The following is a 57,671-nucleotide window of genomic DNA, read 5'->3' as shown; positions in this document are numbered from 1 at the left end:
ATCAACCTTTTGGCAACGTGATCCTCGGTGTGCTGGCGTTGGGGCTACTGTGCTATGCTTTTTGGCGTTTTTATCAAAGCATCAAAGACCCCGAGAACATAGGCTCGGATGCCAAAGGCAAGGGGAAACGTGTCGGCTTTTTCTTTAGTGGGCTGGTATATCTCGGACTCGCCGGTTTTTCGGCGTTTCAGATATTCAGGGATACTGGGGGAGGTCAGCAAAGCGGAGGTGGCGGCGGCGCTAGCTCAATGCTGCCACAAGAGGTAGTGCCGTATGTATTTTATGCGATTGCCATCGGTCTGGCCATCAAATCCGTCTTTCAATTCGTAAAAGCATATAAAGGGGATTTCCTGGACAAATTTTATTTGGAAAGTTACTCGAACATCGATACGAGAAAAACGATCAAATGGCTCGGATACGCGGGATTGATTTCGAGAGGAGTAGTAGTCGGTATCGTATCCTATTTCTTCTTTAGGGCTGCAGACGGTGCCGGGTCCGAAGACGTAAAGGGTACCGCCGAGGCTTTTTCCTTTCTGCAGGAAAGTTCCGGCCCTTGGTTAATGGGCCTGGTCGCTTTAGGACTGATCTGTTATGGGGCCTACATGTTTATAATGGCGAAATATCGCAAGTTCAAGGATGCCTCCGGCAGATGAAATTACGAGTTCATATCGCCAATATCAAGTTGATCCGGATACCATACACTCAGGACAAAAGTTTTTTCGAAGTCCAATTCTAATCGGAATTACGGATTTTTAAGAGCTGTGGTCAAAAAAAATCGACTCTCACGATGAGAGTCGATTTTTTTAAATTTAGTTCCCTAAACGGGACTAGGCACTGGCATTCTGCGGAGCCCAATGCGAACACAGCATGCCGGGCGCGGCTTTCTGCGGATTGGCGCAGTCACTGGTTTCATAGCGCACACAGGTAACGCAGTTACGGTCGTCCTTAAGGGCCGCCTTCATATCAAAACTATCACAGGTATAGCTGTTGCTTACCTTAACGCCGTGTACCTTGCACACACTGCCCTCCATTAAATTCTCGCAGTTGCTACAGTTATTTGCTAATCGTATGGACATGATCTTCTTTTTTAAGTTCATATCAAATATACGTGGAGATAAACTTAGAAGCAATATAAATAATTGATAACCAGTTATTTATATTTAGATTGGTTTAAAATTGTATTCATCGAATCAGTACACCGTATTTGTACCAAAACCAAAGCGCCTCACACCCTTGCAAGGGCGAAACGCGCTATGTGATCGGTAAATTGTTATACCCGCTATCAATATCTAGGCTTCACAGCTGGCGCAATCCTTTTTCTGTTTGAATTTTTGGGCAGCGTTCATACTGTGCTGATAATAAAGGGATTTCAATCCCAGCTTCCAAGCAGTGACATGTATCTTGTTGATTTCCTTGACCGGCATATCGGGATGCACGATGATGTTGACCGATTGCCCTTGGTCGATATGGTTCTGCCGGTTCGCCGCCTGATAGATGATATCCATCTGATCTATCTCGGAATAGGTTTTAAAAACCTCTTTTTCATTGTCCGTAAGGAAGTCCAAATGCTGTACAGAACCGTCCCTATCCCTAATACTTCGCCAGACTTGGGGGGTGTTCTGCCCTTTTTCTTCTAAGAGTTCCTCCAAAAACGGATTCCGGATAGTGGTCTTTACCTTGGCAATATCCTTCACATAGACGTTCGACCAGATGGGTTCTATCCCTTGGGATACCTGTCCCAAAATGAATGCGGACGAAGTGGTCGGGGCAACTGCGTTCAAGGTGGCGTTACGCCTTCCATAACCTTTGAGCACGGCCGGCTCGCCGAATTTTTTCGCCAATGCTTCGGACGCCCTGTACGAGCGTTGTTTAATACCCTCGAAAATTTCACTGTTCAGGTTATAGGCTTCCTGGCTGTTGAAGGCCAGTTTCTTGGATTGCAGCAACGAGTGCCATCCCAAGACCCCGAGGCCCAAGGCCCGGTTATCCTTGGCAAAATTGTAGGCACGCTCCATAAATAGGAAGGTCTGCCTATCTTCGCGACTTTCGGAATCCCGGTAGCGTTCCAGTTTTTCTATGAACTCGGTAATCACTGCATCGAGAAAATGTACCATGGTCTCCACCGCGTCGGTATTTTTCCACTTATCGTAGTGCAGCACATTTACGGACGACAGTACACATACGAAGGACCACTGGTCGTTGGAGGGCAGCATAATTTCAGTACAGAGGTTGCTCGCATACACGGTGTGGTTGTTGTCCCGGTACACATCTGCAGCGGCATTGTTGGCATTGTCCTTAAAGAAGATATACGGATAGCCCATCTCTCCCCTACGTTGCAATACCTTGGCCCAAATAGCGCGTTTGGCCCCATCTCCATCGATCATCTCCTTCATCCAGGCATCGGTAACCGTGACGCCGTGGGTAAGTTCCTGGATGGGATTTCCTTCGGTACCGATTTCGAGAAACTCCAGAATGTCCTGGTGCTCGATGGGAAGGTACGGCGAAAACCGACCGCGGCGAACCGAACCTTGGCTCACGACATCGACCATCGACTCGAAGAGCTGCATAATGTGGACCGACCCCGAGGCCTGTCCGTTATTCTTTACCGCGGCCCCACGGGGACGGATCTTGCCGAAATATCCGGAAGTACCACCGCCCAATTTAGACATCATGCCGACCTCGGACTGGGTGAATAGAATGTTGCCCATGTCATCGTCAACGTGTGATCCGAAGCAGCTGATGGGCAGTCCCCTTTCCTTTCCGAAATTGGACCATACAGGGGAGGCCAGGGAAAAGAATCCCTCGGACATATAGCCGTAAAATTTATCGGAAAATCCGGGCATGTCCAAAAGTTGTTCCGCCCTATCGGCTATTTCCCGGATACGTTGTTCCGGGCTCACCCCTTCGGTCAAATAGCCCGAGGCCAAGAAATTACGGCTGTGGTCGGTCAACCATTCAAAGCCGCCTTGGTCTTGCGGCCTATGGCTCTTGATGGCCGCTTTTCTTGCGTTAACAAGCTGGTCGCCCTTAGAGATTGATACTGTCGGTGCGTCTAATGTAGTCTTTGGATCGTTCATTTAAAAAAGGTCATCACTGGTTATACTTTGGGTTCTTTTGCTATAATTAATGGAGCGTTTCACGAAGAAGTCACCGTGTTTGGTGCCAATAATCTCATCGTCGAACCACTCCGTCTGGCTTAAAAGCGCTTCGTCTATCTCGAAGGTCTTTTCGATACCGATACTGGTGAGTGAATTGTTGAACCGGTTCTTTATGAATTCATTGACCAGGTTCTTGGGCAAGAAATCGAGCTCGCCCTTTTCAAAGATCCAATCGACAATTTTGCTTTCCGCCTCAAAGGCGTCAACACACATTTGCTGAATCATCCGGGCATGGTCCCTATCGAACCAATCGGGGTTCTCGTTTTTGATGATCTTGATGATGTCAATACCGAAATCGCCATGAATCTGTTCTTCTTTGGAAGTCGCCTCGACCACATTCGAAATACCCTTCAACATATTTTTATGTTTGTTAAAGGCCATGATGATTAAGAATTGCGAAAAGAGTGAAACGTGCTCGATAAAGAGGGAAAAGAGCAAAATGGATTCCGCATACTCCCTGTTATCCTCACTTCTGGCGTTTTTCAGGGCGGTTTCCAAATACTGCACCCGCTTCATGATCACCGGTTTTTTCTTGAGGTTCTTGAATTCCTGATTCAATCCCAGAATCTCCAGCAGATGGGAGTAGGCGTCGGCATGTCGGACCTCACTTTCCGCAAAGGTAGCTCCCACTGAACCGATTTCGGGCTTGGGCATTTTGTGGTAGATGTCGCCCCAGAAACTCTTCACCGCCACTTCGATCTGTGAGATGGCGAGCATCGTGTTCTTTATGGCACTGCGCTCCGTCTCGGTGAGCCGGGTCTTAAAATCCTGTATGTCACTGGTAAAGTTAAATTCGGTATGGATCCAATACGAATGTCGGATAGCAGGCACATATTCGTAAAGCCCCGGATACTCGTACGGCTTCAGGTTGATCCGCTTCTCGAAGATATTGCTCTTGCGTTTTTGGGCTTGGTCGTTTCGGTAGAGAATGTACGCCTTGGCCACTTCGAAAAATCCGGTTTCCATAAGGGCCTTCTCTACAAAATCTTGCACCTCTTCTACCGTAGGTACGTAGCCGGCGTCGGCTTTTTTACGTTCGAGCAGTCCCGTGTACACTTTTTCCGAAACCCGTTCGGCGTCGGCAACGCCCCCAAGCTCAACGGCGGTCATAGCCTTTAGGATGGCATTGGTCACCTTGTGCAAGTGAAAGGTTTTGGTCGTAAAATCCCGTTTAATGACTTGGGTAATTTCCATAGCTGATAGCATTAAAATGTTTATGAACGAAGCGAGTATAAAGATCAAGTTTTATTCCCTTGATACAATTCAAAAGGTCCGAAGTTTTTCCACAGGGTTATCAACAATGGGGGGATTTCGTAGGTGGAACGGGGGTTTGTGACGGCTAATAATTTCAAATAAAAGTTTCCGTGGTTTATCTTGTATTTGTAGTAAAATTTTTATAAAAGGAATATGTAATCATTTACACTTAAGCCGGTGTTTGTAGACGATCCGCTTCGATATCCTAAGCATTTGAGCACAATCCCTATGTGTCTCTTAAGGCTTTGAGGAAGCTATTCGGTGAACGGCAACTTTCATTCGGACAACGAAGATGTAGTACGCAAGAAGCAAAAAAAATGTCCATCCCAAACTGATGAGGAAAATGGCCGTGGTGGAGGCCCGATATTCATCGATCAGGCTGTAGTACATACAGCCCATCATGATCAAGTACACCGCGCAGTTGATATACCCCCACACCCCCATGACCTTCTTTTTGGTTTTTTTCCGCTTTTGGACCTTTCTCTTCACGGCAATCCAGATCCCCGTTGCTATAAGTGACGAAATTGCTAGGCCTAAAACGAACCAGATGATTTTAGTGGTCAGTCCGCCCCAATTTCCGAAATGGATGGGGTCGGCGATATCGTTCAGGTAAGTGACGGTACCGATTTTTGTCGCTTTTCGGGTTTCCAGTACCCCGTAGGTGGTGGGGTCTATATAAACCCGGTTGGCGCGTTGGCGCACCAGCGGTACATCGCTGTGACCGGTCAGGTAAATACTACCTCCCGTTTCTTCGCCGACGTAAAGCGTGCCGACCTTTAATTGGGGAACCGCCCTTTCCGCGATGCCTATAGCACGGTCATAGTCCAAATCAGAGGTTTTTGGCAGGTCGGACCCCTCGTATTGGACATCGACTACCTCTTGGGGGTCGGGGTCGGCCGTATCATTGATTCCCGCAACGTTGGCACGTTCCATAAAATACCAGATGCCCGTAACCGAAAAAATCAAGGTGAAGGGAACGGACCAGACCCCGACCAGTCTGTGTAGGCTCCTAAAGAGGACCAAAACGCCCTTTCCGGTCTGTAACTTGAACATTTTACGCCACCAGTTTTTATAAAAAAACAAGGCGGTTATCACCGAAACCAGCAATAAAAACGCGAAAAACAGAACGGTAAAATGTCCTATTTCAAAAGGAATGAACAGGAAGTAATGAAAATCCCTAAAAAAACGCTGAAAGGTAATGCCTGCCTCACCTTGAATTTTTCCGGTATAGGGATTGGCAAAAATATAGCTCTCGATCCCTCCTTCCGTTTTATAAAGGATGTCGCAGAGGTAGGGCTCCTCCGGACGTATCCAGCGGGTAATCTCGGCTTCGGGATAGGCTTGGCGGAAATTCACCATAACCGCATTCCTCGATGCCAATTCGTTTTGGGGCGAAGCCCTGGCCGCAGGATTGGCCAGCCAGTCCATTTCACGGCTCAACGTAGCCATGGTACCAGAAAAACAGACGATAAAAAAGAGGATGCCGAGGTTGATGCCGATCCAGCTGTGAATTTTAAAGAATGTCTTTTTCTTTAGCTCCATTAGAGTTTCCTGGATCAAACAAGCGGCAAACGTACGCAACTATAATCATTTGCCCAATGGCCCGGTAAAAATTCTTGTTGGAAATCAGCTTCGCCCAAACCTGCCATTTAGCATCGGACGGAAAGGTCAAATGCAAGTCGCTCGCCTGCCCATAGGCACCCACTAATTTGATGGCACGCTGCCATCCAAATACGATATGGCATGTTTACTTTGCGGTAAATTTTTTGTTTGCTAGGATCATGAGTGTTTGCTAGGATCTTTTAAAGCTAACGGCATCCAAGGTGCCGACTTGATAATCGATGGTTACCCCTTCGGCCTCGGCCAACTTTAATGCCTTTTTCTTCCCTTCCACACTGATATCGAAAGCGGATACCTCCCAGCCCAGCTTGGCGGCAAAAACGGCGTTGCGACCTTCGCCCTCGGCAGGAAAAAGAATTTTGCCGGGCGGTAGGGTCGTCAGTTGCTCGCGCAGGTAGACATTGGGGTCCTTGCCATAGGTGTATCCCTCTTTGGCAAAGCGTTGGTTCCATTTATTCAACCATGAATCTTTCACATTTCATTATTTTAAATAAGTATATCATTGTCCGTCGGTCAAGGAAAATTACAAAAAAGGGCCGATAGTACCTCAATGGTTTTACCGGCCCCGACCAACATAAACGACCTCAAACTTAAAATTTTCTTCGCTTGACCGAACCTTTCCAAACTGGGTCTTTACAGACCCCAAAGCCAGCTTGCCAAGACGGACAGGGCTCTTTTTTAGTTTAACAGGGCATACTCGAAGGCCGGATAGCCCCGCAACCCCTTCCGTTCATCAAGGCAGTGAACCTGATTTTATAGTCTAAACACTACCCTAAGTGAATTCGAGCATAACGAACAGCTGGGAATGGATTGTTATTGAAAGAGCTAATGAAATCGCGAAAACAGCTCCGTAGCCTTGTTGTAGGCCGCCTCGAAGACCATCCAGTTGACCCCTGAATCCGCTTTTGCAGCGGTCAGGTAACTCAGTAGTTTTTCGGTGGGCATGTTGCCCGTGAGTTCATCCTTGGCCATGGGACAGCCCCCAAAACCCTGTACCGCACCATCAAAACGCCGACATCCTGCCCGGTATGCGGCATCCACTTTTTCGTGCCATTGGCTTGGGGTGGTATGCAGGTGCGCCCCGAATTCGATATCGGGGTATTTGGGAATCAAGTGCGAAAAAAGGTAATCGATATTCTCGGGGGTCGATGTTCCTACTGTATCGGAAAGTGAGAGGATACGCACCCCCATCCCGGCCAACTTTTCCGTCCACTCCCCTACAATATCCACATCCCAGGGATCACCGTAAGGATTGCCGAACCCCATGGAAATATAGGTCACCGTTTCCTTGTCTGTGGCTGCACCGATATCCAGTATTTCTTGGAGGATATCAACCGATTCCGCAATCGTCTTGTGGGTATTCCGCATCTGAAAGTTCTCCGAAATAGAAAAAGGATAGCCCAAATAATCGATTTCCGGATGTTGGGATGCATCCCTTGCCCCTCGAACATTGGCTACAATGGCCAATAATTTGCTTTTTGATTTTGAGAGGTCCAATTGCGCCAGCACTTCGGCGGTATCGACCATTTGGGGAATGGCCTTAGGGGAAACAAAACTTCCGAAATCGATGGTATCGAATCCGCAACTCGATAGGGCCTGAATGTACTTCACTTTTTCCGCGGTGGGAATAAACTCCTTGATGCCTTGCATGGCGTCACGGGGACATTCGATGAGTTTCACTTTTCTGGATGGAGTTTCGTTCATGGCCAACTTGCAAATGGGAGTTCCAAATGTACCATTATTTATCCGATAGCAAGAGGTACAGGGCGATACCGATGAACACGGTAATCTGCAACCATTTCAACACGTGACCGACATTTTTGTTGTGGACGATAAACTCCGAAATAGTTCCCGAGAGCAGGGCTATCCCGCTAAAAATGAGTCCCGATACAAGCATAAAAAGCAATCCCAATACATAGAATTGGATGACCGTGCCCAAGGTATCACTGAACAAAAAGCCTGGGAAAAACGCCAAAAAGAAAATGGTAACCTTGGGGTTGAGCACGTTCATGATAAACCCCCTTTTAAAAAGTTGCCACAACCCTTTTTTGGCTACTTCTCCTCCAGAGAGCGATAAGGCAGCGGGACTCCGGTACACCTGAAAAGCCAAATAAAGCAGATAGCCCCCCCCTAGGATCTTGATGCCCAAGAAAAGATTTCCACTTTCCCGAATGATAACCGATATCCCAAAAGCCAATAAGGTCGTATGAACCAAACAGCCCGAGATGAGTCCCCCAGTAGTAGCCAGTCCATATTTCTTGCCGTTGGCCAGGCTCTGCGTCAGCACATAAATATTGTCGGGACCGGGAGAAATGGCCAAGGCGGCCGTTGCGAGGCTAAAGGCGTAGAGGGTTTCCAAGGTTCAATTTTCAAGTGCAAGAGTCAAGTTCATGTATCAAGTGCAAAATAACCGTACTTTTTTATATATTGGCGGAAACAATTGAAATTATGAAACCTTTCTATCAAGTCACCGCTTTATTTCTTGCTTTGCTCTCCCTAACTTTGTTTTCTTTCAAGACAAAGGATTCAACCATGGATAGAACCAAACCGACCGTGCAACAGGACAGCGTTTTACGCCATGTCGTCATGTTCAAATTTAAGGAAACCGCTACACAGGATGATATCCGCAAGGTTCAGGAAGCCTTTAGTGCCCTGCCTTCAAAAATTCCCCAGATCGCTTCCTACGAATGGGGCACCAACAACAGTCCCGAGGGACTCGACAAAGGGTTTACCCACGTCTTTTTTCTGACCTTTGATAGTGAGGCAGACCGCGGAGTTTACCTGCCGCACCCAGACCATAAAGCCTTCGGCGAGATTCTAGGACCGCATTTGGAGGATGTACTCGTTCTGGATTATTGGTCCAGAAAAGACTAAGCCAGCGGACTGACTGGTTTGAGATTTAAGGTTCAAGACCGCCTTTTTCGGGTTCAACGCTCAAGGTTCAAGATTTGGGCTTTGAGCTTTGAGCTTTAAGCTTTAAGCTTTAAGCAAGCAAGCGATTTCAACCTTGAACAGTACGAAGCAGCGATTGATCCTTGAATTGTTTCCCGCCCTTGACTCAAGACTCTCGTACCCCTAACTCTTGATTCTTAGTTCTTGGCTCTTGACTCCTGGTTCTTATTTCTTGGCTCCTGGTTCTTAGTTCTTGGCTCCTGGTTCTCCCTCAACAAACCTTGAACAGCTACAAAGTAGCGTTTGAACCTTACACCAATAATCTTTCGAGCATCCTACTTGGACCTCTTCAAAATCGCCTTATTGATCTTTTTCACCAAACTTGGTCCCTCATAGATAAAACCGGTGTACAATTGGACCAGGTCCGCGCCGGCATCCAGTTTTTCCAGGGCATCTTCGGCGGAGTGGATACCCCCTACCCCGATAATCGGAAAGGCTTTGCCGCTTTTTTCCGCTAAAAACCGGATAACTTCGGTACTTCTATGGGCCAAGGGCTTTCCGCTCAGGCCACCCGCCTCTTCGGTCTGTATCAAATCTGACTTTAGACCTTCACGGGATAGGGTCGTATTGGTAGCGATAACACCTTCTATTTTGGTATCGGCGACAATGGCGATAATATCAAGCAACTGTTCGTCGGTCAGATCTGGAGCGATTTTTAAAAGAATCGGTTTTTCCTTGACGGACTTTTCATGGGCGTAACTCGCATTACGTTCTTTTAGCTGCCGCAACAGGGCGGTCAGTGGCTCCTTATCCTGAAGCTCTCGCAGGCCAGGGGTATTGGGCGAACTCACGTTCACGACAAAATAATCCACATAATCAAACAGGGCGTCGAAGCAGATCAGATAATCCGTGACGGCCCCGGCATTGGGCGTAACCTTGTTCTTCCCGATGTTGCCTCCGACCAAGACGCGATGGTCTTTTTTCAAACGTTCGACGGCATCGAAAACGCCTTGATTGTTGAATCCCATCCTATTGATGATGGCCTGATCGGGTTTCAATCGGAACAATCGCTTCTTGGGGTTCCCTTCCTGGGGTTTGGGGGTCAGCGTACCGATTTCCACAAACCCGAACCCGAAATCCGAAAGTTCATTGTAGAGTTTGGCATCCTTATCGAAACCCGCGGCAAGTCCCACCGGATTTTTAAATCGGACACCAAAGACTTCGCGTTCCAAGCGTTTATCCTCAATCGAATACAGCTTCCTAAAAAATCCATCAAAACCGAGATGGGAGAGGGAACGGACCAACGAAAAGGTCAGGTGATGGGCCCGTTCCGCATCCAACAGAAAAAGAAAAGGGCGGACAAGAATTTTATACATGGAGGTTGGTGAAGTTTGGCTAAAAATACAAACTATCCTCCCAGCATTTCATCCGGGGCGGGGGATTTTATTAACAGGATGGACCTGATAAAGCCGACCGCGCCACATCTCCCGAACGGACTTTCTCCACTACACTAATTTTAGTAGGATGCCTTTTCCTAAGAACATCTTGAAGGCTACTTCTGCGGCAAGACGAAAGAAATTCCGTCCGCTAGTGCTGTTCCGGGTCTGACGAATCCCCATAAACCATTGGCGTCACTTCAATGGGCATTCGAAGCGCGGCCCGGCACAGTTCGAGGTAGCGTTGGTATTGCTTGGCATTGAACGCGGACAATAATGTTTTGTCGCTTTCATAGGAGGCCGCAAGCAATCTTTGCTGCAATACCTTATATTTATCGGCCAATTGTACCAGTTCCTCTTCCGTACTTTGTGGATGTTTGGCCAGCAATTCCTCGATTTGTACCTCAAGTCGACCGGTCTCCTCCGAAAGCTCTGTCCTTAGGGAATCCAACAGCACAACCTGCGTTTCCCTCAGCTGGAACACCTCGATGATGGACTTAACATCCTTTCCTCCTATATCCAAGCGACAGGTTTGGGCGGCTACCGAGAATGAAATCAGGGCAAAGGCCGTTGTCAGAAATATTCTTAGGGTCATAGATAGTAGTTTTCGGGGTTGGGCGTATTACCCTATATAAACAGAAAATCGTAACAAAAATTATATCGGCACCAATTCTTTGTCCGCCTCGACCTTCGATTGTAAAAACTGGGTTGGACCCGAACAAAAAAGACCGCCCTCTCGGACGGTCCTCGTTTCTATAAATGCTACAATTACTTCAATACAAGGTTCAATCGGGCGAACAGGTACCGGCCACCGACACCAAACTGCTGTGCACGGCGCGACCAATCAAAACGGCCGCCACTTCGGTTACCGTATTCCTCCAAGGCCCTTTCGGGATAGATATCGAACAAATTGTTCGCACCTAGGGTCAGGGTCAGCGCATCGTTAAATTTATAGCCGACGGACAGATCGGTCACGACCCGTGGGTCGAACACCTGTTGGTTCTCTAAGGTGGTGGTCGCTTCGGTCACTTTTCCGAAATAGACATTCCTTAGAAAGACAACGATTCTATCGGAGGTCAAACTGTTCGAAAGATTGATTTTCGTTCGGGGAACGGCCTCTTCTAGATATACCCTACTGTCCTCTGGGAAGTAGGTATCTACCAACCCGGCATTGGTCAGTACCTCGGAGGCGTTGATATCCCCGATCTGGTTGGTTCTGGAAAACGTACCGGCCAAGTCGGATTTCAATCTCCAATTATCGCTGAGGTTGGCATTGTGGGTAATCACAACATCCAATCCCCTTGATTCCGTATCAATGGCATTGGCGAAAAAGGAAGCCGCCGTGGCATTGGCCTGGCGCAATAGGTTATCGAGTTCGGTACCCGTGCCAGGTCCCTCGAACTGGCCCGTATAGACAACCCTATCCTCGATTTCGACATAGTACCCGTCGATGGTCAGGCTGAGGTTGGCATCGGGAATCTTAGCGGTAAGGCCCAAACTGACACTCTTTGAGGTTTCTTCCTTTAGATCGGGAATACCCAAAAGATTGGCGGCCCTACTGTCGTTGGCAAACGTACCGACTTCCTGGGGATTTCCCTCGTTATCGAAAATCGTAGAAGTGGAATTAAAATTGATCTGGTGCAACGATGGTGCCCTAAACCCTGTATTGGCGGCTCCCCTGAGATTCAGGTTTTCGGAAACCTTGTACCTAGTCGCCAACTTAAAGTTGACGGTCGAACCAAAATCGCTGTAGTTCTCGAAACGGGCGGCGAAACTGGCCAAAAAGGCATCGCTAAAATCCGCTTCAAAATCCACATATCCCGCCACGCTGCTTCGCTCCCTTGAGAGTTCGTTGGTGGGTGCGAAACCAGGAAACACCTGTGACCCCCCCGGACGGGCATTCCCGAAGAAATCCTGCGCCGGTTGTTGCGAAGCCAAGGTAATGCGTTCCCCGGCTTCCGTATATTGGGCATACGAGGCTTGCTCGCCCGCCTCGATCTCATATTTCTCGGTTCGGTACTCCGCTCCGAAGGCAATGTTCAGACCGGCCATGACCTCATCGAAATATTGGGTCACATCAAGATTGGCGGTGTTCTGGGCAAAGGAAAATCCGCCTGCATCGAAAATCGTAGGCGATGCATTTTGCAATGAAGCATTAAAGGTATTGCCGATGGTGTACATAAAAGCGTTACGGCCGTAGGTGTTGCTCAGGTCAACGTCCCAACTGCCCACCGTTCCTTTTATACCGACCGAAAGGGACTGATCTTTGATATTGGAATTGATTTCCGGGAGAAATCCATCGGGGTATGCGGGCGTATAGGTCCTGCTTTGATTCGGCAACCGATAAAAACCGGCGGAGTTACCGGTTCGCGAACTGAGTCCCGCAAAGGAGTAGACTTCCGTTCCGTTGTCGTCTAACGGAAGCGCAAAATTCGCAAAAAAACGACCCCCGCGCAGGGCGGATTGACCGACCCGCATATTGTAATCACTGCGATCTTGGCCCCGGGCCGCCAATTCGGCCTCGGTAGCATTCTCGGAGAGAATAGGCTGTAGTGCTTCCTTGGTAGTGGCTCCGTTCAGGGCAATCCCCGCCTCGTTCGCATATTGGATGACATCGGCTACATCGTCGTCCAACAAATTGGAAATATCGTATCCGTCGTTAGAAGCCACCCGTTCCACAACATTGTACTGATTGAAAATTTCCCCTTCCCATTCCTTCATCCTACTATAATCCTCCCTTACGTCGAAATCTCCCGAAAGGTTGAGATAGCCGCCGTTATCGCCCAAGGGCACCCCGAAACTGGCGGCCACATTGGTCGATTCCCCGTCCACTCCCCCGGTCTGGTCATTGGCATTTTTGCTAAAATGCGCTCCTGTGGTCACCGCGGTATTGAGTTGGTTAACGGACTTGTTAAGTACGATGTTGATGACCCCCGCAATGGCGTCGGAGCCGTATTGGGCGGCGGCCCCATCGCGCAATACCTCGATCCGTTGAATGGCGGCCGCGGGAATCGCGTTAAGGTCCGTTCCTACGCTCCCCCGGCCGAAGGTACCGTTGACATTGATTAACGAAGAAGTATGCCGTCTTTTTCCGTTGACCAGTACCAACACCTGATCGGGACCCAGTCCGCGCAAGGAAGCGGGATCGATATGATCGGTACCGTCAGCGATCGTCTGGGTATTCGAGGTGAACGAGGGAGCTACATAGTTCAAGATCTGGTTCAGGTTGACCTGCGGTGCCACGTTGTTGAGCTCCGTCATATCGATGACATCGACCGGTACGGCGCTCTCAATGGCAGTCCTGTTAGGGGCACGCGACCCTACGATAACTACCTCCGATAGGGCCACGCCCGATGTCAGCTGAATGCTCATTTCCCCTGCTTCGGCGGCAACTTGTCGGGTCTCAAAGCCGATATAGGAGACGACCAGGGTGTCCCCGACCTCTGCCTCGATCGAAAAATTTCCATCGAAATCGGTCGTGGAGCCCGTAGTTGTTCCCTTGACCACCACCGAGGCCCCGGGGAGGGGAACACCCTCATCATCTAGGACGGTGCCCGTAACTTGTGCGCTTGCCAGACCGATTCCGCCGATCCATAGCGCCAATACCATCAAATATTTCGCTTTCATAATGTGTGTTTATTTGAGTTAATGTTAAATAGGATAGTGAAATTTAAGAAAATATTATCCCTCGGAGTAGGAAATTGGCTAAAAAGAATCCCACGCCTCCTAACGCAACTGCTGTAAACAGCTTCAATTTCGTACATTTACGCCCCTTATCCGAAACATTTTTCCATGCAACATATCATCGACCGATTTTTGAAGTACGTTAAGATCGACACCCAAAGTGATCCTAATTCCAAGACCACGCCCAGCACCGAAAAACAATGGCTTTTCGCGGAGGAACTGGTCGAAGAACTTCAGGAAATCGGATTGGAAGACGTATCCATCGACGACAATGCCTACGTGATGGCCACTTTGCCCAGCAATATTGACGAAGAAGTGCCGGTTATCGGTTTCATATCCCATTTTGATACCTCACCCGATTTTACGGGAACGGACGTCAATCCCCAGATCATCGAGAACTACGACGGTAAGGATATCGTACTCAATGCGCTGGACGACATTGTGCTCTCTCCCGATTATTTTGAGGATTTACTGCAGTATAAAGGCCAGACCCTGATCACCACGGATGGCACCACCCTTTTAGGTGCCGATGATAAAGCGGGGATCACCGAAATCGTGACGGCCATGGAATACCTGATCGACAACCCCGAAATCAAACACGGCAAGATCAGGATAGGCTTCACCCCAGATGAGGAAATAGGACGCGGCGCCCACCATTTCGATGTGGATACCTTCGGGGCGGAATGGGCCTACACCATGGACGGCAGCCAGATCGGGGAACTGGAATACGAAAATTTTAATGCCGCAAAGGCCAAGGTCGGCATTACGGGAAAAAGTGTGCACCCTGGCTACGCCAAGAATAAAATGGTCAATGCCATCAGTATCGCTACGGAATTCCTGGAGATTTTGCCGCCCGAGGAAACGCCACAGCACACCGAGGGACGGCAGGGCTTCTTTCACGTGGACCATCTCAAGGGCGAAATCGAGCACGCGGAATTCGAAATGATCATTCGCGACCACGATGCGGCCCAATTTGAAGAACGCAAACAGCTACTCCGGGACATTACCTCGAAGCTTAACCGAATACACGGGGATTGCATCGTTTTGGAGCTGGAGGACCAATATTATAACATGCGGCAAAGAATCGAACCCGTCATGCATATCGTCGGCATCGCCAAAAAGGCCATGGAGGCCGTAGGCGTAGCCCCGATTATCAAACCTATTCGCGGCGGCACCGATGGTTCGCAGTTAAGTTATATGGGACTGCCCTGCCCCAATATCTTTGCCGGCGGTCACCATTTTCACGGAAAATACGAGTATGTGCCTGTCGAAAGCATGCAGAAGGCAGTGGAGGTCATCGTCAAAATTTGTGAGCTGGTAGCGGCAAACAGATAAACAATTTCATACGACGGTAAACGAAAAATCTTAATTGGGTTCAATACCCTAAACTCTGAATACCGATGGAAGAATCCGAAAAAATCGAGGCCTATTATACAGCGGAACATCGTTTCAAAGATGGTATCGCCCTTCTGCGCAATTTGGCCGGCAAGACGATAGCCACAGAAACATTTAAGTGGCATACCCCGACCTACACAGTTGGCGGCAAGAATGTTTTTTGGATCTCAAGGTTCAAGAACCATTTTTCAATCGGTTTTTTTAACGGAGTATCGCTATCAGATCCAGATGGGCTGCTGGAAACCGCCCAGCCTGGCAAGACCAAGGCCATGCGGCACTGGAAATTTAAATCTGCTACCGATATCGATGAAAAGACAGTGCTTATCTACATGAGGGAAGCCATCGAAAATCAGGAGAAGGAATTGAAATAGGCGGACTCGCTTCAGTGCGTTTAATTTTAAATTTCAACTCCCAAACAGGTTTTCCCTTCGAAGATTTCAAGAGCAATAATCAGGGTTTGGCACGGGAAATCCGCGCTTGAAATTTGGATTTTGAAATTTGGAATTTGGATTTCGGATTTCGGATTTCCACTACACCATCGGCAATTTCCAGCCGTTTTTATAATCGGCTTTCAGGTACCGGTTGGCTTCCTTTTCCTTGAACTCTCCATTGGCTTCGTCCCAGTAAATGCGGTTCCCGGACTTAAAGGCGGCATTGCCCATATGGGATACCACGGCGGCATCGTAGCCCACTTTGATCGGGGCGTTCAAGCTAGAGGCATCCCTACTTTTTACGGCTTCTATGAAGTTTACGGTATGCAGGTCGAGTCCGTTCGCGCCTCCCGTTCCGTGCGATTCGGCCTCCATTTTTGGAATACCGGGCTCTCCCCATCCTTGGAACTCCGTTTCGGGAATGATTTCCCATCCGTTACGATCAAGCACCAAGGTACCGGTGTTCCCGATAAAGGCGACCCCGTGGTTACGGCCATAGTTGCCGCCATCGATACCGGTAGCGTGTTCCCAAAGCATGGAAAAACCGTCGTATTCATAGACGGTCTGTAGCGTGTCGGGGGTTTCGGAAGCATCGTCGGGATACGCGAATTTACCCCCCAGGGCCATGACGGATTTGGGCGTGCCCGCCTTCATGCCGTACAGCGCATAGTCGATCATATGTACGCCCCAATCGGTCATGAGTCCACCTGCATAATCCCAGAACCATCGGAAATTAAAATGGAAGCGGTTGGGATTGAAAGGCCTGTTCGGTGCCGGGCCCAACCACATTTTATAGTCCACCCCCTCCGGGGCCTCCGAATCGGGGAGCACGGGTACGGGCTTCATCCAACCTTGGTAGGCCCAGGCTTTCGCCAACCGAATATTGCCCAGTTTTCCGGAATGCACCACCTTGATGGCATCGACGAAATGTGGCTGGCTACGCTGCCACTGGCCGACCTGCACCATCCGATCACTGGCGCCGACGTAGTTCAGCATAACGTTGGATTCCTGGACCGAATTGGCGATCGGCTTTTCGCAATACACATCCTTCCCCGCCTGCAGGGCATCGGTCAACATGAGGCAGTGCCAGTGGTCGGGCGTGCCGACTATCACCACGTCAATATCCTTGTTCTCCAACAATTTCCGATAATCCCGGTACCACTTCGGCTTTTTAATGCCCGCCTTTTCCAAGTCCGCAGTCCGGGCCTTTAAAACGCTCTCATCGACATCACAGAGGGCAACGACGTTCGTTTCGCTGATTTTCAGCATGGAAGTGAGGTTGCTGAATCCCATCCCATTACAACCGATCAGACCTACGTTGATCCGATCGTTCGCCCCTACCGGCCTGCGAAGGGTGGCCAAAAGTTCCATGGGAAATAGGAAAGCGGCGGTCGATCCCGTCACTGCCAACGCACTTTTCTTGATAAATTGTCTTCTGTTATGCATGTACCTGTTCTTTGATTGGACGAACAAGTTAACAATTTCACCCATAAAAAAAGCATCGATTCCAAAAAACCGATGCTTAATAATCTCAATGCTTATTTCTATTGGAGACCTCAATCGGACCTAGGACTTTAAGACTTAGGACAAAGGACTAAAAAAATTTCAAAAGCAGTCCGACAATTGACAAAGTTGACGATCCTACGCCTTAGGTCGAACAGCCTTACGTCAAAATCGATGATGTAGGTAGTAAATAAGCGAACAAGCCGTACTTCTTCAGGGCCGGCTTCTTATTTCTTCTCTTTGGGCGCGTTCAGCTTTTTGCTCATTTCCATCGAAATGGCCGAACGGTCGAATTTTAATTTCCCGGCCATAGTTTCCAAAATGCAGGAAGAATCCTTGTCGCTCAGGTCCATAACCTTGCCGTGCAGTCCACTTTTAGTTATTACGCGGTCCCCTTTTTTCAGCTCGGCCGCGAATTTTTTCTCGTCCTTTGAACGCTTCATTTGGGGTCGTATCATAAAAAAATACGCGACCACGAAGATTAAGATCATCGGAAGAAACTGTCCTATATCACCCATTGTTTTTCAATTTTCATTATATATTCTACTTAGGTTGTTCGCTGGATAAGCTAAGGCCTGCCCGCCGGCAGGCCTTATATAATTTTTACATCTATCCATACTGACCTACGATGGTCAGCCGGGTCGCTTTGCGCTTATGAAGTCGGGCCGGCGTTCTTCGGGTTTACGAAGGCCTTGATGCGCAACATCTCGGTACCGCTTTCCGTATTGGCATTGACCGTGATGGTTTTACTTACCTGGTTCTGTCCGGATCCGTTGAATTTGACCAGCAGTTCGCCAGTCTCCCCGGGCGCGATGGGATCTTTAGGTGGGTTGGGCACCGTACAGCCACAAGAACTGGATGCGTTGGTAATGATCAAGGGCGCGTTACCGGTGTTGGTAAACTTGAATATGGTCTCTTGGGCCGCTCCCTGTTCGATCGTTCCAAAATCGTGCTCCACCTTTTCGAACTGCATTACGGGCACCTGCTTGCCCGCCTCATCACGCGCGGACGCTTGTGCTACGTTGTCCGAATTCACCTTGTTCGAGGCATTGTCCTTACACGAAGTAAAGGCCATCATCGAAATAGCGCTTAGAAATAAAATTGTTTTTTTCATGGTCTGTACTGTTTAATTAGTTTGCAAAATTAATGAAAATTTATAAAGTGGTAGTTCGTCGATGAAAATGAACCTACATCCCCTTAACGAACGAATTTTCAATTTAGTGTCCACCTTAGATCAATCCCCTCCCGATTTTATTCAATTTACCCTCTGTTTTGTACTCCCTGACCAGGCTGTCCAGTATCCCGTTAATGAAAATACTGCTTTTCGGGGTGGAGTATTCCTTGGCGATTTCCAAAAATTCGTTGATGGTCACTTTTTCTGGGATAGTAGGAAAGTTGAGCAGCTCGCATATCGCCATTTTTAATAGGATGGAATCCATATCCGCAATCCGGTCCTTGTCCCAATTCGGCGTTTTCCCCTCGATTTCCTTCGTCCACTTGGCATCGTTCAGCAAGGTCTTGGTCAGCAATTTCTGGGCGAAGTCCATATCCGCATCATCCTTGAGCAACCTGGGAAGAAAAAAGGATGGCGGACGGTTTTCCTTTGCTTTCCTGAATAATTTTAAAATAAAGGTATTCACTATGGGGATGTCGTCCACCCAAGTCAACTTATCGTCCTCAAAATAATCGTAGATTTTCTCGTTCGGCGCAATGATATCCCTATAAAGGGCAATAATAAAATTTTTATCCTCTTCATACGAACTTTTTCCGGAGGTCATGTAGTCCGCGTACAGCTGATGTTCGACCATTTCGTTGAACAGGATCCTCACGTACTCATCGTTCTCCGACCAATTGGTCAACTTGCGTTTTTTAAGTTCCGCCTTTAGCCCCTCGTTGTTCACCAACTGGAGCAAGAGCCTGTTGTTCACGAACTTTTCTTGGTCGGGATAGGTATCGGAGGCAGTCGCCAGATACTTTTTCGAGGACAACTTCAAGTGTTTTTCGGCCCGCTGTTGCATTTCGATCATTAGGCTTAGCATGAGAAGGTACAAGCTGTACATACTTTCAATGCTATACCGCAGAAATTTCTCCTGCTTTTGCAAAGACTCGTCCTTTGATTGGGTCAGGGCATAAATACATTGCATGACTTTGATCCTGATGTGCCTTCGTGTCAACATAGATGTAAAGAACCTTTAAATAATTCAAATCCGTCTTCGAGCGGCAAAAATAGGGAAAGCAAGAGGAAGTTCAAGTGCAAAATCCGGTACAAGCCCAAAAAAAAATTGGATGCCCGATGGACGGCCGCCGGTAACGATTATAGGACCGACATTTCTTTTGTTGAATTTGTTTCCCTGAAGTTCTTGCATCTTGGTTATCTTTGCCAAATTGAATTTCCGCTCGCTGCATGAAAGAACTCCAACACCTCAACAAATACTTTAAAAAATACTGGAAGAAATTGCTGGTAGGTGTATTCATCACTATTATAGCAAGAATGTTGCAGTTGGTCATGCCTTCGTACGTCAACAAGTCCATCACCGTAGTCGAGCAATTTTTGGATGCGGAACTGGCCGAATCGGAGGCCAAGGCGCTACTTTTAAAATTTATTCTCATTATCGTGGGCGCCGCACTGTTATCGGGATTTTTCACCTTTTTGATGCGGCAGACCATTATCAACGTATCGCGCTATATCGAGAAGGACCTGAAGAACGAGGTATTCGATCACTATCAACTGCTAAGTCTCGATTTTTATAAAAAAAACCGCACCGGCGATTTGATGAACCGCATCAGCGAGGATGTAAACCAAGTGCGTCTCTATGCTGGACCCGCCTTGATGTACGGCATCAACACGATTACCCTTTTTGCCTGTATCATTCCGATCATGTTCTTTACCGCACCGACCCTCGCGGCCTATGTACTGATTCCCCTGCCGATCTTGTCCGTCTTGATCTATCGGATCAGCAAGATCATCCACAAACGCAGTACCGTTGTACAGCAATTTCTTTCGACTCTCTCCACCTATACCCAAGAGGTATTTTCGGGGGTATCGGTCATTAAGGCCTATGCCCTGGAACCCCAGATCAATTCGGAAGTAAGCGAACTCGCCATTGAAGGCAAGGATAAGAGTATGGACCTGGCAAAGGTTAACGCCTGGTTCTTTCCGTTGATGTTGCTGTTGATCGGTATCAGCAACCTTTTTGTCATCTACATCGGAGGGAAACAGTTCATTGACGGCGAAATCGACTCGGTCGGGGTCATTGCGGAATTCATTTTATACGTTAATATGCTTACTTGGCCGGTGGCCATGCTGGGATGGCTGACTTCGATCGTGCAACGGGCGGAGGCTTCGCAAAAACGAATCAACGAATTTTTACGGCAATCCCCTGATATCATCAATACCGTGCACGAAGCCACTCCCGTCCAAGGAAAAATCGAATTCCGGAACGTGACCTTTACCTATAGCGATACAGAAATCACGGCCCTAAGGAACATTTCCTTCACCATCAACGCAGGAGAAACGGTGGCCATCCTTGGCAAGACGGGTTCTGGCAAGTCCACCATTCTTGACCTCGTGGCACGACTCTACGATGTATCATCGGGAGAGATATTGATCGATGACATCCCCATCCGAGAATTGAACATCGAAAGTTTACGCCGGGCGGTCGGGGCGGTACCCCAAGAGGCCTTTTTGTTTTCGGACTCCATCAAGAACAACATCAAGTTCGGCAAGGAAAACGCTACGGACGAAGAAGTCGTTCAAGCCGCCAAGGAAGCGGTGGTGCATCAGAACATCATCGGATTTTCAAAGGGATACGACACCGTCCTCGGGGAAAGGGGCATCACCCTCAGTGGAGGCCAGAAACAGCGGGTATCCATTGCACGCGCCCTTCTAAAAGACCCACAGATATATCTTTTCGACGATTGTCTTTCGGCGGTGGACACGGAAACCGAAGAAGAAATATTGGGCAATCTTAAAAAGGCCTCGAACGATAAGACCACCTTAATCGTGAGCCATCGGGTCTCATCGGCCAAGAACGCCGATAGGGTGCTCGTGCTCAAAGAAGGGGAACTCTTACAGCAGGGCACCCACGAGCAGCTCAACACTAAGGAAGGTTATTATAAAGAGCTCTATGTTACGCAGTTGTCTGAAAATGAATCTTAAGCCAATATGTGGGTAGTCCGTGAGGGGAAAATGCCTCTTGATCACTTATAGGGCATACTTCTGCATGACCGATTGCAGAAAAGCCTTTTCTGACCGTTTCTTGGCGAATGCTTCCCGATGTCGAACAATACATGCGAACCGGTCTTGACGGACAACATTTAAAGAAATCTTAAAAATTGTTGCTGTATTGACTTTTTTTTTTCACTTTTGGACAAACCTACTTTTGTAACCTTTGAACCCCCAATTTTTGGGCACTTGCTAGGCTGCAGAGGTATAACCAACACGTAGAAAGATGGAAGGGAAAAATTCAAACGATCAGGAGGAAATTCACTCCAAAGTAATGCGGGCAGGCAGAAGAACCTATTTTTTCGATGTACGCAGCACCAAAGCCGGGGATTATTATCTCACGATTACCGAAAGCAAAAAATTCACCCATGACGATGGGTCTTTTCACTACAAAAAACACAAGATATACCTCTACAAGGAGGATTTTGAGGATTTCCGGAAGAATGCAGAGGAAATGATGGATTTTATCATTGAAGAAAAAGGTACCGAAGTTATTTCCGAAAGACACCAAAAAAACTTTAAGAAAGAGGAAGAGAGTGAAAGCGTCCAAGCCAAATCCACCGATAGTTTTACCGATGTAAGCTTTGACGATATCTAAATGACGCACCTTAAATCGGTTCGCGTAGCTTTAGGGGGTTAATTATCGACCTTTCACGGGTCGATTCCCTTTTGCATAAACCATCCTTATATGAAAATCTCACTCTTCGCAACCGCCTTTTTGTTTGTCCAGATCGGTTTCGCCCAAGACAGTCTTGACCTTGATTACTATCTTCCACAAGAGGTCAGCTATAATCAAGACATTCCGACCCCCAAGGAGATAATCGGACATGAAGTAGGCGAATGGCATATCACCCACGACAAACTGATGTTCTATATGCAGACCCTCGCCGATGCCAGCGACCGCATCAATATCGAGAACCGTGGGGAGACCTTTGAGGGGCGACCGCTTCTATTGCTGACCATAACATCGCCCGAAAATCTCGGAAATATCGATAAAATCAGGAAAGATCACGTGGCGCTAACGGAAAAGGGGAGCGCTGACCTGAATCTCGACACGATGCCGGTAGTGGTCTATCAAGGGTTTTCCATTCACGGCAACGAACCCAGCGGCTCGAATGCCGCGTTGGCCTATGCCTATTACCTGGCCGCCGCCCAAAGACCTGACATCGAAACACTTTTGGACGATACGGTGATTTTACTGGACCCCTCCTTTAATCCCGATGGGCTGCAGCGCTTTGCGTATTGGGCGAATTCCAATAAGAGCATCAACCTGAACCCCGACAGCAACGACAGGGAATTTCACGAGGTCTGGCCACGAGGCCGTACCAATCATTATTGGTTCGACATGAACCGGGACTGGCTGCCCGTACAACTTCCGGAAAGTCGCGCCCGAATCGCATCCTTCCACAAATGGATGCCCAACGTCTTGACCGACCACCACGAAATGGGTACCAATTCTACCTTCTTTTTTCAGCCGGGAGTACCATCAAGGGTACATCCTCTGACCCCGGATATGAACCAGGAACTCACCGCCGAAATCGGCACTTATCATGCCGCTGCCCTTGACAATATCGGTTCACTCTACTATTCCGAGGAAAACTACGACGACTTTTATTATGGAAAAGGTTCCACCTTTCCGGATATCAATGGCGGGGTCGGAATTCTGTTCGAACAGGGCAGTTCACGAGGTCATTTGCAGGAAAGCGAGAACGGCATCCTGAGCTTTCCCTTTACCATTCGCAATCAATTCGTTACTGCACTTTCTACCGTAAAAGCGGCACAGGCCATGCGGGAAAAGATGCTCGACTATCAGCGCGAATTTTATACGGAATCAAGCATTGAATCGGCCATCGGTAGAAATAAGGCCCTGGTCTTCGGGGACAGCAAAGATGCAGCCAAAGCTTGGCATTTTGCGGACATGCTGCGACGCCAACATATTAAGTTCCACCCACTTTCGGACGATGTACGGCTCGATGGGAAGGACTATAAAAAGGGCTACGGCTACGTCATTCCGAAAAATCAAAAAAACTACCGGCTGATCAAGGCGATGTTCGAAAAACGCACCAGCTTTACCGACAGCATTTTCTACGACGTTTCCGCATGGACCCTACCCTTGGCCTTTAATCTTGATTATACCGAAGCCCGGTCCCTAAGCGCCGCCGATGAATCCGTTACCGGGCTCGCCCCCTTAACGGGAGGTCTCGATGCCCGGAGCAACTATGCCTACCTGTTCGAATGGAACGAATATTACAGTCCGAAAGCCCTGAACGAAATCACCAAAAAAGGAATTCGGGCCAAGGTCGCAAAATCGCCTTTCAATTTGGAGGATAAGGATTATGGTTACGGTACGATTATGGTTCCCGTTCAGGGACAGGAAATGGATCCGGACGAGCTTTACCAATTTCTGAAGGAGGTCGCCCAAGAAAGTAACATCCAGATTACCCCCGTAAGCACTGGATTGACCCAAGGTATCGATTTGGGCAGCAACGACTTCAACATCATAAAAAAGCAAAAGGTAGCCCTTTTGGTAGGTTCGGACGTTCGCTCCTACGATGCCGGGGAAATCTGGCATTTGTTCGACACCCGTTATGACATGAACATCACCAAAATCGACACGGAGTATTTTGATTCCGTGGATTTGAGCCAATACACCGACTTCATTGTCCCTAGTATGGGTAGCGGGGGACTTTCAAAAAAGCAGGCTGAAAAACTCAAAAAATGGGTCAGGGAAGGCGGTACGTTAATCGGCTATCGCGACATGGCGGAATCTTTCGAAAAGAATGGATTGATGGAACTCAAATTCAAAAAGGACACCCTCGTAGCCACGGACATATCTTACGGTGAGAAAAGGGATTTTAAAGGGGCGCAAGTAACCGGCGGTGCTATATTTGAGGCCGATCTCGATCTTTCGCATCCAATAAACTACGGTTATAAAAACGACAAACTGCCCCTGTTCAGAAATACGAACATCTACATCGAGCCTGATAAAGACAGTTACAACAATCCGATCCAGTATACCGAGAACCCCCTGATGAGCGGTTATATTTCTGAGGAAAATCTCGAGATGCTCAAGAAAAGTGTACCCTTCCAAGTCCAGCGTATGGGCAAGGGCCGGGTCATCGTGTTCACGGACAATACCAACTTCAGGGCCTTTTGGTACGGCACCAACAAATTGCTGATGAATGCCATATTTTTTGGAAATATGATGTGATAGGGCACCACCGCCATTAAATTTTAATTGGCATACGCCAAATCGGACAAAAACCTTCTGAAATAAACCTGTTTCAGACAGCGTAGTTCCCGGCAACACCCTGAACCTCAGATTACCATGGAGGTGCCCGACCGGATGCTTTGAACGGGATCAATAATTCGTTTCGGGGTTATTTGTACGGAATCGATAGTACCCAGGCTTTAATTTACGACATTTCATTGCGGCCGGTTCAGGAAATTTTGAGTCCGTTGGCCACTGGGGCCTCGGGCCGTAAGAGCACTACATCGTCCCCCTCTACTGCGCCCAAAATAAGACATTCGCTCATAAAGTTCGCAATCTGTTTTTTGGGAAAGTTGACCACCGCCACCACCTGCCTGTGCAAGAGCTCCTCTTTTCTATAGCGACCGGTAAGCTGGGCGGATGATTTTTTAATCCCGATTTCATCCCCGAAATCGACGCGTAATCGGTACGCGGGTCTACGGGCTTCGGGAAAATCATCGATCGCTACGACGGTCCCGATCCGTATATCGACTTTGGCAAAATCGCTCCAAGCTATGATATCGGTCATTTCGTTAGATTAAAATTAATGTTATATTACGGACTCGAATCGGAATCGAACACGCGAGCTAAAAGAAATAGCGCCTAAAGATAAATTTACTTTTTAAAGTAAAACACATCATCAAGAATCAATAATTACTAATTTACATTCTCCCATGGCAAGAACACCCAGTACGATGCTTCCCCTCGGAACCAAGGCCCCCGAATTCAGTCTTACCGATACCGTAATGGACAAGACCGTAAACCTACACGCCCTCAAAGGTGACAAGGGCACGGTAATCATGTTCATCTGTAACCACTGTCCCTTTGTAAAGCACGTCAATCCCGAAATCGTTAAGGTGGCCGAGAACTATCAGGATCGGGGTATCGCTTTTGCAGCTATTTCCAGTAATGACGTAGAAAATTATCCGCAAGACGCCCCTCATTTGATGAAAGAAACCGCAAAACAAGAGGGATACCCTTTTCCCTATCTCTACGACGAGACGCAAGGAACGGCAAAAGCCTTTGATGCAGCCTGCACCCCGGATTTCTATTTGTTCGATAGCGATTTGGAATTGGTGTACCGCGGTCAATTGGACGATTCCCGTCCCGAAAACGGCATCCCGCTTACCGGAAACGACTTGCGGAATGCCTTGGATGCGCTCCTCAAGGGGAAAACGATCGACCCCGATCAAAAACCCAGTATCGGCTGCAATATAAAATGGAAGGATTAAGAACGTGCAATGTCGCCCCATTTCTGTTCAAAAACTTTAATACACTTTTAACCATAAGCGTATGGGGATTGCTCTTTAATCTACTAGTTTTATAGGCATTTAATTTTAATACAAAAACACACCAAAAATGGCAACACTACGATTAGGCGATAAAGCCCCCGATTTTACGGCGGACAGCTCGATGGGCGAAATAAACCTTTACGATTACCTTGGCGATAGCTGGGGCATCCTGTTTTCGCATCCGGCGGATTTTACACCGGTCTGTACTACCGAATTAGGCGTCACGGCAAAGTTCAAGGAGGAATTTGCCAAGCGCGACGTAAAAATGCTGGCACTCAGTGTCGATGATGTCGACTCCCATAAGGAATGGATAAAGGATATCAACGAAGTCAACGATACCACGGTCAATTTTCCGATCATTGCGGATACGGATCGAAAGGTGTCCGATCTATACGACATGATCCATCCGAATGCCGACGATACCCTGACGGTACGTTCGGTATTTATCATCGCGCCCGATAAAACGGTAAAGTTGACCTTAACCTATCCGGCATCCACAGGCCGGAACTTTTACGAACTGCTTCGCGTCGTCGATTCGTTGCAGCTTACTGCCAATCATAAGGTAGCTACCCCGGCTAATTGGAAAAACGGGGAAGATGTAGTGGTCAGTCCCGCTATATCCACGAAAGACGCGGTCGACATGTTCGACAAGGGCGTGAAAGAAGTGAAGCCTTACTTGAGGATGACCCCGGACCCTACGGCCTAAGCCGTATTTCCGAACCCGAATATTTGAAATTCGGCATTCGCACAAGCTATCAAGCCTCCCATCATTTCGGGAGGTTTTATTGTTATGATCAGTCGCTTCACGACCTAAACCCGACGTAGGACCTTTTAGTCCCTCGTTCCAAAGGCGGATGGCCGTCCATTTTCTGGAATAAAGCATCCAACGGAAACCTACAAAAATGAACTTCTTGTATCTTTTCCTACCGAAACATAAGAAAAATCCAGTATTCTTATTAACTTGTAATAAGAAAGCTCGGAAAGATGCCGCCATCCTTTAAAAACAGCATACTAGTTTTAGCAGGTATTTTATCGTTAAATAGCTGTGTAAACCTAAAACATGTCAATAAGTTCGCCCAGAGTTCGGTCGAGGGTATCGAACAGTATGACTCGCTGGCCTCGTCTTTTACGGAAATTTGTTACCAAAATTGTGAACAAGAACACATTCGCCAGTTCAAAATTCACGATATCGAATGCGAATGCGGTCCCGATCGGAGGGCCGATAGCATTACACGTTTGATCTATACTACCACAAAAGACTATTTTTACGGGTTGTCGGACCTGAGCCAAAACGAGCTCACCAAGTACCAGGCCGATGATTTTACCCAAACCTTGGCGACCGGCAATTTCGGTCCGCTGGAAATGGACGAGGCCGACGTAAAGGCATATTCCGACATCTCCACCCTTCTGCTTCGAGCCACTACCGACGCCTTTCGAAGAAAAAAATTAAAACAATACGTCACCCAGGCCCACGGTCCCCTTCTAAAATTACTCCACTTTCTCGAACTCAACCTCACCGGAAGCCTGAACGGAAAATTGGAGGTGCAGAAAAGTGAGCTCAAGGATTTCTATTTCGATTTTATAATGGACAAGCAATTGTCCGATTACGAACGCATCAAATTTGCGGAAGATTATTTCCGGCGTACGTCGGAAATAGAGGCCCAACAAGAGACGTTAAGCACTTACGCCGAGGTATTGAGGGAGATGGTGGAAGGACATACCATTTTATACAGCAATATCGGGAACATGACCGATGATGAGGTTCGAAAAACCTTGGGGAGGCATGGCCGAAAACTACATGGTAAGATTTCTTCATTTAAAACCAAAGAATGAAAAGCTTGACCTCACATCAGGTAAAAGAACTTGCGGACAACCTCCTCAGGATGACCAACGCCCTTGGCAATTATCGCTATGAAAATTACGAGCATTTAACAGAGGAACAGAACCTGCGGATCAAGAATCTGCACAGAAGACAACTTTCGCTGACCACAAGACTTTACACCCAGTCCGCCATTTTGGTGATGGAAGAGGTCGAGACCTCGCTCAAACATATCGAGACGATCACCCACGACACCCGAAAGCTTTATAAGGAACTGGGAAGCGTGCAAAAAATAATCAATCGTGCCACCTCGGTGCTGACCTTGGCGATTGCCATCATCGGATTAGACCCCAAAGGCATCACCTCTTCCATTGAGGACTTATTGACCAAAGCGGCCTGAGCCTTACGGGTTTCAAAATATAACTTTCAAAAAAATCACGCGATTAAATAATTAAATCCTATATTTGCGCTTTAATTTAATTTTTAATTTTTTAGTATTATGAACAGAGGAACAGTAAAATTCTTCAATGACTCCAAAGGTTACGGATTTATCACTGAAGATGGTTCAAGCGAAGATCACTTTGTACACATTTCAGGTTTAATCGACGAAATTCGTGAAGGTGATGTTGTAGAATTTGAACTACAACAAGGTAAAAAAGGATTGAACGCGGTAAATGTGAAAGTAGTAGACTAAGAACGCATAAACTTTTTTTATACCAAGCCCCGGCATTACTGTCGGGGCTTTTTTTTTACTTTACATCCATCAACTCAACGTCGAATAACAAGGTAGCATTCGGCGGAATGACGCCTCCGGCCCCATTACTGCCATACCCTAAGTTCGGAGGGATGACAAAACGGGCCTTATCACCTACCTTCAAGAGGGCGATACCTTCGTCCCAACCGGAAATGACTTGTCCCCCGCCCAGTTTAAAGTCGATGGGCTGTTTGCGTTTATAGGAGGAATCAAAAACCTGACCGTTCAACAACGATCCCTCATAATGTACCGACACCGTTTGGCCCTTTTGGGCCTTGACTCCATTACCTTCCTTTATAACCTTGTACCGGAGTCCGCTTTCGGTACTTTCGAACCCCTCGGCGATTTTATCGAGTTCCGCTTTCTGAGCCTTTTTTTGTTCCGCTTCGCGTTCTTCCTTTGAGCTTTTAAAGGTTTCGAAGGCTTCGACCGCATCCCAATTTTTAGCATCTTCCCCAAGCCTGACAATCTCGAGGCTTTCAATAGTATCACCCTGTGCGATATCATTGACTACATCTTGACCCGATTCCACATGGCCGAATACCGTATGCCTATTGTCCAACCACGGGGTCGGTACGTGGGTGATAAAGAATTGACTTCCATTGGTGCCCGGTCCGGCATTGGCCATGGAAAGCACCCCGGGTTCGGAGTGGTTGAGGTCGGGATGGAACTCATCGTCGAACTTATAACCGGCATCTCCCGTACCGGTGCCTTGGGGACAACCGCCCTGAATCATAAAATCAGGAATCACCCGATGAAAGGTCAGGCCGTCGTAATAAGGTTCTCCCTTGGGTTTTACCTTGTTTTTTTGTTTTCCCTCGGCGAGGGCCACAAAATTACCCACCGTTCCAGGGGTCTTTTCATAGGTTAGCCTTGCCAGTATTTCTCCTTTGGAAGTAATGAATTTTGCGTAGATTCCGTCTTTCATCCTGATGATTTTGGTGAGCGGCAAAGGTAGGGATTTTTGGGCGATGCCTCACGGGGCGGTTTCGTTAGTTTCCCAGCGTCGCAGCGGGTTCAACGCCATACTTGTCAAAAAGGTACACCAAACTCGCCATAGCGGCAGCTCCCAGCTCCAGTTCTCGTTTGTTGACGTGTTCGAAGGTGTCGTTCGCGGCATGATGATGGACAAAATAACGCTGGGAATCGGGTCGAAGACCGGCCAATACATTATCCCCGTTCTTGAGCGGGGCGATGTCGGCACCACTGTGTCCCTTTTCGAACAGATGGATCTGGTACGGTTTGAAAAGCGGCTTCCAGCCATGTACCCGCTTTAAATGGGTATCGGAACTTTCAAACGAAAAACCCCTTGGGGCAAAGCCACCGGCATCGCTTTCCAAGGCAAAAATGTGGTTTTCATTGTTCGCTTTGGCCTTGACGGCATATTCGGTTGCACCGCGCAATCCATTTTCCTCGTTCATGAACAGCACGGCCCTAATGGTGCGTTTCGGGATGTAGCCCGAAAGTTTTAGTAGGCGGAGTACCTCCATGCTCTGCACACATCCGGCCCCGTCGTCGTGGGCTCCGTCGCCCAGGTCCCAAGAGTCGAGGTGCCCCCCGACCACAATGATTTCATCGGGATGGGTACTTCCCTTGATTTCCCCGATGACGTTATACGACTGGACATCATCGAACTGTTTACAATGCTGCTTAAAGTAGAATTTGGTCTCCGGGTTCAGTTTCAGGGTGGTGGACAACATCTCCGCGGCATTGGTGCTTATCGCTGCAGCGGGAATTCTATCGCCCTCTGCCGTATCGCCATAACTCATGGAGCCGGTATGTGGAAAATCGTCCAGTCTAAGGTTGAGGGAACGTACGATGACCCCGATCGCACCAAACTTAGCGGCCTCTTCCGCACCGGAGTAGCGCTGGTCCACAGCCCCTGAGTACGCTTCGAACGTACTGATTTTGGTTGGGTCCATCGGCCGATTGAAGAACACGATTTTACCCCCGATCTTATTTTCACCGAGTGCTCTGAGATCCTCAATGCCCTTTACTTCGATGACATTGGCCTTAAGTCCTCCAAGGGGAGTAGCCACGGACCCTCCCAAAGCACGGATGGGGACCGTACTCGTGATTCCTGGAGACGTCTCCATGTAGGCGAATTCAGGGGTGCCCCGTACCCATTTGGGCACCATCACCGGCTGTAGCCAAACCCGATCAAGTTGCAAGGATTCGAGTTGGACCTTCGTGTATTCCACGGCGCGTTGCGCCTCTAGGGATCCCGAGAGCCGGCCGCCTATCTGGTTCGACAGGTGATTGAGCCAGTCATAGGCCTTGCCGTCCGTAAGGGCGGCATCATAGATTCTTTTGAGCTGCATTTCGTCCCCGTTCTGCGCGTGGGATTGAAAACCTAGCAGAAGAAGTGTTAGCATCAGTGTACCTATCGCGGCCAGACTTTTCATCGCTCCCCAATGTCCCGTTCGTTGCTGGCCTCCCATCGCTCTGCGGCATCTTATCCATTTCATCCCTTTGATCCCTTTCATTGTTTTTCCGCTTGTAAGGTTTTGATGTAGTGATTTAAATCGGCCTGTATATCAGGGGCAAGCTCCGGTTCCTTGATGTTTTTGTATTTACTTAGTTCCTCCCATAGGATGGAAGCTACCGAGACCCTCGCGGCCTTTTTGTTGTCGGCCGGTATGATGTACCAGGGCGCGTGCGGTTTTGAGGTATTACTGATAGCCTCTTCGTAGCACTTCTGGTACCTGTCCCACAGTTTGCGTTCTTTCAGGTCACCGGGGGAGAACTTCCAGTTCTTTCGCTTGAGGTGCAACCGACGCAGCAAACGCTGGCGTTGTTCCTCTTTGGACAGGTGAAGAAAAAACTTGAACACGATCGTACCGGTATCCGCTATATGCTTCTCAAAATCGTTGATCTGATCGAAACGCCGGTCCCAAAATTGTTGATCGATATCGGCAACCGAATGGATACCGGGAATATTTTGGTCCAATATAAATTCGGGATGCACCCGGGTCACCAATACATTTTCGTAATGGGTACGGTTGAACACCCCGAACTTGCCCTTGGCGGGCAGGGCAATATAGTGCCTCCAAAGATAATCGTGCTTCAATTCGAGTTCGGTGGGCACCTTAAAGCTGTGCACCACGACCCCGCGCACATTGAAATCTTTAAAAACTTCCCGGATCAGGCTGTCTTTCCCTGCGGTATCCATCCCCTGCAAGCAGACCAGAACACTATACTTTCCATGGGCGTAAAGCGTATCTTGAAGGTCGCCTAAGTCTTTTCTGATGTCTTTGTATTTCTCTTTCAACTGTTTGTTGGAAGCTCCGAAATCCTCATAAGTCCCCCGGTCGGAAAGCTTTACGGGGGCGTCGATCTTAAACGAACTGATTTTAGATATATCCATGGGCTGAAGATAGAAAATACATTCGGTGAACGGTAGTTTAAAGCGGGAAAAAACAGCGGTTCGACCTGAGAAAGCGTCGGTTCGACTAAAATAATCCCCAGACTTAACGGGGCATCGAATAAATGAGGAGGTAAGCCCCTGATCGCTCTAACTTTGCGATGTAAAACGCCCAAATTTTACCGATCAAACCTAGCTTATGAAGTTGTATCCCCAGATGCTCTATGCGCTTTTTTTCTTTCTTTTTTCTTCATTTGTGACCGTTCAACCCTGTAAATACGCTGGCTCCAACATGACATATGTGAAATCGGAGCTTGAAGAGGCTATTGTACAGGACGAGTTGCAACTGGCGCGATTTCACATTTTTAAGGCATTGGGAGCCCTGGATAAATCTGCGAAACAAATAACGGACTGTGATTGCCCCGAGGCTTCGGAATATATCGACGAGGCGAGCGTTCTCTTGAAGGACGCTACGAAATCGGCTTCCCTGAGCGATATCCGGATGCTGCTCAAACAGGGCATTCAAAATCTTGAGGAAGGCATCAAAATCTTGCATAACAGCGAAAAACACGACAAATCCACAGTCAGCGTTAAGCCTCAGGAGGGCACCGAATATATGGGAAGCACCATAAATCTGGAGGGTCAATACGGTATGACGCTCTTAAAACAGAAGATTGACTCGTCCCTCACAAAATACAGGAAATCGTTGCAGCAGGTAATCCGCACGGTGGACTGTCAAGATGCCCGTGCCTTCGCCACGCGAATTTACGAACATTGCCAACAGCAGCTCTTGCGGGAGGGCCTTTCCGAAGGAAAGAAGTACTACAATTTGAGAACTGAGGAAATTACATGGAATGCCTTGGAACAACTGGGGGACTGCCAGGGGAAGAAGTAAGGTTCTACCCTGGAATTTGTGGTAGTTTTAGATCGTTTCGATTACTAGAAAGCCCCGCCGATGGAAAAAGGACGGAAAGAGCAAGAAAAAAAGACTAATGAAATATCCAAAAAAGAAGTCCAAGCCTAAAACCACTCTTTCACCCTGAGCTATCCTTGTTCTTTCTCCCTTTCGTCTTTCAGTCTAAGCAAATTACATCCGTTTTGTTTCATCGCAACAAGGACAGAACCAAAAGCAAGCCTTTGAGCAAATGATCCGAACCTCTACAAAAGACGCAGGCCACGGTCACTTTCTTACTCTCTCTCTCCCTATTTGCTGGCAAAGAGCTTTACGTCTTCTTCCGACACCTCTTTTCCGCCGAGAATGATCAGGCGTTCGACCACGTTCCGAAGTTCACGGACATTCCCCGTCCAATCGTAACCCTTCAACAGTTTGACCGCCTTTTTCGAGAAGGTTTTGGCGGCGATACCCTGCTCGGAAGTAATCTTTTTTGAAAAATGTTCGATTAGGACCGGAATATCCTCCGGTCTATCGTTTAGGGGAGGCACGTGCATCAAGATAACCGCCAGACGATGGTAAAGATCTTCCCGAAAGTTGCCTTCCTCGATTTCCTTTTTAAGGTCTTTGTTGGTAGCGGCTAGCACGCGAACGTTGACCTTGATATCCTTGTCCGTACCGACCCTTGAGATCTTGTTCTCCTGAAGGGCCCGCAGCACCTTCGCTTGGGCCGAAAGGCTCATATCGCCGATTTCGTCGAGAAAGATCGTGCCCTTGTTCGCGGCCTCGAATTTGCCGGCACGATCGCGCACGGCGGAAGTGAACGCACCTTTAACGTGGCCGAAAAGTTCACTTTCAATCAGCTCAGATGGGATTGCGGCGCAGTTTACCTCGACAAAGGGCCCTTCGCTACGTTCGCTTTTTTCGTGCAACCAGTGCGCGACCAATTCTTTCCCGGTACCATTGGCGCCGGTAATCAGCACGCGGGCTTCGGTCGGTGCGACTTTTTCGATCATTTCCTTGATCGCGGATATCGCCTCGCTCTCCCCGACCATTTCGTAGTTCTTGCCGACCTTCTTCCGCAATTTTTTGTTCTCGACCACCAACTCCTGCCGGTCCAACGCATTGCGCACCGTGGTCAGCAACCGGTTCAGATCGGGCGGTTTCGAAATGTAGTCGAAGGCGCCCAACCTCATGGTGTTCACCGCGGTGTCTAGATCACCGTGCCCCGAAATCATGATAAAGGGTATCTCCGGCTTAATTTTTAAGGCGGCCTCCAGGACTTCGACCCCATCCATTTTCGGCATTTTTATGTCGCAAAGCACCAAATCGTAATCGTTGTTCTTGATCGCTTCCATGCCCTTGAGGCCATCTTCCGCTTCCTCCAGCTGATACGACTCGTTCTCTTCTGAAAGTATCTTGACCAACACCCTCCTAATGGCGGACTCGTCTTCTATAATCAGTATTTTTGGCATTGTTTTCGTTTTTGTAGCTATGGGATGCTAGGGTTTAGATTTGGAATTTTAGAAATAATAGATTAAAGTCCTATTCGAAATCCGGCCCTCATATAAAAACTGGGCCCATCGTTCAAGGTAAAGATATCATCTCGATCGGAATTTCTTAAAACGCCCTTTTGAAAAAGGGTATGTCCCCCGTAAATATACAGGAAAGTCGATTTTTTAATAGCGTACTGATATCCAAGGGTAGTCAATGCCGCGGAGGATGAAATCGATGTCGCCCCCAGTCCTCCGGGAAGTAGGATGGAGCTCTGCAGATTTACATAGTAGCCGTCGAGGATGAATTCTGACTGCAATTGGTGTTTTTCGTTGAAATGGTACTTGATGGCCGTTTTGGGGGCTCCGAGCACATAGGTCCAGTGCTTATGAAAGCGTTTCTCGAAATATACGATGGGCAACGGAACCCTGAGGGCGACTGTTGAATTATAGGCGATGCCCAACACCAAAATAGTAGGTTTATCGACATCTTTCCGTTCCCGCAATACCCCGGCCGTCGCATTGAACGAAATATCCCCTTTTTCGATCGGTTCGCCCAAAGTGGAGGACAAGCGCGGGGTGACCAACCCGATAATACGCCAAAACTTATTGTAGCGATACACGTAGGCCAAGTTGAAGTCGGCCACGTGCAAATGCCGCAAGCCCTCGACCTGTTCGGAAATACCTTCACGTCGTAGTCCATATGACAACCGGTTGTATTCGCCTCCGACTATAATGCTGCTTGAATCTTTTAGGATAATGGGCAGGTTGGCCACTAGTTTAATTCGTGATAATTTGGCGCCCTGATCGTTTCTGGGCATCGTCATATATTCAATTCTCGCAATATCCGGGGTCTGGGCGAAGCCCCAAGTGGCAACGCACAAAAAAGTCGCCAAACCCGACCACATGGTGTTTCTAAGTTTCATTTTCATCTTTGGGTTTATCCGTTCGCACTACGGTGTACGACTCCGAAGGATACAGCTTTACGTTTGTTCTGGGTACAGGGATGGTAATACCGTTATCCCTAAGCCCGGCTTCGATTTTATAGCGCAGGTCGCTCTTAATACCCGGGTCCGCAAAACTGTCGTCAATAAAGAAGTTAAGGGTAAGAAGCATGGCCCATTCCGCAAAATCTTCGAGTCGCACGAAGGGTTCGGGACTTTTCAATATTTCTTGATGGTCATTTGCAGCTTTCTCCAAAATTTGTACCACCAACTGGACATCGTCGCCGTAAGCAATACGTATGCTTACCTTTTCCCGGGTCATTTTATGGTTCTGCGTATAGTTATAGATAACGTTGTTTATAAAATGGTGGTTGGGAATAACGATAACCTTATCGTCACGGGTGAGGGCCCGTGTCGTTCTCAACTTAATTTGAAAAACCTTGCCTACCTTGCCCTCAACTTCGACGACATCGCCCACGTGCAACGATTTATCGGTAATAATAAAAATACCCCCGATGACATCCTGAAAAACATTTTGAAGCGCAAGCCCCAATCCCACGAACAGAGCGGCCGAGGCGGTGAGCAACAGGGTAATGTCGACACCTGCCGCACTCATAGTAATCAAGACTACAGTGATATAGACTAGGTACCTGATGAACTTAAATACACTGAAGAACTTTAACTTATGTTCCCCCTCCATGTTTCGGGTCAAAAAGTTCCGAAGCCATTTCATCAAAAGAGTCGAAACCATGAAGGCCAATGCCAATACCAACAGCAAGCCTATGGTAACCTGTATCTTGTTGTCACCCTCGCCGAAGGAAAAACCTAACTGCAAAAAATGCTTGATGGAGCCCCAGATATCCTCCTCGAGAATCTCTTCTATCTTACTTACATCCTTTTGTAATAATATCAATATTTTAACCACCTGAACAATTCTTTATAGGTTGGCTTTTTTCCGTACATCAATATTCCCACCCTGTAGATTTTTGCCGCAAGCCATACGATGCCGATAAAAGTAACGACCAGTAAGAGAATGGAGGTCACAAGTTCCCAAATAGGCACTCCGCCTTCACCGATACCGCCCGGTAACCGCATCAGCATCACAATGGGCGAGGTCAACGGAAACAGCGAAAATCCCACGGCAATGGGCCCATGTGGATTGCTGAAAACCGAAAAGAAGCCCACGTATATGGCCAACATCAAAGGAAGAATAATAGGAAAGATAAACTGCTGGGTGTCGGTCTCGTTATCAACTGCCGCGCCGATAGCAGCGTAAATCGAGCTGTAGATCAAATACCCCAAGATGAAATAGATCAAGAAAAATACGATCAACATAACCCATGGAATCTTAAAAAGCTCCTGCGCGTATAACTGTAAGGTCTGATCGGTGGTCGGTACCGGCGGTGCCAGATTGGTACCTGCCGCGGCCCCGCTGCCCATGACAGAGGGATCGATGTCGAAGATGGCAAAGGCCAGGATCAATAGCACCCCCCCAGATACGATCCAGATCGCGAACTGGGTGATTCCCGCTAAGGAAGTGCCGATAATCTTGCCCAACATCAACTCGAAGGGTTTGACCGAAGAGATGATGACCTCGATGATACGGCTGGTCTTTTCCTCGATGACGCTGCGCATCACGAACCCACCGTAGATGATGATGAACATCATGATCAAATAACCAAAGGCGCCGCCGATAAAGGCCTTAATCTCGGTAATGCCCTTAAGGTTAAGGTCTCCGGCGAAAGTAGCCGTGTTAATTTCGAACGGCTTATCGATAGCTTCGAATTCCGCGGTAGAAACCCCTATCTCTTGCAAGCGTTCCTGTCTCAGTCTTTGCTGAAAAATCGCATCGAGCTTATCGAGTACGGCGGTGTTCGGGGCATCTTTGGTGTACAGAAACGAATTTTCCGCCACTTCTTCCAGGTTTTTTCCCGAAGGGATGTAAAGCAGCGCGTAATAATCGTTCTTGGCCGTAGAATCTTTGGCGGCTTGTAAAGACACGTCGCTAAAATTCACATAGGATAGATCCTCTGCCATTAAAAATTCATGGGCAAAATAGTCGCTTTCGTTCAGCAATCCGATGACCCTCTTATCGGAATCGTTCAATTTGGTCAAATAGGCGATCAATACCACCATGGCGACCATTAAGATGGGACTCAGAAAGGTCATGATCACGAATGATTTGTTCCGCACCTTGGCCAAATACTCCCTCTTTATAATAAGTGGCAGTTTATTCATGGATGCCTTTGCTTTGTACCGTTCGAATAAATATTTCGTTGGCCGAGGGAATCGTTTCTACAAAATGGTTGATGTTCGCCTTCGAGGAAAGATAGTTTAACACCGAACCGGAGTCCCCGTTCGGAAGTTGCAACCTAAAATCGAGCTGCCGCTCCCCTACATCGTATTTTGACGAGCTGATATCGAAATTTTCCGCCAGTTCCTTTAAGATTATATCGCCATTATCGGTCTCGAGACCAACGTTGAAGATATTGTTCTTGTATGCCTTCTTGATGGCGGATAGCTTTCCGTCCAATATTTTTTCCGAGCGGTGGATCAAGGCGATATGCTCGCAAAGTTCTTCGACGGATTCCATTCTATGGGTCGAGAATATAATCGAGGTGCCCTTTTCCTTGAGCTGCAGTATCTCGTCTTTGATGATATTGGCATTGATGGGATCGAAACCGCTAAAGGGTTCGTCGAAAATGAGCAGTTTGGGCTCGTGTAGCACGGTTACTATAAACTGGATTTTCTGGGCCATGCCTTTCGAAAGCTCCTGAATTTTCTTGTTCCACCAGTCCCCTATCTCCAAACGTTCGAACCAAAATTTCAACCGTTTTTTTGCTTCGGACTTCGACAGCCCTTTCAACTGCGCCAAATACAGGGCCTGTTCCCCGACCTTCATCGATTTGTAGAGTCCCCTTTCTTCGGGCAAATATCCGATTTGGGCAATGTGTCGGGGTTTTAAAGGTTGGCCGTCAAAATAGACCTTCCCTTGGTCAGGAAAAGTAATCTGATTGATAATTCGTATAAGGGTGGTCTTTCCGGCCCCATTGGGGCCTAATAGTCCGTAGATACTGTTTTTGGGAATTTCAAGGGAAACCTTATCAAGGGCCGTATGACCGCCATAACGTTTGGTGACCTCTTTCGTGACCAAAATGTTGTTCATGCAAGCAATTTTTTCAAAGATATGGCATTAAAACAAAAACCCACCCTTAAACGGATTCAAGGATGGGAAAAAATTGCTATGAAAAAGAAAATTAATATTGGTTTCCCAATATCTATTTCAAATATACGGTTTTTATTTAGAAATAAAAGTTTAATTAAAAATTCTACCTAACGAACTCGTCTTGGATTCCTCTTCTACCTACAGACACCAACCCAAGATGAGTTCAACTTCTTGATTCAAGAGAACATATCCTTGACTTTTTCAAAAAACGATTTATCCGATTTCTCCGGTTTGGGTTCGAAGTTCTCGTTCCCTTTCATGTTTTCAAAAAAATCTTTTTGCTCTTTGTTCAGCTCTTTTGGGGTCCATACATTGACGTGCACCAACAGGTCACCGGTGCCATATCCGTTGATACTGGAGATACCCTTGCCGCGCAATCGCAGGATTTTACCGGATTGAATGCCAGGTTCGAGCTTAATGCGCACCTTACCGTCAACTGCATCGATTTCTTTCGAGGTGCCCAGCACGGCATCTGAAATACTGACATACAGGTCATAGTGCAGGTTATCGCCCTCTCGTTTCAAGGTAGGGTGCGGCTCGGCTTCTATGGCTACCAAAAGGTCACCGGGCACCCCGTTACCAGGGGCATCGTTACCCTTTCCGGGCACTTTCAGCTGCATGCCTTCCTCAACGCCTGCGGGTATTTTGATGGACACGGTTTCCTCGGAAATCTCCAGGCCCTGGGCATCGGCGCCCGCAGGTTTCTTATCGATGACCTGTCCGCTTCCACCGCAGGTACTACAAGCGGTGGCCGTCTGCATTCTTCCTAAAATCGTATTCGTCACCTTGGTCACCTGTCCGCGGCCGTTGCAGGTACTACACGTGGTGTAGGTCACCCCTTCGGCCTGCATTTTTCTTCGGACCTTGACTTTTTTCTCGACGCCCTGGGCAATTTCTTTCAAAGAAAGCTTTACACGTATCCTCAAGTTGCTCCCTTTGACCCTTCGCTGTCCTCCACCGAAGCCTCCGAAACCACTGAAACTACCTCCGCCACCGCCGAAAGCACTTCCAAAAATGTCTCCGAACTGGCTGAAAATATCGTCCATGTTCATACCTCCGCCACCAAATCCGCCGCCCTCGAACGCGGCATGTCCGAATTGATCGTAGCGCGCCTTCTTATCGGGGTTGCTCAATACTTCGTAGGCCTCCGCCGACTTTTTAAATAGTTCTTCGGCCTTGGTATCACCGGGGTTTTTATCCGGGTGATGCTTTAAGGCCATTTTGCGATAGGCCTTTTTTATCTCCGCCGCGGTGGCGTTTTTGGTAATGCCGAGTATCTCGTAATAATCTTCCTTCATTCTTATGGTTTCGTTGCTGCCGTTCGTTTCTCTGCCGCCGTGCTTCAAAAGATTCTGATCTTCCCAAACCGGCCACAGTAAATTGGTAGGTTGAAAAAGCGTTTATTTTCCCACCACCACTTTTGGATGCCGGATGATACGATCGCCCAATTTAAAGCCACGCTGGACTACATCTACAATCCTTCCTTTGAGTTTCTTGTTGGGAGCCGGTATCTGTGTAATAGCATCGTGTACCTCGGCGTCAAACGAATCACCCTGTTCCACTTTCACTTCCTCGAGTCCTTTTGACCTGAGCGTTTCCCGCAGTTTTACCCGAATCAGCTCAACCCCTTCGAACATTTCCTTGTCTTCCGATTTGGCCAACTCCTTTAAGGCGCGGTCGAAATCGTCAAGAACTGGCAAGAGGGAAAGCATGATTTCCTGACCTGCTGTCTTGAACATATCCATTCGCTCTTTCGAGGTACGCCGTTTATAATTTTCAAATTCCGCAAACAGACGCATGAACTTGTCCTTTTCCTTGGCCAGATCCTCTCGCAAGCGCTCTTCTTCGGTCAATTCTTCTCCTGCCGACCCAGCTGCTTCTTCCTGCCGTGCCTCCCCTTCCCCTTCGAGAGCTTCGACATCTATTTCGTTTTCTTTATCCATATCGGCATCCAAAAACCCTTCTTCCGGCTGTCTTTCGGTTTCTTCCGTTATATCTTTATCACTCATTTCTGCATCATTTTTAATTCTCGGATTTAGGGTGGCAAAAGTACTGCCAATTCAACGAAAATGTCAAAATGTCATAGAAAGTTTTGACCGACCGATTTTTTAAATACACTACGCTATCAATAATCGATTCATCCTATTGAATAGCAAGGGATTGAGCAAAAGCAAGACGAAGGGTGTTTCCATAGCTTCCGCTACAGTTTTAGGAATGAATTTTAGTTTACGACTAGTGGCATATAGGCCAAACTTGACTGATAAAACCACCTTAAAATTGTATTTCCGGGAATTAGTAGATACCTTTATTGGGAGATTTATTTGAAAATAATGGATAGCCATTCTTCCCCTGCGTTCGACGTATCGGCAATATTCTCCTAAAGAGGGACCGGTTTTATCCCAAAAAGTAAGTACCACCATGAAAAAAGCCAATAATTCAACACCTAGTTCCCGAAGAAAATTCATTAGGGATACGGCCATAGCCACTGCCGGAATTAGTATAGTGCCCCGCCACGTACTGGGCGGTCCGGGCTTCGTTGCCCCGAGCGATAAACTGGTCGTCGCCGGAATAGGGGTCGGCGGCAAGGGAAAAAGTGATATCGGTAGTTTTGCCGATTCGGGAAAAGCGGATATCGCCTTTCTGTGCGATGTCGATGACCGTAGGGCGGCGGATTCCATCGCCCGATTTCCCAAGGCTAAATATTATAAAGACTGGCGTGAGCTGTTGGATAAGGAGGCCAACAACTTCGATGCCGTCTCCGTATCCACACCCGATCACACCCACGCGGTTGCCGCCCTGGCCGCGATGGAACTGGGGAAACACGTGTATGTGCAAAAACCTTTGACCCACGACATCTACGAAGCCCGAAAATTGACCGAGGCCGCTAAAAAATACAAAGTTGTCAGTCAAATGGGCAATCAGGGTGCCTCTTCCGATGGGGTACGCACCTTGCGGGAATGGTACAATGCAGATATTATAGGCAAGGTACATACGGTGTATTGTTGGACCAACCGACCGGTATGGCCCCAAGGAATTCCGTGGCCGGACACCACGGCACCCGTGCCCAAGGAACTGGATTGGGACCTCTGGTTGGGTACCGCCCCGCACAAGGAATTCGTAAGCGGACTCGTACCCTTTAATTGGCGGGGATGGTGGGACTATGGAACCGGTGCGCTCGGGGACATGGGCTGTCATTTGGTAGAAGCGCCGTACCGGGTGCTCGACCTAAAGTATCCGAAAGATGTGCAGTGTAGTGTCGGTAGCGTTTATGTCGATGAATTCCAACGCGGTTATTTCCCCGAAAGCTGTCCGCCTTCGAGCCACGTGACGATGACCTTCCCCAAGACCGAAAAAACCGATGAAGACGTGGTGCTGCATTGGATGGATGGGGGCATTCAGCCCACCCGTCCGGAAGAACTGGGGCCCAATGAGGTATTCGGCGATGGTGGAAACGGGGTGCTGATGATCGGTTCAAAGGGAAAAATGATGTGCAGTACCTATGGCGAGAACCCGCGATTGTTGCCAACCTCCAAGACCGACGAAGTCAACGTACCTCAGGAGTTCGAAAGGGTTCCCGGAGGATCCTCCGGCCACTACGCCCAATGGGTAGAGGCCGCCATTGCCGGGTATGGCGAAAAGGAACTAAGCGCCCCCTTCGAAATTTCAGGTCCGCTTACCGAGACCTTATTGATCGCCAATCTGGCCATTCGCGGGGTCGATATCCGAAAGGAAGCTGTGAACGACGAGGGCAAGACCTACTTCGAGTATCCCGGCAGAAACATAGAGATGCTCTGGGATGCCGAGAACATGCGGGTCACGAACCTGGAAGAAGCCAATGCCTTTGTAAAACGCGACTATAGTGATGGTTGGTCGCTCGGCTAGGACGCATCGGATTTCTTTATGTTCGGTAGGTCATCCTCGAGAATCAGTATCGGGTGCCCGGCCCAGTTAATCGTAGCTTGATTAGGAGCTAAATTCCTTGTTGTAGCTTATCTCCGAAGCATTTTCACGCTCGCCCGACCCATATATCTGCTCCAAGGCAACGCACACATTCGGATAGTCGAAGAGGAAACCTTCTTCCTCTATTTTTTTGGAACTGACTCTTTGACTGGCAAAGAGCAAATAGGCCATCTCACCCAAGAGGGTCTTCATCGCAAATTTTGGGATATTCGGAAGGATAAGGGGTTTGTCGACCGCCTTGGCAATTTCTTTGACCAAACGCTGGTTGGTAACGGGATTCGGGGCCACCCCATTGAACACGCCAGAGAGATGATTCTCCACCGTAAAGAGGAATATACGGGCTAGGTCACCAATGTGTACCCACGATTGCCATTGTTCTCCACTGCCGAAAGCGGCGCCCACGTAATTTTTGACCGGTTTCGCCATTTGCGGCAAAGCGCCGCCTTCGGATGACATCACCAATCCGACCCTGACCTTGGCCACACTGAAATCAAAGTCCTTAAAAGCATCGGCCTCTTTTTCCCAAACCTCTACGACCTCTCCCAAAAAACTATTATCTATATCTTTCTCCTCCTCCGTATAATAATTGGAAAGGGAATTGGGATATATCCCGATGGCCGAGGCCGATACAAAAGAAGTGATGCTCTTATAGATTCTTGGATTTAAGGTCTTCTGCTTTTTAAGGGCCCTATGTAACGTGCGAAGGGTATTGACCCTGCTTGACAATATTATTTTTTTGCGACGGGTCGTCCATCTTTTCGAAATGCTGGCTCCTGCCAAGTTGATAATTGCAGTCACCCCTTCGAAGCATTTCTCATCGATGACCCCCGTATCGGGATTCCAATAGAAGCCGTGATAGTCCGATTTGGTAACGATCTTATCTTTGCTGGTAGTCAAATAATTGATGGCGATATTCCGATCTTGGCAGTGCCTTACGATTTCACTGCCGATCAGTCCGGTTGCGCCTGTAATCAAGATTCTCATAGTTCAAAGATAGGTCTTCTGAACCCCATGCAATTGGCATTTAATTCATGTTTAACAGTATTGATTAAGCTTGTGTTAAACGTGGGTGAAAATCACAACTATTTTACCTACAATTCCTACTTTCTACGTAAGTCCCTACCTGTTGGACTGCACTCCCCACCTCATGGTTCGGGACTCCGAGATTGTTTCCTGGGCACCCGACCCTCTTGCATGGGAGGTAAAAATGGTCGTGCAATGAGGATTATCGGACTGAAGTCAGTACGCTCTTTCACGATGGAATCAGTCCTTTTTCGCCCGGAGCATTTCGCGTTTTCCTGGGGGGCCCGGCAACCGATCGACCGAAAACCCCACGGCTTGCATGGCACGGCGCACGCTTCCTTTGGCGGCATAGGTCGTCAGCACTCCGCTCTTTTTTAGGGCGTTGTACATTTTTGAGAAGATGGCTTCCGTCCAGAGCTCAGGCTGTACCCGGGCACCGAAGGCATCAAAATAGACCAGGTCATAACGGTCGCTTTCCTCGATGCGGGAAAAATCCTTTTGTTGTTTTTGTAGGATAAAATCCTTTGAGATATAGACATCCTCCTCCCACGGGGCGCGGTGCATCCTTAAAAAATCCGAAGCATAGGCCCCAGCGTCCAATTCGGATACATAGTTCAACTGATCTAGCTCGTGATCGGCAATGGGATAGGCCTCCACCCCGGTGTAATGTACCTCGATACCACGCTTTCGGGCCTCCAAAAAAGTAATTAAGGCATTCAGGCCGGTACCGAACCCAATTTCAAGGACGGCAATCTTAGCGTCGGGAAGTTGGAATAGTCCGTTCTCTATAAAAACGTGGTAGGCTTCGCGTACCGCCCCGTGTTTGGAGTGGTATTGCTCGTTCCAATCTTCGATCTGAATGGTCGTCGAGCCGTCGCCGGTGGTGATGATTTTGCGGTGCACTACTACGTAGTTTATTAGTTTATGGGGTTATGAGAGTATAGCGTTATTCTTTCGCCAATAAGACTCCGTCCGCCTCAAATCCGAAGGTCTTTTTAGGGCCGGTGATTTTGGCGATTTCGGCCTCGGACAGCCCGCCGTCCCTTGCATAGTGCTTTTGATCTTCAACGCTCATCTGCGTTACAAAAGCCTGTCCGTTTACAACAACTTCCCGGCCTTCGATATCCTTGGGCACGAAAAAGCCGTAGTCCTTGAACCTGACCATCGCTTCCCGACCTTCTCCTAATTGCAGCCTCATCCAGCACCCTTTGGCCTTACAGACATCGGTTACGGTGGCCCTGAACTTGGTTCGAACAGTGTCAGCAACGGCCATCCCGGCGTATTTTTCCGATAACGCCGTGTGGGAAATAACCGCCTCGTCATCGAAAGGTTCTCCAAAGGCGAGGTAGTCGACCCCGGTCTTAGGACGCTCGGAGACCTCTAACGTGGTTTGCTTTACAGCTTCCGCGGGAGTCTGACCGTCCTTGCAGGCGAAAACCAATATCAAAAAGAGAATTGAAATGTTAATTTTATTCATATCCTATAAAACTTTCCGCTCTGCTACAAAAATCGGCATTTTCGAACGAAAAAAGAAGAGCGGATTGCTTAGAATGCGTAATTTTAATCCTTTAAAACAAAAACGTATGGAGACGCTAGCGCAACAGATCAATATCGAAAAAACCAAGCATTCCAAAATCGATCAGGTCGATTTCGACGATCTGAGCTTCGGCAGTATATTTTCCGATCATATGCTGGTCTGCGACTATAAGAACGGAAACTGGGAAACTCCCAAGATTATGCCCTATGGTCCGATCAGTTTAGATCCGTCGGCTAAGATCTTCCACTATGGACAATCCATTTTCGAGGGAATGAAGGCGTATAAGGATGCCGACGAACAAGTCTGGCTCTTCCGACCACACGATAACCACAGGCGGTTCAATATTTCCGCCGAGCGGATGGCCATGCCCGAAATTCCACAAGCGTATTTTATGGAGGGACTCGAGACCCTGATCGGGCTCGAGAAAGCCTGGATTCCCAGTACCGATGGAAGCGCCCTCTACATCAGGCCGTTTATGTTTGCCTCGGGAAAGGGTTTTCACGCCTCGCCTGCCGACGCGTACAAATTCTTGATTTGCCTCGCCCCCTCAGGCGCCTATTTTTCCGGAAAGGTCAAGGTGCTGATCGAAGAGAAATATTCACGCTCGGCGGACGGAGGTACCGGTTTTGCGAAGGCAGGAGGAAATTATGCGGGGCAGTTCTACCCCACCCAACTGGCCGCAAAAAAAGGATACCACCAGGTTATTTGGACCGACGACCATAAGCATGAATTCATCGAAGAAGCCGGAGCGATGAACATTTTTGTACGTCTTGGCGATACCTTGGTCACCGCCCCCACCAGTGACCGGATTTTGGACGGTATCACCCGCAAGAGTATCCTACAAATTTCAGAGCGCGAAAATATCAAGACCGAAGTACGTAAAATAACCGTCGGCGAGGTAGTCGAAGCGGCTCAAGACGGTAGCTTAAAAGAAATGTTCGGTGCCGGGACGGCGGCGGTAATATCACCCATTGCCACTTTTGGTTATCGCGGAAAGGATTACGACTTGCCCGAGCTTGAAAATTCGTATGCCTCCCGTCTCAAAAAACGTATTGTCGATATCCAGTATAACCGTGCCGAAGATCCCTTCGGATGGCGGTACGGGATTTAAAAGCAATGCTTCTTCCTTAAAACCCCAGTTGGTATGTTCAGCACCGGACAAATTGTTTTTGCCGTACTTTTTGCGATCGCATTTATCATCCTTATCATTTTTACCTATAAAAAGGATAAAAAATTGCATGCTAAAAACTACAAAGGCGCAAGATGGGTCGCCGTCGTCTTCATAGCTTTTGTTCTTGTTCTTTTCATTTTGAGGTACATGCTCAAATATTAAAGAAAATCGCTCGAGGAAAAAATTACATTCTATGACGTCAAAATGAAAGTTTTTTCCGTATATCATACCAAATGGCGTAGTTTTGCGTTACATTATAAAGGGGCAAACACATGTTGAGTTTTTTTACCATACTTCTTATCTTAATTGGAGCCAATGCCATCATTATGGTATTCAGTCTTTCGGGCATTTCAAACAACCGCAAAAAAATAGACGGAAAGGTCTCTCAATCGGGATCCTCCAAGGTCTATCCGTTGCGGAACCCTTCTTCTAAATTTAAGAAAGCGGTTTAAGAGACTAATTTAAAATCCGCTGCTACTCTGCCGGAGAACGACCGCGACCGTGTAACCATCCGGACCACATCGATAATGTACCGTTTTTATTTTATAATTTGCAACCATGAAACAATGGTTGCTCGTTTTTCTCGGTGGCGGAATAGGTAGTGTGTTGCGGCACCTCATCGCAAGACATTTCAACACCTATTTCAGCCATTTTTTCCTCGGCACTTTTATAGTGAATGTTCTAGGTTCACTGCTCATCGGCCTCATATTGGGATTCTCCGTCAAAGGCCAGTATCTCTCCGAGAATCAAACCTTGCTTCTGGCCGCCGGGTTCTGCGGGGGCTTCACCACATTTTCCACTTTCGCGTTCGAAAAACACGCTCTGCTAACAGCGGGCGAGCTTTTCCACTTTTCATTCTACTTAATCGCCAGTATCGTGGTCGGCATCGCGGCTGTGGCAGGCGGACTTTGGCTGGCGAAATTGTTCTGAAATAAACGTACCGTACGACCGCGGCTCAATATTCAAAATATTATTTATAAGCAAACTGGGTTCGCCTCACTCCCCTTTGCCACACATCCCTCCTCTAAACTTGCAGCTTCCGCCAATTCTCAAATTCCTCAAATTCCTCAGAATCCTCAATTTCCTCAATTTCCTCAATTTCCTCAATTTCCAAAAAATGGAATAATTAATATGATAATTACGGTCTGCCAAAAAAACTATACCCCTAAAATCATAGGGGCAAATTTACTCCATGCATAAAAATGACCTCGAAACCCCCTGAATCACAGGGATTAAAAAGTTTTTCTTTTACATTTGGTCTTGTTAACATAATCTAAAAATATGAAAAAAGTCGAGGCAATTATTAGGAAATCCAAGTTTGATGAGGTTAAAAAGGCGCTGCATCGAATAGAGGTAAACTTCTTCAGTTACTGGGATGTAACCGGAGTGGGCAACGAAAAACAAGGGCATGTTTACAGAGGTATTTCTTATAGTACGAGTGACATTCAAAGACGTTATCTATCTATAGTAGTATCTGACGACTTCCTACAAAGAACCGTCGATACCATTTTGGAAGTTGCCTATACCGGCAATGTAGGCGACGGCAAAATATTCGTGTCCGAAGTGCTTGAGGCGTACAGAATACGCACCAAGGAAACCGGTCGATCAGGGATCAACTAAAATTCCGCTGAGAACCTAATAGCCAGTTCAAACGAAGTTCATTTAACACAAACACCAACCTACTAAATTTTAGAAAATGGATACAGGATTATTTACAGCAAACAATATTTGGATGATGATAGCCACCGCTTTGGTGTTTTTCATGCATACCGGATTCGCCTTTTTGGAAATCGGGCTGACCCGACAAAAAAATACAATCAACATTTTGTTTAAGAACATATTCATTATTACCTCAGGATTACTTTTATACTATGCATGGGGATTTAATCTCATGTACCCGGGTTTCGAAGAGGGTTCGGCAGGTATTTTAGACTTTGGCGGCTTTGGGATATCAGCCCCTGAAAATGGGATGACGCCCCAATACGCCGATGGTGGGTATACCTGGTGGACGGACTTTCTATTTCAAGGAATGTTCGCCGCTACGGCTGCGACGATTGTCTCGGGCGCCGTAGCGGAACGGATAAAAATTAGCGCCTTTATGATTTTCGTGATTTTCTACATCGGCCTGGTCTACCCTATCGTAGGAGCTTGGAAATGGGGCGGGGGCTTCTTGGATTCATGGGGATTCTATGACTTTGCGGGCTCGACAGTCGTTCACTCCGTCGGTGGCTGGGCCGCCTTGGTGGCCATCTTTCTGACCGGTTCGCGTATCGGGAAATTCGGGAAAAACGGCAAGCCAAATGCTATTCCCGGTCATAGCATCCCTATGGCGACCGCCGGCGTACTGATATTATGGCTGGGCTGGTTCGGGTTCAACGGCGGGTCGGTACTCTCCGCGGATCCCGAATTGACTTCCTTGGTCTTGGTCAACACAAGCCTGGCCGCGGCCGCTGGAGGAATCGGAGCTGTACTTTTGAATTTTCTTATGTATAGAAATCTCGACCTGACCATGTTCCTCAATGGTATCTTGGGAGGCTTGGTAGGCATTACCGCCGGAGCTGATCTGATGTCGCCCAACGAAGCCATCGTCATCGGGTTTTTGGCCGGCCTAATTATCGTACTAGGTGTCTCTTTCATCGATAGGATAAAACTAGACGATCCAGTTGGGGCTGTTACCGTACATCTCATTTGTGGTATCTGGGGCACCTTGGCCGTGGGCATTCTCGGTTCTTTAGCAGGTGGTTCCCAATTTTTGGCACAATTGAACGGCATACTCATCATTGGTGGTTTCTGCCTCGTATCATCCTTCCTTATCCTAGGTGGATTAAAGGTCACAATAGGCTTGAGGGTGCCTGCGGAAGAGGAGGTAGAGGGACTCGATATACACGAGCACGGCATGGATGCCTATCCCGACTTTATAAATGAATAACCCTAACAAATAGCAAGCGGGACGTTTTGCAGAACGCCCCGCTCTATAACACTTTCGAATTTCGATCACGTAGAAAACAACCGTCCACCGATCGGTGGACAATTAAAATCAAAATCTATGAAAGTAATTACACGTACAAATTACGTAAAAAATCTCTTTTTATTGGGATTAATCCTTTTTTCGACCGCCCCACTTTTTGCCCAAAGTACAGAGGACAACGAAACGAAACCAAAATTTTCATTTAGTGGATCCGTGGATGCTTATTACAGAACGAATCTAAGTACTACGGACAGATCCGAGACCGATGTGGAAGGGAATGTCGTGAGTCCCGTTCCCGCACCTGCCACTTCTTTCGCCGATCAGACGGGATTTGCCCTTGGTATGGCAAATCTATTGTTTACTTATGAGAACCAACGTGTGGGTGCCGTCGCCGACGTCGTATTTGGTCCGCGTGGAGATGACGCGGTGGCGGGCAACAATCTCAACCAACTGTATGTTTTCGTCAATGTATCGGAAAATACCCGGCTGACCCTTGGCCGTTTCAACACCTATTTGGGCTATGAAGTAATCGCACCCGAAGGGAATTTCAATTACAGTACCTCGTACTTATTCTCCAACGGTCCGTTTTCGCACGTCGGCCTTAAAGCCGACTTTGCCTTTTCAAGCGATCTAAGCCTGATGATCGCCATAATGAACGTAACCGACACGGATACTAATTTGGGCGGAGCGTATTCCGTCGGGGCACAGGTAGGCTATTCAGACCAATTCCTGAATTTTTACTATGACGGTGGTGAAGGCTTGGGGTTCGAGCTCGATTATACCGGGGGGTTCGACCTCTCTGACCGCCTGTATTTGGGACTCAATGCAGCCTACGAAAATAATGATGGCGACAGCTTTACGGGAGCTGCACTTTATCCGCAGTTTACCGCCTCAGAACACTTCGCGATCGGGCTTAGGGGAGAGTATTTCTCGACCCATGTCAATGGCGATAGCGATGATCCCAGCGTCTTCGCAGCAACCTTGACCGGAAGCTATACCATCGATAATTTTATAGTGAAACCGGAAATAAGGTTGGATTCCTGGCATAACGACACCCCTTTTTTAGACCATGGGGCAGACCCTTCTAAAAGCTTGTCGAGTATTTTGCTAGCTGCAATTTACTCCTTCTAATATGCAGCGGTGTGCCGGGATCTTCGAAGCGGATCTTTTTGCTGTTTTATACCGGAAGAGTCGTTTTTATTTTGGATCAAAGGCTCGAACGCCGGCCCGCACCTCGGTATCCAATGCGTTAACATCGGGTACGATAGGGCAGGAATACTTGGGATTATAGGCGCAATAGGGGTTGTAGGCTGTATTAAAATCGATTTGGATACTGTCGCCATCGGGAATCTCCAGATCGATATAGCGTCCGCCGCTATAGGTTTCCTCTCCGTTGGTCTTATCGGTAAACGGCAAAAAGAGATAGTCGCGGTATTCTTCCTGCTCCATCAGTTCTTGGTTCTGGTAGATTTCCAATTGTCGCTTTTCGCCGTTGAGGGTGAAATGGGCGATGCCAAAAACGGCTTCCTCCGATTTTCTGCCGGTGGTGGTCGGCATCATAAAGGGCAGGGCTTCCGGGGTGCGCACCAATTTGGCGAGCACCACATAGGTGGTATCGGGCGCAAAAAAATCCAAGGTTTCGAAATCCATTCGGTAGCGGTCGGGCAAGGGCGAGGTCTCGGGATCCTTGAACTCATCGTTGAGTTCTTTTTGGAATTCGAGGATGTCGGCCACGGCATCGCTCGAAGCGGTCGGAGCTTCTTGCTTGGCCGTATCGTGATACTTTTTATTCTCTTTGCAGGCGGTGAATAACAAGGTCGTTATCACAAGCATCCCTATAACTGACTTCATCATTTTTAATTTTTGTTTATGCGGTACCTCCCAACTTTGATAGATTTATTCGGAGGTGACCGACGACACCCGTGCGGGGCAGCCACGATTTAACTTGGAAAGATATGAACAAGTTGGCCCTAATCCCAATCATAGCGTGCTTCCTTCAAATACTTCCCCACGATATCATTAAATTCTGGGGTCAGCCGCAACAGGGCGGTATCTTCCAGCGCGTAGAGTTCGTCCTTGTCGGCATATCCGTTTTTAAGAAGTTCTTCCAAATAAAAAAGGGCCGTACCATTGTCGTTGACCTTGGCGTTGTACGAAATGATCTTAAGATAGCTCCCATAATCCCTGGGATCGATTACGGTGTTCAACATCCACAGAAAATTTAGGGCCTCTTCATCCACCGGATCCCCCGCTTTTACGATGTCAATATTATCGGCGACCAGGGCGTTGATATATCCCTCCAAACGCTTTCCCGTTAATTGCCGCAATTCGTCCTTGCTTGAATTGAATTTCTCCAATTCTTCCATTTGGTACTTCCACCATCCAAGGTTGTTATAGTTATAGGTCAGGATGTCTTCCTCGAGATAGTACACATAGTCTTCTTTAATCAGACGCTCCTGGAACAATAAATCGTTCTGATGGCGGTTGCGGGTCTTAAAAATCTTGCTTTTTTTTAAGGTCTTTTGACTGTCTCTAATCGCATCGGTATCATAAAATGGAGCGTAGATTTCCAGCATTTCGTCAAGCCGGTTATTGGCCAATAAGGGCTTGTTGGCGGTGAACCATATATTGGCCTGGGTCAGGTCTTCATCATATTTGGCCCTGATAAAGGCCTCGTCTCTGGGGATGCGCCCCTTGGCCATGGCGGATAAAGTGAAGATTTCCAAGGCATTGGACAGCACTTCGGTTTCGGGCCATTGATGTCCCCCTTCGAACAGTAGCAATTGATTCGGAAATTTCATGCGGTTCAGCAGTTCTTCCATCTCCATCATTTCGGGATAATTGTAATCCGCATTGCCGACGATACCGATCAGGTGAAAGGGATTTTTTGACGCCAGCAGGTCCGTGTTCGCTACCGTCGCACCGCTGACCAAAACACCCTGAACCCCTTTGATAAAGGATGGCACAAGCGTTGAGAAACGGCCGCCTCCTGCAAAGCCACCGACATAGATCCGGTCTTTATGGATGGGAAGAAAGCCGACCACCGCATTGATCATTCGGTTCGCAATCAAAATATTATCGGAAATCGGCAGCGTATCGCGCAAGTGATCGGAGGCCGCCAAGATGTAGCCCTGCTCTTCCGCGGCTGAGGCCGCCATTTTCAGGGCTTGCTGCCCCCGGCCTTGCATATCGAAGACAAAGAGAACGGGCCAGACGGAGGATACCTCGAATTTTTTGGGAAGGTACAACGAAAAGGTCTCTGAAATCGTATCGCTTACGGAAACGGGAAGGGAATCTACAACCGTACCCTTTCTTAGGGATATCTGTTGGGCCGGAGCGTAGCACATTATGCCCAGCGCAATCATGGTAAAGAGTTGTTTCATAGCCTTTATTGTCATCAAAAACCTAGCCAACAGAACAAAATACAAAGATAAGATACAAAACCAAGTCGACCCGTCATGAAAGGGTGAAGGTTTAATTACCACTTCGTCGCTGTTCAAGGACAGGTCCGGCCCACCCGGAACACGATTGTAGTAGGGCTTCGATTATCGCTTTAACGTAAAGTGGCTCTTGAATTCTTTGTGGACATTGTCTTTGACATAGGTGATCTTAAACCAATAATCATTGGCGGGCATGTTTCGATCGTGGGCGGTACCGTCCCAACCCGATCTATCGTTAAACTGGTATAGCATCGTACCGTATTGGTCGAAAATCGTGATTTCGGCCTGTTCTATCTCAGGAAATCCCACAATGCGCCATACGTCGTTGATGCCGTCGCCGTTGGGGGTAAAGAATCTGGGGAAATCTACGATGGTAAATTTCTTGGAAAGTACGCTGCAATTCTCGCTGTCCGTAATATAGGCGGTATGCTCCTCGGCACCGAGGTTTTCAAAACGGTTCGAGGCAGCGAATTCGCTGTCGTCAACGGCATACAAATAGGTGCCCTCTCCCTCGGCCGTAATTTCCACGGTATTGTTGTTCGCGAACGTATCGGATACCGACCTGACCTCGAAGATGTCAGGCTGTCGCGAGGGCAGCACTTCGGTGGTGAGGAAAAACTGGCAACCGACTTCCAAGTTCTGCAACCGCACGTGATAGGTGCCCAAGCTGGAAACGCTAAGCGAGGGACCTGTGGCACCGGCTATCCTATTGTCTTCGGAAATCTCATTGGCATACCAAGTAAAGTTGTATTCCGAGGGGGACAGGCCCGTGTCCAACACGGGTGGTAATCCCAATAGTCCGTCGTTGTTGTCCAAACACAGTACGTGGGAGGTCGGAAGCGACGCTTCGAAATCCAGCGCTTGAAGGTTCAGGACAAAGGCGGTAATTTCGTAACAACTGTTTCCCGACGAAAGCCGGGCGTAAATGGTTTCACTTTGTCTTGTTTCGTAGGTATCCGGATTTTCAATGGGATGGGCATAGGCCCGGGCATCGGCATCCGATTTGAAATAAGTAACCGCATAGATGGCCGGATCTTGGGCCCCCATCATAATTGCTCCGTTGGCGGACAGATCAAAGATTTCCGAGCCATCGCCGTCGATATCGCATCCGGTCAGATCTGCCGGCCGTTCCCCTATTTCGGGAGGTGCGATAAAATCTACCTGCAGGCCCCCGGAGGAAACACAGGAAGCCGAAAAAATTAGATCCACCCGATAGGTTCCGCTTTCCGTAAGAGCGACCTTAGGGGTATCGGTCCAGGCCGCGATCTCGCTGCCGTCTTTATACCAGCGGTACCGCTGCACGCCCTCTATGGTAGCATCCAAGGGAATAGGTTCGTCGATACATGCGGGATTGCCGTTGTCGACCGTCCGGTCTTCTCCCAAATCGAATCCTACGGAAAAACTGCCAGCTTCCAAAAATACGGCGGAATCGACCTGCGGATCCTGATTGTCGGATATCACGAGCTTTATGGTATAAGTTTCCCCGGGCGTTACCCGTGACTCCGCTTTCAGGCTCTCGGTCTGCCCCTCAAAGGAGATGGCATCCATATCTCCGTTTATCTGTCCGAAAAAATCCAGGTTCCGGGCCGCACACTGCTCCGCAACCCCGGGACGGATGGTCGTAGCCCGGACCGGCTGGTCCGTACCGGGCACCAGGGCCAGATTGGTCGAAACACCCTGGGCATCGGTCAAAATAAAGGCAAAAACATCGGAATAGATACACTGGTAGTTTTCCTGGTATTCTTCCGAGGCAAACAAAAAATTAAAGCTGATATTGTTGGTCAGGGGTACAAAATCGAACTGGATAAAGGTCGCATTGAACAGGTTGCCTGTTTTGGTAATCGTCATCAAGTCTTCGTCGCCCGGCCATGATTCGGTCCCGGAATCATTGATGTCGGTATTGGGACCCCTGGCGTCTCGGGCGCGCCCGGTGGACAATACAATCCCTTCCTCAAATGGGAAATCCGTGTTGTTGGCATTAAAATAGCCGATGCCGTTGATATTTTGCTGCGTTCCCGTGAAGCTGGTGTAGTTCGAGGTTTCCGCACAGTTACTGTTGATCAGTACATCGCTTACCAATTGCGCTACGGTATAATTGGTGTCGTCGACAAGGATCTGGCCGAAAAGGGCGTGGCTGCCCACTGTGAATATTGTGGTAACTAGAATTCCGATTTTCATAGCGCGTTCACGACGCGGGAGGTTCCATTCCCGACTAATCGCATTTAAATATAGTGAACTCCCCGCGAACCGACCTATATCGGTATATCAAAAGCTCTGTTCGACGATAAAAGAACGTATTTCATCCTTATTATTCTTAATGCTTGCCCGTATTACTAGGCCTGAGACTGTGGGACTTAGGACGTAGGACCTTCGATTTTTACAGACAAATAGTTTTCTCCAATTTTCTTTAGTCCCAAGTCTTTAAGTCGTAGGTCGGATTGAGGTTTGAAACGGATTAGCATAGCGGTCTTAAAGCTTCGCTCCTAAGAAGATTCCTCTTAGGCGGCCCCTCCGATCGGGGCACTCGTTACGACGTTAGATAATATAATATGGGTTCGGGTCTCCCCGTATTGGATGAGCTTGTCGATAAACTCCTCAAGATGAAATTGGTCTTTGAGCACTACTTCCATCACGATGTTTTCGTTTCCGGTGATACGATAACAGTTCACCACCTCGCTCAAAGTCGTCACTAGGGCCAAAAATGGCTTTAGCTTGCCCATGAAGGCCCGTAGGGTTATGATCGCCTTGAGGTGATACCCCGTCTTGGCGTGCGACACTTTGGCCTTATAACCTTCGATGATGCCGAGATCTTCCATCTTTTTTACCCGCTCCGCTACGGCCGGCGGCGTCAGGCCTACTTTCCGGCCGATGCTCGCAAAACTTTCACGGGCATTTGCCTGCAGACATTCCAATATTTTCCAGTTTAAATCATCAATAGTTGAATCCAAGGTATATGGCGTTTTAAAAATTAATATCCACAGTAAAAATACAATTTTGCTTTTGAATCACAAGAGATATTATGAAATCCCTATGTATCTTTATATCCACAAATAAATGATATTATATATCCATGAACCTTGGTGGGGTTCGTTACGTTACTTTAAACATGACCTATAGTAATTCCGGTTCGTTGCACGTCTATAAAAAGGCACTGGAACTTTGCAGTATCAGCAGGGCCATCGCCTCTTACGTGGCGGTCAACCAAAACTTGTTGAAGCTTTACCAGTCGAACAGTCATAGGGACAGTATTGCCGATTCGCTGCTGACCGACGCCACCCTGATCCCTGAGCAAATCGCCCTTGCCGAGCGTACGGACTGCCGTGCCGAACGCATGAAGATCGCCACCTATATCCATATCATGACCCGAAACATCAATTCTTACTGCCGGGGCCTTGAAAAAGATGGTGTCAAGGAAGTCGAATATCTGGATCTGCTACGCCAGGAAATCAAAAGCTTCCGAAAATCCTTTAAAAAATGGCGTAAATCGCTTTCGGGGGAGTAAATTTGGAGGATAAAACCCATTCCTTGAAAACGACCATCCTCATTCATTGTCCCGATCAGACGGGCATTATCAGCGCCGTCACCGGATTCGTACACGACAATGGCGGCAACATCATCTATCTCGACCAGCACGTCGACCCGCAGGCCAATGTGTTCTTTATGCGCTTGGAAAGTAATTTTGACGTGGACGGATTTAAGGCTTCCGTATTCGAGGAGGAGTTCGAAGAGAAGCTAGCCCGTCGCTATACCATGCAATGGAGCATGCACCGGGAAGGCAAACTTCCTAAAATGGCGCTCTTCGTATCGAAATACAACCATTGCCTGTACGACCTGCTAAGCCGCTACAGTTCGGGAGAGCTGCAAGTCGAGATTCCCTTTGTTATCAGTAATCACGATGACCTGCGCCCGATTGCGGAGCAGTTCGATATTCCCTACTACCACATTTCCGTGACCAAAGGCACCAAAAGCGAGGCGGAGGACCAACAGCTGAGGCTGCTGAAATCGCATGAGGTGGACTTCATAGTGCTTGCGCGTTATATGCAGATTGTCAGTGCCAAGATTATCGACCAATACCCGAACAAAATCATCAACATCCACCACTCCTTTTTACCTGCCTTCGCCGGGGCCAGGCCCTATCACGCCGCGTTCAAAAGAGGGGTCAAGATCATTGGCGCGACCAGCCACTACGTCACCGAAGACCTCGATGAAGGTCCCATCATCGCCCAAGATGTCACCCCCGTTACCCACGCCCACCGTATCGCCGACCTGGTCACAAAAGGCCGCGACCTGGAAAAAATCGTATTGGCCCGGGCCGTGCAATTGCACGTACAGCGGAAGACCATGGTGTACGATAACAAGACGATCGTTTTTTATTGAAAGATTCAATTTTCAATCGTTCCGCTTGAGGTACGCCAAACTTTTCTTTCGCATAAACTCCCAAATCGCCAAGCGGTCATGGGTATCTACGAGGGACTGAAAAGCGGGGTCCACTTCACAGAAATACAGAAAATCATCGACTTTATCCGGGGGAATCTTTAACGCGGTCGTGTAGAGCGAATCGACATAGAATTGGCGGACCCGTTCGGTACGGGCGTATTTTTCATTGCGTGCGACCCGTTTTTTCAACATCTTCTTACGACCTGTAATCGTGTTGATCAAGGGATCCAAACTCATAAACGGGTTGGCGGTCGCGGCATATAGCTCCCTTTCCGCCTTGCTGATAGGTTTGACGTAGGCATTGGGGAGTCCCAATGTCGAAGCGGTCACAACAGGTCCGATATCCATCCGGGCCAGATCTCGCTTTACATCGCCGGAAAGGTTATATGGGGTTACCACCACCTCATCGAGTTCGGTGCGTGCTTCTTCGAGGGGGACCAGCAATAATTTACTCTCGAGCACGCTCAAAGTGACCGGCAGTTCCTTGCGTTTGTACTGTACGG

At 48.0% G+C, this 57,671-nt stretch carries 55 protein-coding genes (2 of these 55 running past the window's edge); 22 read left to right on the top strand and 33 right to left on the bottom strand.

Translation table 11 applies throughout. The annotated features are described in order from the left end of the window. Positions 1-653, top strand: the 3' portion of a protein-coding gene (locus RQM65_RS13920) for a DUF1206 domain-containing protein (protein ID WP_314015930.1). The gene continues 148 nt to the left of window position 1, outside the view; the window shows 653 of its 801 coding nt (coding positions 149-801); its start codon lies off the left edge, out of view; its stop codon occupies positions 651-653. Between the two features lie 174 nt (positions 654-827). Here the strand turns inward: RQM65_RS13920 and RQM65_RS13915 are convergent, their stop codons facing one another. The 7 genes from RQM65_RS13915 to RQM65_RS13885 form a co-directional block, all read right to left on the bottom strand. Then, the gene (locus tag RQM65_RS13915; RefSeq protein ID WP_314015928.1) at positions 828-1,076 is read right to left on the bottom strand and encodes a hypothetical protein; all 249 of its coding nucleotides are present in this window, start codon (positions 1,074-1,076) and stop codon (positions 828-830) included. Between the two features lie 213 nt (positions 1,077-1,289). Next, entirely contained in the window at positions 1,290-3,077 is a 1,788-nt protein-coding gene (locus RQM65_RS13910) for a ribonucleoside-diphosphate reductase subunit alpha (protein ID WP_314015926.1), read from the bottom strand. Then, positions 3,078-4,352: a ribonucleotide-diphosphate reductase subunit beta gene (locus RQM65_RS13905; RefSeq protein WP_314015924.1), complete on the bottom strand. Its 1,275-nt coding sequence runs from the start codon at positions 4,350-4,352 to the stop codon at positions 3,078-3,080. Positions 4,353-4,649: 297 nt separating this feature from the next. Then, positions 4,650-5,954 (bottom strand): PepSY-associated TM helix domain-containing protein, encoded by a 1,305-nt coding sequence (locus RQM65_RS13900; protein ID WP_314015923.1) that lies wholly within the window; start codon positions 5,952-5,954, stop codon positions 4,650-4,652. Positions 5,955-6,204: 250 nt separating this feature from the next. Continuing rightward, positions 6,205-6,507 (bottom strand): class I SAM-dependent methyltransferase, encoded by a 303-nt coding sequence (locus tag RQM65_RS13895; protein ID WP_314015921.1) that lies wholly within the window; start codon positions 6,505-6,507, stop codon positions 6,205-6,207. 350 nt (positions 6,508-6,857) lie between these two features. After that, complete coding sequence (locus RQM65_RS13890; protein WP_314015919.1) at positions 6,858-7,736, bottom strand: hydroxymethylglutaryl-CoA lyase; 879 nt, start codon at positions 7,734-7,736, stop codon at positions 6,858-6,860. 34 nt (positions 7,737-7,770) lie between these two features. Beyond that, the gene (locus RQM65_RS13885) at positions 7,771-8,391 is read right to left on the bottom strand and encodes a LysE family translocator (protein ID WP_314015918.1); all 621 of its coding nucleotides are present in this window, start codon (positions 8,389-8,391) and stop codon (positions 7,771-7,773) included. A 173-nt stretch (positions 8,392-8,564) separates the two neighbouring features. On the opposite strand from RQM65_RS13885, the gene RQM65_RS13880 reads away from it, so the two are divergent. Next, complete coding sequence (locus RQM65_RS13880) at positions 8,565-8,906, top strand: Dabb family protein (RefSeq protein ID WP_314015916.1); 342 nt, start codon at positions 8,565-8,567, stop codon at positions 8,904-8,906. Positions 8,907-9,259: 353 nt separating this feature from the next. Here the strand turns inward: RQM65_RS13880 and RQM65_RS13875 are convergent, their stop codons facing one another. The 3 genes from RQM65_RS13875 to RQM65_RS13865 form a co-directional block, all read right to left on the bottom strand. Beyond that, positions 9,260-10,300: a quinone-dependent dihydroorotate dehydrogenase gene (locus tag RQM65_RS13875; protein ID WP_314015914.1), complete on the bottom strand. Its 1,041-nt coding sequence runs from the start codon at positions 10,298-10,300 to the stop codon at positions 9,260-9,262. Between the two features lie 211 nt (positions 10,301-10,511). Beyond that, entirely contained in the window at positions 10,512-10,955 is a 444-nt protein-coding gene (locus RQM65_RS13870; protein WP_314015912.1) for a hypothetical protein, read from the bottom strand. Positions 10,956-11,128: 173 nt separating this feature from the next. Further along, a complete protein-coding gene (locus RQM65_RS13865; RefSeq protein ID WP_314015910.1) occupies positions 11,129-13,987 on the bottom strand; it encodes a TonB-dependent receptor in 2,859 nt (952 codons plus the stop codon). Between the two features lie 165 nt (positions 13,988-14,152). Here RQM65_RS13865 and pepT point away from each other — a divergent pair, with 165 nt between their 5' ends. Next, on the top strand, positions 14,153-15,379 hold the full coding sequence (pepT, locus tag RQM65_RS13860; RefSeq protein WP_314015908.1) for a peptidase T: 1,227 nt from the start codon (positions 14,153-14,155) through the stop codon (positions 15,377-15,379). A 65-nt stretch (positions 15,380-15,444) separates the two neighbouring features. Then, a complete protein-coding gene (locus RQM65_RS13855; protein ID WP_314015906.1) occupies positions 15,445-15,810 on the top strand; it encodes a DUF1801 domain-containing protein in 366 nt (121 codons plus the stop codon). A gap of 159 nt (positions 15,811-15,969) precedes the next feature. Here RQM65_RS13855 and RQM65_RS13850 read toward each other — a convergent pair whose 3' ends face one another. The 4 genes from RQM65_RS13850 to nusB form a co-directional block, all read right to left on the bottom strand. Continuing rightward, complete coding sequence (locus RQM65_RS13850; RefSeq protein WP_314015904.1) at positions 15,970-17,316, bottom strand: Gfo/Idh/MocA family protein; 1,347 nt, start codon at positions 17,314-17,316, stop codon at positions 15,970-15,972. Positions 17,317-17,600: 284 nt separating this feature from the next. Then, positions 17,601-17,891, bottom strand: coding sequence for a preprotein translocase subunit YajC (gene yajC, locus RQM65_RS13845; RefSeq protein ID WP_314015902.1), 291 nt, complete (start codon positions 17,889-17,891; stop codon positions 17,601-17,603). Between the two features lie 134 nt (positions 17,892-18,025). Continuing rightward, on the bottom strand, positions 18,026-18,487 hold the full coding sequence (locus RQM65_RS13840; RefSeq protein ID WP_314015900.1) for a DUF1573 domain-containing protein: 462 nt from the start codon (positions 18,485-18,487) through the stop codon (positions 18,026-18,028). A gap of 115 nt (positions 18,488-18,602) precedes the next feature. Beyond that, on the bottom strand, positions 18,603-19,550 hold the full coding sequence (gene nusB / locus RQM65_RS13835; protein ID WP_314015898.1) for a transcription antitermination factor NusB: 948 nt from the start codon (positions 19,548-19,550) through the stop codon (positions 18,603-18,605). 227 nt (positions 19,551-19,777) lie between these two features. Between nusB and RQM65_RS13830 the strand changes: the two genes are divergently transcribed. From RQM65_RS13830 to RQM65_RS13820, 3 genes are all read left to right on the top strand, one after another. Next, positions 19,778-21,532 (top strand): ABC transporter ATP-binding protein, encoded by a 1,755-nt coding sequence (locus RQM65_RS13830; RefSeq protein ID WP_314015896.1) that lies wholly within the window; start codon positions 19,778-19,780, stop codon positions 21,530-21,532. A gap of 292 nt (positions 21,533-21,824) precedes the next feature. Next, on the top strand, positions 21,825-22,196 hold the full coding sequence (locus tag RQM65_RS13825) for a PUR family DNA/RNA-binding protein (RefSeq protein ID WP_314015894.1): 372 nt from the start codon (positions 21,825-21,827) through the stop codon (positions 22,194-22,196). Between the two features lie 90 nt (positions 22,197-22,286). Next, positions 22,287-24,809, top strand: a complete 2,523-nt coding sequence (locus RQM65_RS13820; protein WP_314015893.1) for a M14 family metallopeptidase — start codon at positions 22,287-22,289, stop codon at positions 24,807-24,809. Positions 24,810-25,038: 229 nt separating this feature from the next. On the opposite strand, the gene RQM65_RS13815 is transcribed toward RQM65_RS13820, so the two are convergent. Continuing rightward, the gene (locus tag RQM65_RS13815; RefSeq protein WP_314015891.1) at positions 25,039-25,377 is read right to left on the bottom strand and encodes a tRNA-binding protein; all 339 of its coding nucleotides are present in this window, start codon (positions 25,375-25,377) and stop codon (positions 25,039-25,041) included. 145 nt (positions 25,378-25,522) lie between these two features. Between RQM65_RS13815 and RQM65_RS13810 the strand changes: the two genes are divergently transcribed. From RQM65_RS13810 to RQM65_RS13790, 5 genes are all read left to right on the top strand, one after another. After that, on the top strand, positions 25,523-26,080 hold the full coding sequence (locus tag RQM65_RS13810) for a thioredoxin family protein (RefSeq protein ID WP_314015890.1): 558 nt from the start codon (positions 25,523-25,525) through the stop codon (positions 26,078-26,080). Between the two features lie 127 nt (positions 26,081-26,207). Further along, a complete protein-coding gene (locus RQM65_RS13805) occupies positions 26,208-26,846 on the top strand; it encodes a peroxiredoxin (RefSeq protein ID WP_314015888.1) in 639 nt (212 codons plus the stop codon). A 278-nt stretch (positions 26,847-27,124) separates the two neighbouring features. Continuing rightward, complete coding sequence (locus RQM65_RS13800) at positions 27,125-27,973, top strand: hypothetical protein (protein ID WP_314015887.1); 849 nt, start codon at positions 27,125-27,127, stop codon at positions 27,971-27,973. Next, positions 27,970-28,359 carry a hypothetical protein gene (locus RQM65_RS13795; protein ID WP_314015885.1) on the top strand — a complete coding sequence of 130 codons (390 nt, stop codon included), beginning with the start codon at positions 27,970-27,972 and terminating at the stop codon, positions 28,357-28,359. Before RQM65_RS13800 ends, RQM65_RS13795 begins: the two co-directional genes overlap by 4 nt. Positions 28,360-28,458: 99 nt before the next feature. Then, complete coding sequence (locus RQM65_RS13790; protein ID WP_314015884.1) at positions 28,459-28,653, top strand: cold-shock protein; 195 nt, start codon at positions 28,459-28,461, stop codon at positions 28,651-28,653. 55 nt (positions 28,654-28,708) lie between these two features. On the opposite strand, the gene RQM65_RS13785 is transcribed toward RQM65_RS13790, so the two are convergent. From RQM65_RS13785 to RQM65_RS13775, 3 genes are all read right to left on the bottom strand, one after another. Next, positions 28,709-29,641: a peptidylprolyl isomerase gene (locus RQM65_RS13785; RefSeq protein WP_314015882.1), complete on the bottom strand. Its 933-nt coding sequence runs from the start codon at positions 29,639-29,641 to the stop codon at positions 28,709-28,711. A gap of 64 nt (positions 29,642-29,705) precedes the next feature. Further along, entirely contained in the window at positions 29,706-31,118 is a 1,413-nt protein-coding gene (locus tag RQM65_RS13780) for a M28 family peptidase (RefSeq protein ID WP_432279870.1), read from the bottom strand. A gap of 77 nt (positions 31,119-31,195) precedes the next feature. Beyond that, on the bottom strand, positions 31,196-32,080 hold the full coding sequence (locus RQM65_RS13775; protein ID WP_314015881.1) for a PPK2 family polyphosphate kinase: 885 nt from the start codon (positions 32,078-32,080) through the stop codon (positions 31,196-31,198). A gap of 196 nt (positions 32,081-32,276) precedes the next feature. Between RQM65_RS13775 and RQM65_RS13770 the strand changes: the two genes are divergently transcribed. Next, on the top strand, positions 32,277-32,972 hold the full coding sequence (locus RQM65_RS13770; RefSeq protein ID WP_314015879.1) for a hypothetical protein: 696 nt from the start codon (positions 32,277-32,279) through the stop codon (positions 32,970-32,972). A gap of 308 nt (positions 32,973-33,280) precedes the next feature. Here RQM65_RS13770 and RQM65_RS13765 read toward each other — a convergent pair whose 3' ends face one another. The 7 genes from RQM65_RS13765 to RQM65_RS13735 form a co-directional block, all read right to left on the bottom strand. Next, complete coding sequence (locus RQM65_RS13765) at positions 33,281-34,444, bottom strand: sigma-54-dependent transcriptional regulator (protein WP_314015877.1); 1,164 nt, start codon at positions 34,442-34,444, stop codon at positions 33,281-33,283. A gap of 62 nt (positions 34,445-34,506) precedes the next feature. Beyond that, on the bottom strand, positions 34,507-35,388 hold the full coding sequence (locus RQM65_RS13760) for a DUF6268 family outer membrane beta-barrel protein (RefSeq protein WP_314015875.1): 882 nt from the start codon (positions 35,386-35,388) through the stop codon (positions 34,507-34,509). Continuing rightward, positions 35,378-36,319, bottom strand: coding sequence for a mechanosensitive ion channel family protein (locus RQM65_RS13755; protein ID WP_314015873.1), 942 nt, complete (start codon positions 36,317-36,319; stop codon positions 35,378-35,380). Before RQM65_RS13755 ends, RQM65_RS13760 begins: the two co-directional genes overlap by 11 nt. Continuing rightward, positions 36,316-37,644, bottom strand: coding sequence for an ABC transporter permease (locus RQM65_RS13750; protein ID WP_314015871.1), 1,329 nt, complete (start codon positions 37,642-37,644; stop codon positions 36,316-36,318). The genes RQM65_RS13755 and RQM65_RS13750 overlap by 4 nt, the downstream gene beginning before the upstream one ends. Beyond that, entirely contained in the window at positions 37,637-38,572 is a 936-nt protein-coding gene (locus RQM65_RS13745; protein ID WP_314015870.1) for an ABC transporter ATP-binding protein, read from the bottom strand. Before RQM65_RS13745 ends, RQM65_RS13750 begins: the two co-directional genes overlap by 8 nt. 236 nt (positions 38,573-38,808) lie before the next feature. After that, positions 38,809-39,930 carry a molecular chaperone DnaJ gene (dnaJ, locus tag RQM65_RS13740; RefSeq protein ID WP_314015869.1) on the bottom strand — a complete coding sequence of 374 codons (1,122 nt, stop codon included), beginning with the start codon at positions 39,928-39,930 and terminating at the stop codon, positions 38,809-38,811. A gap of 102 nt (positions 39,931-40,032) precedes the next feature. After that, positions 40,033-40,641: a nucleotide exchange factor GrpE gene (locus RQM65_RS13735; protein ID WP_314015868.1), complete on the bottom strand. Its 609-nt coding sequence runs from the start codon at positions 40,639-40,641 to the stop codon at positions 40,033-40,035. Positions 40,642-41,050: 409 nt separating this feature from the next. Here RQM65_RS13735 and RQM65_RS13730 point away from each other — a divergent pair, with 409 nt between their 5' ends. Further along, positions 41,051-42,514, top strand: a complete 1,464-nt coding sequence (locus tag RQM65_RS13730; RefSeq protein ID WP_314015867.1) for a Gfo/Idh/MocA family protein — start codon at positions 41,051-41,053, stop codon at positions 42,512-42,514. A gap of 81 nt (positions 42,515-42,595) precedes the next feature. Here the strand turns inward: RQM65_RS13730 and RQM65_RS13725 are convergent, their stop codons facing one another. The 3 genes from RQM65_RS13725 to RQM65_RS13715 all read right to left on the bottom strand — a co-directional run bounded on the left by RQM65_RS13725 (position 42,596) and on the right by RQM65_RS13715 (position 45,092). Then, on the bottom strand, positions 42,596-43,576 hold the full coding sequence (locus tag RQM65_RS13725; RefSeq protein WP_314015866.1) for a TIGR01777 family oxidoreductase: 981 nt from the start codon (positions 43,574-43,576) through the stop codon (positions 42,596-42,598). Positions 43,577-43,855: 279 nt separating this feature from the next. Then, positions 43,856-44,518 carry a tRNA (5-methylaminomethyl-2-thiouridine)(34)-methyltransferase MnmC2 gene (gene mnmC2, locus RQM65_RS13720; protein ID WP_314015864.1) on the bottom strand — a complete coding sequence of 221 codons (663 nt, stop codon included), beginning with the start codon at positions 44,516-44,518 and terminating at the stop codon, positions 43,856-43,858. A 43-nt stretch (positions 44,519-44,561) separates the two neighbouring features. Beyond that, entirely contained in the window at positions 44,562-45,092 is a 531-nt protein-coding gene (locus RQM65_RS13715) for a DUF4920 domain-containing protein (RefSeq protein ID WP_314015862.1), read from the bottom strand. A 106-nt stretch (positions 45,093-45,198) separates the two neighbouring features. Between RQM65_RS13715 and RQM65_RS13710 the strand changes: the two genes are divergently transcribed. From RQM65_RS13710 to RQM65_RS13685, 6 genes are all read left to right on the top strand, one after another. Then, positions 45,199-46,263 (top strand): branched-chain amino acid aminotransferase, encoded by a 1,065-nt coding sequence (locus RQM65_RS13710; RefSeq protein ID WP_314015860.1) that lies wholly within the window; start codon positions 45,199-45,201, stop codon positions 46,261-46,263. A 33-nt stretch (positions 46,264-46,296) separates the two neighbouring features. After that, on the top strand, positions 46,297-46,485 hold the full coding sequence (locus RQM65_RS13705; protein WP_314015858.1) for a hypothetical protein: 189 nt from the start codon (positions 46,297-46,299) through the stop codon (positions 46,483-46,485). A 396-nt stretch (positions 46,486-46,881) separates the two neighbouring features. Next, positions 46,882-47,253 (top strand): fluoride efflux transporter CrcB, encoded by a 372-nt coding sequence (gene crcB / locus RQM65_RS13700; protein WP_314015856.1) that lies wholly within the window; start codon positions 46,882-46,884, stop codon positions 47,251-47,253. Positions 47,254-47,604: 351 nt separating this feature from the next. After that, positions 47,605-47,943, top strand: a complete 339-nt coding sequence (locus RQM65_RS13695) for a P-II family nitrogen regulator (protein ID WP_314015855.1) — start codon at positions 47,605-47,607, stop codon at positions 47,941-47,943. A 76-nt stretch (positions 47,944-48,019) separates the two neighbouring features. Beyond that, entirely contained in the window at positions 48,020-49,252 is a 1,233-nt protein-coding gene (locus RQM65_RS13690; RefSeq protein WP_314015854.1) for an ammonium transporter, read from the top strand. A gap of 117 nt (positions 49,253-49,369) precedes the next feature. Continuing rightward, positions 49,370-50,422, top strand: a complete 1,053-nt coding sequence (locus RQM65_RS13685; protein ID WP_314015852.1) for an outer membrane beta-barrel protein — start codon at positions 49,370-49,372, stop codon at positions 50,420-50,422. 66 nt (positions 50,423-50,488) lie between these two features. Here RQM65_RS13685 and RQM65_RS13680 read toward each other — a convergent pair whose 3' ends face one another. The 4 genes from RQM65_RS13680 to RQM65_RS13665 all read right to left on the bottom strand — a co-directional run bounded on the left by RQM65_RS13680 (position 50,489) and on the right by RQM65_RS13665 (position 55,679). Beyond that, complete coding sequence (locus RQM65_RS13680) at positions 50,489-51,145, bottom strand: DUF1684 domain-containing protein (protein ID WP_314015850.1); 657 nt, start codon at positions 51,143-51,145, stop codon at positions 50,489-50,491. 116 nt (positions 51,146-51,261) lie between these two features. Then, positions 51,262-52,674, bottom strand: a complete 1,413-nt coding sequence (locus RQM65_RS13675) for an alpha/beta hydrolase (RefSeq protein ID WP_314015848.1) — start codon at positions 52,672-52,674, stop codon at positions 51,262-51,264. A 162-nt stretch (positions 52,675-52,836) separates the two neighbouring features. After that, a complete protein-coding gene (locus RQM65_RS13670; RefSeq protein WP_314015846.1) occupies positions 52,837-54,909 on the bottom strand; it encodes a choice-of-anchor L domain-containing protein in 2,073 nt (690 codons plus the stop codon). Positions 54,910-55,229: 320 nt separating this feature from the next. Further along, the gene (locus RQM65_RS13665; RefSeq protein WP_314015844.1) at positions 55,230-55,679 is read right to left on the bottom strand and encodes an Lrp/AsnC family transcriptional regulator; all 450 of its coding nucleotides are present in this window, start codon (positions 55,677-55,679) and stop codon (positions 55,230-55,232) included. Between the two features lie 158 nt (positions 55,680-55,837). Between RQM65_RS13665 and RQM65_RS13660 the strand changes: the two genes are divergently transcribed. Together RQM65_RS13660 and purU are read left to right on the top strand one after the other, a co-directional pair. After that, complete coding sequence (locus RQM65_RS13660; RefSeq protein WP_314015842.1) at positions 55,838-56,233, top strand: hypothetical protein; 396 nt, start codon at positions 55,838-55,840, stop codon at positions 56,231-56,233. 23 nt (positions 56,234-56,256) lie between these two features. Further along, the gene (gene purU / locus RQM65_RS13655) at positions 56,257-57,108 is read left to right on the top strand and encodes a formyltetrahydrofolate deformylase (RefSeq protein ID WP_314015840.1); all 852 of its coding nucleotides are present in this window, start codon (positions 56,257-56,259) and stop codon (positions 57,106-57,108) included. A 12-nt stretch (positions 57,109-57,120) separates the two neighbouring features. Here purU and RQM65_RS13650 read toward each other — a convergent pair whose 3' ends face one another. Next, positions 57,121-57,671 carry the 3' portion of a carboxypeptidase-like regulatory domain-containing protein gene (locus tag RQM65_RS13650; protein ID WP_314015838.1) on the bottom strand. Its footprint extends 280 nt past the window's final position, so only the last 551 of its 831 coding nucleotides appear in the window; its start codon lies off the right edge, out of view; the stop codon is at positions 57,121-57,123.

This window comes from Pricia mediterranea (genome assembly GCF_032248455.1).
Lineage (GTDB): Bacteria > Bacteroidota > Bacteroidia > Flavobacteriales > Flavobacteriaceae > Pricia > Pricia mediterranea.
Note: the sequence above shows the minus strand (reverse complement) of the source record. Positions and strands in the feature narration are given on the sequence as shown.

Coding starts and splice junctions, on each gene's coding strand:
- RQM65_RS13915 (WP_314015928.1), bottom strand. CDS start 1,076: ATGTCCATACGATTAGCAAATAACTGTAGCAACTGCGAGAATTTAATG.
- RQM65_RS13910 (WP_314015926.1), bottom strand. CDS start 3,077: ATGAACGATCCAAAGACTACATTAGACGCACCGACAGTATCAATCTCT.
- RQM65_RS13905 (WP_314015924.1), bottom strand. CDS start 4,352: ATGGAAATTACCCAAGTCATTAAACGGGATTTTACGACCAAAACCTTT.
- RQM65_RS13900 (WP_314015923.1), bottom strand. CDS start 5,954: ATGGAGCTAAAGAAAAAGACATTCTTTAAAATTCACAGCTGGATCGGC.
- RQM65_RS13890 (WP_314015919.1), bottom strand. CDS start 7,736: ATGAACGAAACTCCATCCAGAAAAGTGAAACTCATCGAATGTCCCCGT.
- RQM65_RS13880 (WP_314015916.1), top strand. CDS start 8,565: ATGGATAGAACCAAACCGACCGTGCAACAGGACAGCGTTTTACGCCAT.
- RQM65_RS13875 (WP_314015914.1), bottom strand. CDS start 10,300: ATGTATAAAATTCTTGTCCGCCCTTTTCTTTTTCTGTTGGATGCGGAA.
- RQM65_RS13870 (WP_314015912.1), bottom strand. CDS start 10,955: ATGACCCTAAGAATATTTCTGACAACGGCCTTTGCCCTGATTTCATTC.
- RQM65_RS13865 (WP_314015910.1), bottom strand. CDS start 13,987: ATGAAAGCGAAATATTTGATGGTATTGGCGCTATGGATCGGCGGAATC.
- pepT (WP_314015908.1), top strand. CDS start 14,153: ATGCAACATATCATCGACCGATTTTTGAAGTACGTTAAGATCGACACC.
- RQM65_RS13855 (WP_314015906.1), top strand. CDS start 15,445: ATGGAAGAATCCGAAAAAATCGAGGCCTATTATACAGCGGAACATCGT.
- RQM65_RS13850 (WP_314015904.1), bottom strand. CDS start 17,316: ATGCATAACAGAAGACAATTTATCAAGAAAAGTGCGTTGGCAGTGACG.
- yajC (WP_314015902.1), bottom strand. CDS start 17,891: ATGGGTGATATAGGACAGTTTCTTCCGATGATCTTAATCTTCGTGGTC.
- RQM65_RS13840 (WP_314015900.1), bottom strand. CDS start 18,487: ATGAAAAAAACAATTTTATTTCTAAGCGCTATTTCGATGATGGCCTTT.
- nusB (WP_314015898.1), bottom strand. CDS start 19,550: ATGTTGACACGAAGGCACATCAGGATCAAAGTCATGCAATGTATTTAT.
- RQM65_RS13830 (WP_314015896.1), top strand. CDS start 19,778: ATGAAAGAACTCCAACACCTCAACAAATACTTTAAAAAATACTGGAAG.
- RQM65_RS13825 (WP_314015894.1), top strand. CDS start 21,825: ATGGAAGGGAAAAATTCAAACGATCAGGAGGAAATTCACTCCAAAGTA.
- RQM65_RS13820 (WP_314015893.1), top strand. CDS start 22,287: ATGAAAATCTCACTCTTCGCAACCGCCTTTTTGTTTGTCCAGATCGGT.
- RQM65_RS13815 (WP_314015891.1), bottom strand. CDS start 25,377: ATGACCGATATCATAGCTTGGAGCGATTTTGCCAAAGTCGATATACGG.
- RQM65_RS13810 (WP_314015890.1), top strand. CDS start 25,523: ATGGCAAGAACACCCAGTACGATGCTTCCCCTCGGAACCAAGGCCCCC.
- RQM65_RS13805 (WP_314015888.1), top strand. CDS start 26,208: ATGGCAACACTACGATTAGGCGATAAAGCCCCCGATTTTACGGCGGAC.
- RQM65_RS13800 (WP_314015887.1), top strand. CDS start 27,125: ATGCCGCCATCCTTTAAAAACAGCATACTAGTTTTAGCAGGTATTTTA.
- RQM65_RS13795 (WP_314015885.1), top strand. CDS start 27,970: ATGAAAAGCTTGACCTCACATCAGGTAAAAGAACTTGCGGACAACCTC.
- RQM65_RS13790 (WP_314015884.1), top strand. CDS start 28,459: ATGAACAGAGGAACAGTAAAATTCTTCAATGACTCCAAAGGTTACGGA.
- RQM65_RS13785 (WP_314015882.1), bottom strand. CDS start 29,641: ATGAAAGACGGAATCTACGCAAAATTCATTACTTCCAAAGGAGAAATA.
- RQM65_RS13780 (WP_432279870.1), bottom strand. CDS start 31,118: ATGAAAAGTCTGGCCGCGATAGGTACACTGATGCTAACACTTCTTCTG.
- RQM65_RS13775 (WP_314015881.1), bottom strand. CDS start 32,080: ATGGATATATCTAAAATCAGTTCGTTTAAGATCGACGCCCCCGTAAAG.
- RQM65_RS13770 (WP_314015879.1), top strand. CDS start 32,277: ATGAAGTTGTATCCCCAGATGCTCTATGCGCTTTTTTTCTTTCTTTTT.
- RQM65_RS13765 (WP_314015877.1), bottom strand. CDS start 34,444: ATGCCAAAAATACTGATTATAGAAGACGAGTCCGCCATTAGGAGGGTG.
- RQM65_RS13760 (WP_314015875.1), bottom strand. CDS start 35,388: ATGAAACTTAGAAACACCATGTGGTCGGGTTTGGCGACTTTTTTGTGC.
- RQM65_RS13750 (WP_314015871.1), bottom strand. CDS start 37,644: ATGAATAAACTGCCACTTATTATAAAGAGGGAGTATTTGGCCAAGGTG.
- RQM65_RS13745 (WP_314015870.1), bottom strand. CDS start 38,572: ATGAACAACATTTTGGTCACGAAAGAGGTCACCAAACGTTATGGCGGT.
- dnaJ (WP_314015869.1), bottom strand. CDS start 39,930: ATGAAGGAAGATTATTACGAGATACTCGGCATTACCAAAAACGCCACC.
- RQM65_RS13735 (WP_314015868.1), bottom strand. CDS start 40,641: ATGAGTGATAAAGATATAACGGAAGAAACCGAAAGACAGCCGGAAGAA.
- RQM65_RS13730 (WP_314015867.1), top strand. CDS start 41,051: ATGAAAAAAGCCAATAATTCAACACCTAGTTCCCGAAGAAAATTCATT.
- RQM65_RS13725 (WP_314015866.1), bottom strand. CDS start 43,576: ATGAGAATCTTGATTACAGGCGCAACCGGACTGATCGGCAGTGAAATC.
- RQM65_RS13715 (WP_314015862.1), bottom strand. CDS start 45,092: ATGAATAAAATTAACATTTCAATTCTCTTTTTGATATTGGTTTTCGCC.
- RQM65_RS13710 (WP_314015860.1), top strand. CDS start 45,199: ATGGAGACGCTAGCGCAACAGATCAATATCGAAAAAACCAAGCATTCC.
- RQM65_RS13705 (WP_314015858.1), top strand. CDS start 46,297: ATGTTCAGCACCGGACAAATTGTTTTTGCCGTACTTTTTGCGATCGCA.
- crcB (WP_314015856.1), top strand. CDS start 46,882: ATGAAACAATGGTTGCTCGTTTTTCTCGGTGGCGGAATAGGTAGTGTG.
- RQM65_RS13695 (WP_314015855.1), top strand. CDS start 47,605: ATGAAAAAAGTCGAGGCAATTATTAGGAAATCCAAGTTTGATGAGGTT.
- RQM65_RS13690 (WP_314015854.1), top strand. CDS start 48,020: ATGGATACAGGATTATTTACAGCAAACAATATTTGGATGATGATAGCC.
- RQM65_RS13685 (WP_314015852.1), top strand. CDS start 49,370: ATGAAAGTAATTACACGTACAAATTACGTAAAAAATCTCTTTTTATTG.
- RQM65_RS13680 (WP_314015850.1), bottom strand. CDS start 51,145: ATGATGAAGTCAGTTATAGGGATGCTTGTGATAACGACCTTGTTATTC.
- RQM65_RS13675 (WP_314015848.1), bottom strand. CDS start 52,674: ATGAAACAACTCTTTACCATGATTGCGCTGGGCATAATGTGCTACGCT.
- RQM65_RS13670 (WP_314015846.1), bottom strand. CDS start 54,909: ATGAAAATCGGAATTCTAGTTACCACAATATTCACAGTGGGCAGCCAC.
- RQM65_RS13660 (WP_314015842.1), top strand. CDS start 55,838: ATGACCTATAGTAATTCCGGTTCGTTGCACGTCTATAAAAAGGCACTG.